Annotated in this window: 26 protein-coding genes and 3 pseudogenes (2 of these 29 cut by a window edge); 17 read left to right on the top strand and 12 right to left on the bottom strand. The window is 71.3% G+C overall.

Going from position 1 to position 57,671, the window contains the following annotated elements:
• Positions 1–574, bottom strand: a pseudogene (locus tag ACFXKZ_RS19230) (alpha/beta hydrolase); its annotated part reaches 41 nt to the left of the window's first position; the annotation flags it as partial.
• 345 nt (positions 575–919) lie between these two features.
• On the opposite strand from ACFXKZ_RS19230, the gene ACFXKZ_RS19225 reads away from it, so the two are divergent.
• The gene (locus ACFXKZ_RS19225) at positions 920–1,393 is read left to right on the top strand and encodes a carboxymuconolactone decarboxylase family protein (protein ID WP_380001907.1); all 474 of its coding nucleotides are present in this window, start codon (positions 920–922) and stop codon (positions 1,391–1,393) included.
• 76 nt (positions 1,394–1,469) lie between these two features.
• On the opposite strand, the gene ACFXKZ_RS19220 is transcribed toward ACFXKZ_RS19225, so the two are convergent.
• Entirely contained in the window at positions 1,470–1,874 is a 405-nt protein-coding gene (locus ACFXKZ_RS19220; RefSeq protein WP_380002082.1) for a cupin domain-containing protein, read from the bottom strand.
• Positions 1,875–2,168: 294 nt separating this feature from the next.
• On the opposite strand from ACFXKZ_RS19220, the gene ACFXKZ_RS19215 reads away from it, so the two are divergent.
• The 4 genes from ACFXKZ_RS19215 to ACFXKZ_RS19200 all read left to right on the top strand — a co-directional run bounded on the left by ACFXKZ_RS19215 (position 2,169) and on the right by ACFXKZ_RS19200 (position 6,053).
• The gene (locus ACFXKZ_RS19215; protein ID WP_380001905.1) at positions 2,169–3,065 is read left to right on the top strand and encodes an RNA polymerase sigma-70 factor; all 897 of its coding nucleotides are present in this window, start codon (positions 2,169–2,171) and stop codon (positions 3,063–3,065) included.
• A gap of 238 nt (positions 3,066–3,303) precedes the next feature.
• The gene (locus ACFXKZ_RS19210) at positions 3,304–5,034 is read left to right on the top strand and encodes an L-aspartate oxidase (protein WP_380001903.1); all 1,731 of its coding nucleotides are present in this window, start codon (positions 3,304–3,306) and stop codon (positions 5,032–5,034) included.
• Between the two features lie 67 nt (positions 5,035–5,101).
• Positions 5,102–5,290: a hypothetical protein gene (locus ACFXKZ_RS19205; RefSeq protein ID WP_380001901.1), complete on the top strand. Its 189-nt coding sequence runs from the start codon at positions 5,102–5,104 to the stop codon at positions 5,288–5,290.
• A 187-nt stretch (positions 5,291–5,477) separates the two neighbouring features.
• On the top strand, positions 5,478–6,053 hold the full coding sequence (locus tag ACFXKZ_RS19200; RefSeq protein WP_380001899.1) for a hypothetical protein: 576 nt from the start codon (positions 5,478–5,480) through the stop codon (positions 6,051–6,053).
• 114 nt (positions 6,054–6,167) lie between these two features.
• Here ACFXKZ_RS19200 and ACFXKZ_RS19195 read toward each other — a convergent pair whose 3' ends face one another.
• The 5 genes from ACFXKZ_RS19195 to ACFXKZ_RS19175 form a co-directional block, all read right to left on the bottom strand.
• Positions 6,168–7,538 carry an NAD(P)/FAD-dependent oxidoreductase gene (locus ACFXKZ_RS19195; protein WP_380001897.1) on the bottom strand — a complete coding sequence of 457 codons (1,371 nt, stop codon included), beginning with the start codon at positions 7,536–7,538 and terminating at the stop codon, positions 6,168–6,170.
• A gap of 79 nt (positions 7,539–7,617) precedes the next feature.
• Positions 7,618–7,797, bottom strand: a complete 180-nt coding sequence (locus ACFXKZ_RS19190; RefSeq protein ID WP_380001895.1) for a hypothetical protein — start codon at positions 7,795–7,797, stop codon at positions 7,618–7,620.
• 147 nt (positions 7,798–7,944) lie between these two features.
• On the bottom strand, positions 7,945–8,637 hold the full coding sequence (locus ACFXKZ_RS19185; protein WP_380001893.1) for a response regulator: 693 nt from the start codon (positions 8,635–8,637) through the stop codon (positions 7,945–7,947).
• The gene (locus ACFXKZ_RS19180) at positions 8,634–9,737 is read right to left on the bottom strand and encodes a sensor histidine kinase (protein ID WP_380002080.1); all 1,104 of its coding nucleotides are present in this window, start codon (positions 9,735–9,737) and stop codon (positions 8,634–8,636) included. Before ACFXKZ_RS19180 ends, ACFXKZ_RS19185 begins: the two co-directional genes overlap by 4 nt.
• A 107-nt stretch (positions 9,738–9,844) precedes the next feature.
• Positions 9,845–10,387, bottom strand: coding sequence for a hypothetical protein (locus tag ACFXKZ_RS19175; protein WP_380001891.1), 543 nt, complete (start codon positions 10,385–10,387; stop codon positions 9,845–9,847).
• 579 nt (positions 10,388–10,966) lie between these two features.
• On the opposite strand from ACFXKZ_RS19175, the gene ACFXKZ_RS19170 reads away from it, so the two are divergent.
• Genes ACFXKZ_RS19170 through ACFXKZ_RS19160 form a run of 3 tightly spaced genes read left to right on the top strand, consistent with a single transcriptional unit; the run spans position 10,967 to position 13,911 of the window.
• A complete protein-coding gene (locus ACFXKZ_RS19170; protein ID WP_380001889.1) occupies positions 10,967–11,737 on the top strand; it encodes a BTAD domain-containing putative transcriptional regulator in 771 nt (256 codons plus the stop codon).
• A 33-nt stretch (positions 11,738–11,770) separates the two neighbouring features.
• Complete coding sequence (locus tag ACFXKZ_RS19165; protein WP_380001887.1) at positions 11,771–13,687, top strand: HAD-IIIC family phosphatase; 1,917 nt, start codon at positions 11,771–11,773, stop codon at positions 13,685–13,687.
• Complete coding sequence (locus ACFXKZ_RS19160) at positions 13,687–13,911, top strand: acyl carrier protein (RefSeq protein ID WP_380001885.1); 225 nt, start codon at positions 13,687–13,689, stop codon at positions 13,909–13,911. Before ACFXKZ_RS19165 ends, ACFXKZ_RS19160 begins: the two co-directional genes overlap by 1 nt.
• A gap of 75 nt (positions 13,912–13,986) precedes the next feature.
• On the opposite strand, the gene ACFXKZ_RS19155 is transcribed toward ACFXKZ_RS19160, so the two are convergent.
• Complete coding sequence (locus ACFXKZ_RS19155) at positions 13,987–27,888, bottom strand: SDR family NAD(P)-dependent oxidoreductase (RefSeq protein WP_380001883.1); 13,902 nt, start codon at positions 27,886–27,888, stop codon at positions 13,987–13,989.
• Here ACFXKZ_RS19155 and ACFXKZ_RS19150 point away from each other — a divergent pair.
• The 7 genes and pseudogenes from ACFXKZ_RS19150 to ACFXKZ_RS19120 form a co-directional block, all read left to right on the top strand.
• Positions 27,875–28,357 (top strand): annotated as a pseudogene (locus ACFXKZ_RS19150) (hypothetical protein); the annotation flags it as partial. The gene ACFXKZ_RS19155 and the pseudogene ACFXKZ_RS19150 overlap by 14 nt on opposite strands.
• A gap of 48 nt (positions 28,358–28,405) precedes the next feature.
• Positions 28,406–31,471: pseudogene (locus ACFXKZ_RS19145) on the top strand (type I polyketide synthase); the annotation flags it as partial.
• A complete protein-coding gene (locus ACFXKZ_RS19140) occupies positions 31,466–35,035 on the top strand; it encodes an SDR family NAD(P)-dependent oxidoreductase (RefSeq protein ID WP_380002075.1) in 3,570 nt (1,189 codons plus the stop codon). The pseudogene ACFXKZ_RS19145 and the gene ACFXKZ_RS19140, both read left to right, overlap by 6 nt.
• 229 nt (positions 35,036–35,264) lie before the next feature.
• Positions 35,265–38,351, top strand: a complete 3,087-nt coding sequence (locus ACFXKZ_RS19135) for an ATP-binding protein (protein WP_380001881.1) — start codon at positions 35,265–35,267, stop codon at positions 38,349–38,351.
• A gap of 84 nt (positions 38,352–38,435) precedes the next feature.
• Positions 38,436–38,987: a hypothetical protein gene (locus ACFXKZ_RS19130; protein WP_380001879.1), complete on the top strand. Its 552-nt coding sequence runs from the start codon at positions 38,436–38,438 to the stop codon at positions 38,985–38,987.
• A 1-nt stretch (position 38,988) separates the two neighbouring features.
• Positions 38,989–40,017, top strand: coding sequence for a 3-oxoacyl-ACP synthase III family protein (locus ACFXKZ_RS19125; RefSeq protein WP_380001877.1), 1,029 nt, complete (start codon positions 38,989–38,991; stop codon positions 40,015–40,017).
• An 82-nt stretch (positions 40,018–40,099) separates the two neighbouring features.
• Positions 40,100–40,972 carry a 2-oxo acid dehydrogenase subunit E2 gene (locus ACFXKZ_RS19120; RefSeq protein WP_380001875.1) on the top strand — a complete coding sequence of 291 codons (873 nt, stop codon included), beginning with the start codon at positions 40,100–40,102 and terminating at the stop codon, positions 40,970–40,972.
• Positions 40,973–41,066: 94 nt separating this feature from the next.
• Here the strand turns inward: ACFXKZ_RS19120 and ACFXKZ_RS19115 are convergent, their stop codons facing one another.
• The 4 genes from ACFXKZ_RS19115 to ACFXKZ_RS19100 form a co-directional block, all read right to left on the bottom strand.
• Positions 41,067–41,786 carry an SDR family NAD(P)-dependent oxidoreductase gene (locus tag ACFXKZ_RS19115; RefSeq protein ID WP_380001873.1) on the bottom strand — a complete coding sequence of 240 codons (720 nt, stop codon included), beginning with the start codon at positions 41,784–41,786 and terminating at the stop codon, positions 41,067–41,069.
• A gap of 170 nt (positions 41,787–41,956) precedes the next feature.
• Positions 41,957–43,123: a cytochrome P450 gene (locus ACFXKZ_RS19110; protein ID WP_380002073.1), complete on the bottom strand. Its 1,167-nt coding sequence runs from the start codon at positions 43,121–43,123 to the stop codon at positions 41,957–41,959.
• Between the two features lie 62 nt (positions 43,124–43,185).
• Positions 43,186–43,434 carry a ferredoxin gene (locus tag ACFXKZ_RS19105; protein ID WP_380001871.1) on the bottom strand — a complete coding sequence of 83 codons (249 nt, stop codon included), beginning with the start codon at positions 43,432–43,434 and terminating at the stop codon, positions 43,186–43,188.
• A gap of 71 nt (positions 43,435–43,505) precedes the next feature.
• A complete protein-coding gene (locus ACFXKZ_RS19100; RefSeq protein ID WP_380001869.1) occupies positions 43,506–44,717 on the bottom strand; it encodes a cytochrome P450 in 1,212 nt (403 codons plus the stop codon).
• A 253-nt stretch (positions 44,718–44,970) separates the two neighbouring features.
• On the opposite strand from ACFXKZ_RS19100, the gene ACFXKZ_RS19095 reads away from it, so the two are divergent.
• Together ACFXKZ_RS19095 and ACFXKZ_RS19090 are read left to right on the top strand one after the other, a co-directional pair.
• Positions 44,971–51,447, top strand: coding sequence for an SDR family NAD(P)-dependent oxidoreductase (locus ACFXKZ_RS19095; RefSeq protein WP_380001867.1), 6,477 nt, complete (start codon positions 44,971–44,973; stop codon positions 51,445–51,447).
• Between the two features lie 44 nt (positions 51,448–51,491).
• Positions 51,492–57,671, top strand: partial view of an SDR family NAD(P)-dependent oxidoreductase gene (locus tag ACFXKZ_RS19090; protein ID WP_380001865.1) — the 5' portion only. The gene runs 5,613 nt beyond the window's last position; the window shows 6,180 of its 11,793 coding nt (coding positions 1–6,180); it begins with the start codon at positions 51,492–51,494; the stop codon falls past the right edge of the window.

Here is a 57,671-nt window from a genome sequence, read left to right as displayed (position 1 = left end):
CCTCGTCGGGACGCGACACACTCACCGCGTGCGACGCACGCACTTTCACCGTGTGCGCACCCGCCCGCTCGGCCATGAAAAGCTGGGCCTCGGGCGGGATGTTGAGATCCTGCTCGGCGACCAGCACCCACGACGGAATCGTCTTCCAAGCCGGCTCGGAGGCGCCCTCCTCCAACGCGGCACTCGTCACCGGACGCTGGGTCACCCCCATGACATCCGCCGTACCCTTCGCGACATCCGCCGCGAACTGGTGACGGAACTTCCCCTGCTCGATGTACAGATCCGTACCCGCCGTCCCGTGGGGCAGCGTGACCGGAACCGGGCGCAGCGCCTCACCGAGCGTGCTGCCCGGGAACTTCCCCGACAACTCGTCAGCGCTCTCCCCCTTCTCCGGAAGGAAGGCCGCGATGTACACCAGCGCCTGCACATTCCGCGCACCGTACGCGGCGTTACTGATGACCGACCCGCCATAGGAATGACCGACCAGCACCACCGGCCCCTCGATCCCTGCCAGAACCTCCTTCAGATACGCGGCGTCGCTGTCGAGCCCACGCAGCGGATTGGCCGCAGCCACCCCACATCGGGCTTCTCGATGGGTGCCGCCTGCAGATTGTCGAGGACCTTCCGCGCACCCTCCGCACCCGACTCGTACAGAAACGGCGGATTGGCCGTCGCCTCCGCGAGTTCCCGAGCAGCGGACTCGAGTATCGGATCATTCACGGCTGTGCTCCCGGTGTGAGTGGAGATGTGTACTGCCTTCACACCTATGACAGCCCACCCATGAAAGGTGTGACACGCACCGCCCGGCTCGATGCGACGCGGCGCAGCCCACTGTCCGCGCGAATCCTCGCTTGTGTCACAGATGCATGGGTCGCCCGGTCAATAGCGCGTATCCGGAAAACGACGAGGAGAGCACACCATGCATGCACGTCTCGACTACTTCGGCAATTCCGTCGGTGGCAAGGCGCTGAAGCATCTCAACTCGGCCAACAAGGTGGTGTCGGACTCGACACTGCCGGGCACGACGCAGGAGTTGGTGAAGATTCGCGCGAGCCAGATCAACGGCTGCGGCTTCTGCACCGACATGCACACCAAGGACGCCGCCCACGCGGGAGAGACCCGGCAGCGCCTCGACCTGGTGGCGGCCTGGCGGGAGGCCACGGTCTTCACCGACGCGGAGCGCGCCGCGCTGGAACTGACGGAACAGGGCACCCGCATCGCGGACGCGGCCGGCGGCGTCACGGACGAAGCCTGGGCGAACGCCACCCATCACTTCGACGAGGACCAGCTCGTCGCGCTGATCTCGCTCATCGCCGTCATCAACGCCTACAACCGCATCAACATCATCAACCGGCAGCCCGCCGGGGACTACCGGCCCGGCCAGTTCGGCTGAGCCGTCCGAAGCAACGGACCGCCTCCGAGGCGGCATGCCGAGAGGGGCGGTGGGCCCCCGCCCCTCTCGGCGCACATCAGGAGCGGACGACGGGTCGGGCGTTGGGCCGCGGGGCGCGCAGGTGGGCCCGCTTCTCCAGCTCCTCCGGGTCGACCAGTTCGAGCATGGGCCTTCCGGGTGCGCACATCATGGTGACCACGAACCGGGTGCGCGCGTCCGACAACGCGTTGCCGTCCTGGTAGTGGATCGCGTCACCGCCCGGCTCCCAGAACGTCCCGCCGGCCTCGACCACCCGCTCGGGCTCGCCTTCGAGCTCGAACCGGACCGCGCCCTCGATGACGTACCCGAACGCCGGCCCCGAGTGACGGTGCGGAGGGGTCCCCGGGTCTCCGGGCTCCCAGTCGACCTGAATGGTCATGGCCGAGGCGCCCTCGGGGACGGTGATCGGCGACGCGTCCTGCAGCATCTTCGCCGCCGTCATCCAGCCCTTCGGCCCCGCGTGCTCCCCGGGCCCGTGTACGTGTGCTGAGTCCTTGATCGACACTGTGTCGACACCTTCCGTATGTCCGCCGCTTCATGGGACGGATACGCCGTCCGCCGGAGGCGTCATCGCGCCCCGACCCATGGCTGTTCGCAGTGATGACCGGGTGCCGCGTGGATCTGTGACAGTGGCGTTCGCCGGGGTTGCCCCCGCCTGCCGGCCGGGTGGCCTCGCCATGTCGGGCTCGACCACACCGGCTTGTAGCATGGCGGCGCCGAAGTCGAAGGGACGAACATGCACGCTGGCGCCGACACCGATTCCCTCGACCAGGCGGCAAGGGACTTCCTCGCAGCGCGCCCGCAGCTCTTCGGTGTCGCGTACCGGGTGCTCGGAAGCGCCGTGGAAGCGGAGGACATCGTCCAGGAGGCGTGGCTGCGGTGGCAGAACGCGGATCGTGCTCACATCCTGGAGCCGACGGCCTTCCTGACCACGGTCACCGCTCGTCTGGCCATCAACCTGGCCCAGTCCGCCAGAGTGCGGCGGGAGTCCTACGTCGGCCCGTGGCTTCCCGAGCCGGTCGACACCAGCACGGATCCGCAGGTGGGTGCCGAACGGGCCGAGGCCCTCGAACTGGCGGTTCTCTTCCTGCTGGAGAAGCTGAATCCGATGGAGCGCACCGCGTACGTCCTGCGGGAAGCCTTCGACTACCCCTACGCGCAGATCGCCGACATCCTGGAGACGAGTGAGGCCAATTCCCGTCAACTGGTGAGCCGCGGGCGCAAACACCTGGCCGCCGAGCGCAGGGAACGCGTCAGTACGACTGATCACCGCCGCCTTCTGGAGGTGTTCCTCGCCGCCGCGCAAAAGGGTGATCTGGCAGCGCTGGAGAACGTGCTCGCCGCGGATGTGGTCAGCTACACCGACGGCGGAGGGCTGCGCGGTGCGTCGAGGATCCCGGTCGTCGGACGCCTGCGCGTCTCCAAGTACCTCGTGGCCTTCGCCCCCCGGTTCTGGCTCCGCACGGAGGTGCGGTGGGTCGAGGCCAACGGTCGTCCCGCTGTCGTCGTCTCCTCCGGCGGGGAGGCCGTGGCCCTTGTCTCCATCGATGTGTCCGCCGAGGGAATCGACCGGATCATGTGGATCATGAATGCGGCCAAGCTGTCGCCCTACGTGGCATCGCTGGGCGGGTGAACACCCTTCGCCACACCGACCGGCCCGGTGTCACGGCCGCGCCGGCCACCGGGTCATGCGGGCGGGCGGGATTCTCGAAGACGACGGCGGCCACCTGCTCCGTGGCGCCGACGGGTGCACGGAGTGTCCCGCCGGCCGGCCATTTCTCCTGACGCTCCACCGCGGTACGCGAATCGGAGTGTCACAAAAAGATGAGGGGCCTGGTCGTAGTCAGTGCCCCCCATTGATCGGAGCAATCGTGGCTGCCACCGAAAAGCGCCTTTCCACAGCGGTCCTGGTGATCGGGACCGGCGGCGCCGGCCTGCGAGCGGCGATCGAACTGGCAGAGGCCGGGCTCGACGTCCTCGCGGTCGGCAAACGTCCCAAGGAGGACGCCCACACCTCTCTCGCCGCCGGCGGGATCAACGCCGCGCTGGCCACCATGGACCCCGAGGACAGCTGGCAGCAGCACGCCGCCGACACCCTCAAGGAGAGCTACCTGCTCGGCGATCCCCGCACGGCCGAGATCGTCACCCGGGGCGCGGCCCTGGGCATCGACGACCTCGAGCGCTACGGCATGACCTTCGCCAGGGAACAGGACGGCCGTATCTCCCAGCGTTTCTTCGGCGCACACAAGTTCCGGCGCACCGCCTTCGCCGGCGACTACACCGGCCTGGAGATCCAGCGCACCCTCATCCGACGTGCGCATCAGCTGGACATCCCCATGCTCGACACCGTGTACATCACCCGGCTCCTGGTACACGACGGTGCCGTGTTCGGTGCCTACGGGTTCGACCTCGGCAGCGGAACCCGCTATCTCGTGCACGCAGACGCGGTGATCCTCGCGGCCGGCGGTCATACCCGTATCTGGCGGCGCACCTCGTCACGCCGCGACGAAAACACCGGCGACTCCTTCCGCCTGGCCGTCGATGCCGGTGCGCGGCTGCGCGACCCGGAACTCGTGCAGTTCCACCCCTCGGGCATCATCGAGCCGGAGAACGCGGCAGGCACGCTGGTCAGCGAGGCCGCCCGCGGCGAGGGCGGCATCCTGCGCAACAGCCTGGGCGAGCGGTTCATGAAGCGCTACGACCCCGTCCGCATGGAACTGTCCACACGCGACCGTGTCGCCCTGGCCGCCTATACCGAGATCAAGGAGGGCCGCGGCACACCCAACGGTGGTGTCTGGCTCGACGTCTCCCACCTTCCGCGCCGGACGATCATGAACCGTCTCCCCCGCGTCTACCAAACATTGCTGGAACTGCAGATGCTGGACATCACGCGCGACCCCATCGAGGTCGCCCCCACGGCCCATTACTCGATGGGTGGCGTGTGGGTCCGCCCCGAGGACCACAGCACCGACGTACGCGGCCTCTATGCCATCGGAGAGGCGTCCAGCGGACTCCACGGCGCCAATCGGCTCGGCGGCAACAGCCTCGTGGAACTGCTTGTCTACGGCCGGATCACCGCACAGGCGGCGGCCGACTACTCCCAGGCCCTGACCGCACAACCACGCTCGGCACCGGCGGTCGCCCGGGCCCGCACCGAGATCGACGATCTGCTCGCCGCGGACGGCCCCGAGAACGTCCGGGCCCTGCAGCGCGCCATTCGCAACACCATGACGGAATGCGCGGGCGTCGTACGCGACGAGCAGGGGCTGCGCACCGGACTCACGGAACTCGCAACGATCGAGAAGCGGATGGAGAACGTCGGCGTCCATCCCGACATCGCCGGCTACCAGGACCTCGCACACGCCTTCGACCTCAAGTCGGCCGCTCTCGCGGCCCGGGCCACCCTCGAAGCGGCGCTCGAACGCCGCGAGACCCGTGGCTGCCACAACCGCAGCGACTACCCGGAGAGCGATCCCGCGCTCCGGGTGAACCTCGTGTGGTCACCCACCGCCGGGATCACGCACGAAAGCATCCCGCCCATTCCCGAAGAGATCGCCGTCCTGATGGAGGAAATCTCCACCGACGGAAAACTTGCCGAATGACCCACCACCCGATGCCCCACCGCAACAAACCCGCCGGCATCCACCCATGGGCCCATCAGGAGGCATGATGACCACGGACTCTCAGGCCCGACTCACCCTCGAGGACACCGTACGGTCGCTGACCACCGCAGCCGTCGAGCTGGAGTCGCAGGTCACCGAACTACGCCGAGCGCTCACGGGAATCGACGAGCGGATGCGCGCCGTGTCCGACGCCCTTCACCGATTCGCCCGCCCCGGGGAACACGTCGGCGGGTGACGTGTTCCGCCTCGGCAGATTGTGCACCGCACGTCGCTTCACGGCATGGCACAACACAACACAACAAAGGGGTGCCGGGACCACGCCGCATATGATGCCCAGGACACACTCGTCCCAGCGTGCGGGCAAGCGATACCCGAGGTGCGGACGGGGCGCAACAAGAACGGTTCGGGGACGAGAGGAACACATGGCTTCCGCAACCCACACGGCACGCAACATCGAAATCACCGCCAGGAATCTCCAGGAGGAGCTGGCCCGTCTGGCGATCCAAAAGCAGGCGCTGGAACGGGAACTGGCCGCGGTGGTTGCCCATCTCGGCTCCGTTCAACGGGCCGTCGACGCCCTTGAGGCCCTGATGACCGGGACCATGGTGTCGGCGGCCGCGGAGGCCGGTACCACGGACGCGGAGTCCCCGGCGGCCGTGGATCCGAAGCCGGACACGCCTTCCTCGGCCGACCCCGCCACCACGACCGGTGTCCCGGTCCGGCCGCCGGCAAGGCGGAAGCACACTCGGCAACCCGCCTCCACCTCCGGAACCGACGGCGACAGGCACAAGAACTACGGCAAACTCACCGAACAGATCCTGGAGCACTTCTCGGCGGTCAGCGACGTCGACCTGCGCGCCCGGGACGTCGCGGCCGCGCTCGGCCGGGACACCGACAGCGGCAGTATCAACGCGGTCAGGAGCACTCTCGACCGTTTGGTCGGCACGTCCCGCATCCAGCGCACCGGCCGGGGTCTGTACCGCGCTCGAAAGTCCTGAACCGCCGCTGCGGGCACGAAGTCCGCCGTTGCGTGGTCGCGCGCCGATCGGCAGGTGCGCCTGTCTCACCGCGAGCGCCGGGTTGCGGGGCAACGGTCTTGGGAACGCGTCCGCTCACTGCGCCGCAGCGTCGGCCGGCTCGCCGTGCCGGACGTGCGCCGGCTCGCCGTGCCGTGGGTTTCCCGCGGATACGAATGCATCCCGGGGACGCTGCACCGCCGCGAGGGAGACGACGTCCCGTCCGTAGAAGGTTGCGGTGATCCAGACGGCGAGCACCCGGACCTTGCGTTCCCAGGTCGGAACGGCGAGCACATGGTATCCGCGGTGCATGAGCCAGGCGGGGAAACCTTTGATGACCAGGCGGCGGTACTGGAAGATGCCCCGGCCGAGCCCCAGAGTGGCCACCACGCCCAGACTGTGGTGGACATAGCTCCGGGTGGGCCGCCCCCGCAGCGTCGCCACAATGTTCTTCGCCAGACGTTTGCCCTGCCGAACGGCGTGCTGGGCGTTGGGAACCGTGTGCGCTCCCGGCTGCCCCACCGCGAGGTCGGGCACCGAGGCGTCGTCGCCGGCCGCCCAGACGTCGGCCACCATCTCCGACTCCGTGCCCACGCGAAGATCCGCCCGCACGACGAGCAGACCGCGCTCGTCGACGGGAAGATCCGTGTGATTTCGAATGATGGGATTGGACGCGTTTCCCGCCGTCCACACGATCAGACCCGAATCGAATTCCTCTCCGTTCGACAGCACGATGTGACCGCCCGCGGCAGAGACCAGCTGCGTGTTCAAGTGCACCCGCGCTCCGCGCTTCTCCAGCGCCCGTACGACCCACGCTCCGGGCCTGTCACCGACTTCGGGAAGAATCCGGTCACGCGCCTCCACCAGGTGGAAGTCCAGCTCCTCCGCGTCGAGTTCCGGGTAGTACTTCAGCAACGCGGTCGCCAGGGACACCAACTCGCCGAACCCCTCCACACCGGAGAATCCCCCACCCACGAACGTCACGGTGAGGAGCCTGCGTCGCTCGGGGCCGCGAGGCAGTGTCGCCGCGACATCGAACGAGGCGAGCAGCCGGTCACGAATGGCCACGGCCTCCTCGACATGCTTCAACCCGAAGGCCTCCTCGGTGACGCCCGGTATGGGAAACGTCCGGGTGACCGCTCCCGCCGTGACCACGAGGATGTCATAGGCCAGCTCGTACTCCGCCCCCGTCTCAGACCGAACGGTCACGGTCCGCGCGCTGTTTCGGATCTCCGTCACCGTTCCCGCGATCAGCCGGGTGCGGCGCAGGTGCCGCCGCAGCGAGACCGCCGCGTGGCGTGCCTCCACCGACCCGGCCAGTACCTCGGGCAGAAATGGCTGATACGTCATGTACGGGCGCGGGTCCACCACAGTGACACGTGCCTCGCCCCGACCCAACTTCTTCTCCAGGCCCCAGGCGGTATGGAAACCCGCGCACCCGCCGCCGACGATCAAGATCTCACGCACTGTGTCTGTCCTCTGTTCCTCTGGGTTGCACCCATGGAGACCGAACAGAACCGCTGATTGTGACACCGTCCAGTGGGGTTCACGGGGTTGCGTTTCGGCGGGTCGCGGCGAGGTATGTCGCAAGGAGCGTCAGCGCGGCGACGCCGGCCGGCGCGGCGATGACGGTGGCCACGCCGGTCAGCGGGGCTGCCAGGGGCAGGAGGAGGAAGGCCGCCGCGCCGCACAGCACCACCGTGGTCGGGATGACGTGCGGGGCCACGATGGGCCTGTGGGTCAGATCGCCACGGCGAGAACGCGACCGGGCCCCCGCGGCGGCGCGGATCACCACGTTGGACGATCTGCGCGAACACCTGCAATGGGCCCTGGGTACGCGTCCTCACGCAGCGCCGACGATCCGGCGTCCGCGTCACAGGCCCGCTGCGATGGCTCGGCGTACCGCTTCGGCGCGGTCGCGGATGCCGGCCTTGGCGAACAGGTTGTTGATGTGGGTTTTGACGGTGGCCTCGCTGATGAAGAGTTTTTCGGCGATGGCCCGGTTGGGCAGGCCCTGGCCGATGAGGGCGAGGACTTCGCGTTCGCGGGGTGTGATGTCGTCGGGGAGGGTTTGGCTCGGCGTCGTGGCTCGGGTGCGGACGGTGGCCAGCAGGCGGTCCTGGACCTCGCGGTCGAGGACGGACTGGCCCGCGGCGGCGGCTCGGATCGCGCGGACGATGTCGCGGCGTCCGGCGTTCTTGGTGAGGTAGCCGCGGGCACCCGCGCTCAGGGCGGCCAGGATCGAGTCGTCGTCGGCGAAGGTGGTCAGGACGACGACGGCCACCTCGGGGTGTTCGTCGGTGAGTCGGCGGGTCGCCTCGATGCCGTCGGTGCGGGGCATGCGCAGGTCCATGAGCACCACGTCCACCGGGCCCGCGGCAGCCGCGGCGAGCACCTGGTCCCCGTCCTCGGCGGCCGCGACGACGTCGATGTCCTCGGAGAGCGCGAGTACGGCCGCGAGCGGTTCGCGCACGGCGGCCTGGTCGTCGGCCACGACCACTCGCAGTCGCCGGGGCACCTCGGCCGACGGCGCGTCGTGCCGCGTGGTGTCGCCTGTGTCGCTCATTCCGGGATCACCGCCTCCACCTGCCAGCCGCCTCGGTCCGGTCCCTCGGTGATCGGTCCGGCGGTCAGGGTTCCGTCCACCATGGCGATGCGTTCGCGCATCCCGATCAGTCCCATGCCGCTGCCGGCCCCGGCCGCCTCCCGGGCGGCGGGGCCGTTGCGGATCCTCAGTGTCGTGGATGCGGCGGCGAAGGTCACCTCCACCCGTACGTCGCCTCCGGGCGCGTGCCGAGCGGCGTTGGTCAGCGCCTCCTGCGCGATCCGCAGCAGGTGCTGGACCACGCGGGCCGGTGGTTCGCGTACGGTGCCGTCGACGGTGAGCGCGTCCCGGTGGCCCGACGACTCGATCATGGCGGTCAGGCTCCCCAGCAGCGGCAGCGTGTCCTCGCGCAGCGCGTGAACGGTCCACTGGGCCTGTTTCAGACTCTCCTTGACCAGGCTGTGCGCCCGGTCGTTGGCCTCGCGGATCCTGGTCAGGTCGCCCGTGTCGAGGAGGGCGTCCACCAGTTCGAGTTGCATATTGATGCCGGCCAGGGAGTGTGCGAGGACGTCGTGCACGTCCCGGGCGATGCGGCTGCGCTCGGCCAGGGCGGCCGTGCGGGCCTCGGCGCGGGCGGCGCGCTCGGCGGATTCCGCGGATTCGATCACGGCGTCGATCGCCCGCTGCCGACTGCGGCTGACGATGCCCACCACCACCGGCAGGGCGGCGCACAATCCGACCCCCCAGGACAACGACTCGTGACCCGGGCCCAGGTGTAGATACAGCACTCCCCCGCAGAGCCCACCGGCCAGTGCCGCGAGCGGGACGGCCCATACGGGCGGGAGCCGATAGCCGATGTGGCCGACGAGAAAGAACGCGAACAGGTAACCGGTCCCGGTACGGGCGGCGCCGATCAGGGAGGCCGCCGCGACGATGCCCAGCGACGCCCATACGACGACCACCCGTGCGGGGACCCGGTCCTGGGGAACGTTGCGGCCCAACAGGAACAGCGAGTTCACCGCGACGAGGACGACGACGGCCAGGCCGCGACCGCTGAAGCCCATCGGGCGGATCGTCGCGATTCCCACGACGATCACGCCCAGGGTGAAGGCCCACTGCACCCGGGGGTCGTGCCGGACCATCGCTCGCGGACCGGGACCGCGCCCCGAAGACGACCCGGCTACGGGAACGCTCTCGGATACGGGCACGGCGCGACCATATCCCACCGTCAGGCCACCCGGTCCAGGGACGACGCCGCACGCGCCGCCGTGCCCGTCGACCGTACGGAGCCCACCATCCGGCTCCGTACGAAGATCGTGGCCACCCGCGTGACGACCTCGGTGAGCGCCATCAGCACGAGCGCCGCCACCCACGCCTGCTCGGTGGTGATGTGGTGGGCGAGGCTGAAGCGGGCGACGTCGTCGGCACCGCCGTGGTCGACCCACACCTGGAAGCCCATCCGCGCGCCCATGCCCAGCACCCACAACACCGCGGACACCGCACCGGCCTTGATCAGCAGATGCCCGCCGGCGGAGCGGATCCGAGTGAAGACGCCGCCCGCCACGCCGAGCACCGCGCCGATCGCCATCAACACACCGATCAACACCGTGTCATTGCCCGCGGTGGGAATCGTGTGCAGGTACTTCCACGCCACGAAGGCCACGATCCCCAACGGGATGAGGAACGTCTTGCGGTCCAGCCGGTCTTCCCGCAACTGCCGAAAGACGATGAGAACGAGAAGGATGTCGGTGATCCAGTCTGTGGTGTTCATGTCCCCAGACTGTCGCCGTCACCCGTTCCGCACCTGGACCCACGGGTGGAAACCCGGGTGGAGACGCGGGTGGACGCCGGTGTGGGTCGGCTGACGGCCGTGCGGACGTACCGGCCTCTTGCGGAGTTCCGGTTCGAGGGGGCGCCTGCCGTCGGTGTGATGCGGGCACTGCCGGTGGCGTCCTCCACGAGGATTTGCACCTGCACGGTCCTGGGGCAGGTGTTTTCGAGACGGAATGATTCGGCGCACGGGGCGGATCCGACCGTGTCCGGGTTTCGGGGGATGTATCGGGAAGCGGAGCGTTCGATTCCCCGCGTCGTAATGTCGTTCGTGGTGTCGGGGATTGTTTCGCGGCGGTTAATCTTCGGGGTTTCGTGGGTGCGCCGAAGCGGGCATCTTTCCGGGGTCTACGCGGGGCAACCGCTGGTCGTGAGCATGATCGAGATCGCGCCGAGGGCTTTCGGGACGGTGGTTTTCGGTCGACGGGGGACTCTAAGTAGTTTCACCGATGCGCCCGGTGCGCGACTCCCCAAGACTCGAAGGGCATTCGCAATGTGGTCTCTTACGGGGAGAATGCCCATGCGTTATGAACTGCTCGGCCCCTTGCGCGTCTCGGGTGAGCGCGGCCAATCGATCCTCAGTGCGCCCAAGACCGAGGTGTTGCTGGCCGCCCTGCTCATCGGAGCCGGGCGCGTGGTGACCAAGGACCAACTCATCAACGAATTGTGGCGGGAGAATCCACCGCGGCGGGCGACTCCCGCCCTGCACGTCTATGTGTGCCAGCTCCGCAAGTTGCTCACCGCCGTGGGTGGGCGCGCGGATGCCATCGCCACTCGGATCCCGGGGTATCTGCTGCGGGTCGAGGACGGCGAGTCGGACCTGCACGACTTCCAACGCGCCGCCGACAGCGGACGCGCCCATCACCGGGCGGGACGCTTCGCCGATGCCGTGGTCGATCTGGAGAAGGCGTTGGCGCTGTACCGGGGACCGGTCCTGGACGGTGTGGGCGAGGGTCCCATCGTCAGTGGATTCGCCACCTGGGCCGAGCAGGAGCGGCTGGACTGCGAGGAGATGTGCATCGACGCGTACATCGCGCTGGGCCGCCATCGCGAGATCCTCAGTCGGCTCTCCAGGCTGACCGCGCACCATCCCCTGCGTGAGGCGTTCTACCGGCAGTTGATGCTGGTGCTGTACCGCTCCGAGCGGCAGGCCGAAGCCCTGCAGGTCTACCAGTTGGCGCGTGGGGTGCTGCATTCGCAGTTGGGGTTGGAGCCGTGCCGGTCGCTGCGCAATCTGCACCAGGCGATCCTCGTCTCCGACGATGTCCTCGACGAGCCGGTGGCCAGCTGATCGCGGTCGCACGATCGAAGGGTTGTCTCTCACATGAACCGCACCGCGGCCGCGCCTGTGGGCGATCCGCTCGAATACACCTTCCGAGACCTGCATCGACAGCACCGATTGGCCGCCGAGTATCCCCGGATACCCGGCCTGCTGCGTGACTTACCGCCGCCCGAACTCGTCGACGCGGGCCGGGTGTTGTCCCGGCTTTCGGTGGACGAGGTGGTGGAACTGCATCCACGGACTCCGGTGGTTTCGGTCGCGGTCACCGGCCACGGCACCGTCACCGGGGTCACCCCGTCGCTCACCGCCGAACTGGCCCGACACGGGCTGCTGTTGCGTCCGCACATCACCGATTTCGACGCCTACGTCTTCGAACTGTCCGATCCGAACAGCGCGCTGTACGCGGCCCGCCCCGACCTGGTGGCCTGTCTGCTCGACCACACGGTCGTGTTCGACGAGGTGCCGGTGCCCTGGGGACCGGAGCACGTGGAATCGGCGCTGGCGGCCACCGAGCGCCGGTTGACCGCGCTGGCCGACACGTTCGAGGCGGTGGGGCACGGCACGCTCGTGTACAACACGCTGCCGCTTCCCCGAGAGTACGTCGCGCAGTTGGTGGACCACCGCTCACGGGCCCGGCTGGGCGCGCTGTGGCGCGAGGCCAACGCGCGGGTGTTGCGCCTGATGGAGGACCATCCGCGGCTGATCGTGCTCGATCTGGAACCGTTGATCGGCTCGGGGCTGCCCGGCCGGGACGTACGGCTGAGCACGTACACCGGGACGCACCTCTCCCCCGAGTTGACCGCCGGCTACACCCGGGAACTCGCCCACCTGGCCCGGGGCCTGTCCGGACGGGCCCGCAAGTGTCTGGTTCTCGACTTGGACAACACCGTGTGGGGAGGTGTGCTCGGTGATGACGGACCCGAGGGGATCGAGGTCGCCGGGAGCTATCGGGGCGAGGCGTTTCGCGCCGTGCAGCGCACCGCGCTGCAATTGTCCGCCCAGGGCGTGCTGCTCGCCGCCGTCAGCAAGAACGATCTCGAACCGGTCCGGGAGGTGCTGCGCGAGCACCCCGAGATGACCCTCGGCGAGGAGGACTTCGTTCGGATCGTGGCCGACTGGGCACCCAAGCACGACAATCTGCGCTCCCTGGCCGCCGATCTCAACATCGGCCTGGACAGCCTCGTCTTCGCCGATGACAGCCCCTACGAATGCGGGTTGGTCGCCCGGGAGTTGCCCGAGGTGGCGGTCGTCCGGCTCGACGGCGATCCGGCGACGCACGTACAACGCCTGCTCGCGGACGGCTGGTTCGACGTCCGCGAGGTCACCGTCGAGGACGTCGCCCGCCCGGCCAGATATCGCGAGGAGTCGCAGCGCAAGGACTTCCTCGACAGCTTCGCCTCGATCGACGACTACCTGGCGGGCCTGGGCATCGAAGTGGAATTCGCCGAGGTGACGCCGACGCAGGTGGCGCGCGTCGCGCAACTGACGTTGCGCACCAACCAGTTCAACCTCACGACCGAACGTCTGGGACAGTCCGACGTGGAAGAGCGTGCGGCGGCGGCGCGGACACTGGTGCTCGGCATCCGATCCGGCGACCGGTTCGGTGACAACGGGCTGGTCGGCGCGGTGTTCGTGGACCGGTTCGTGGATCGGGACGAAAGTGTCTGGCGCATCGAGAACTTCCTGCTCAGTTGCCGGGTGTTCTCGCGGGGCATCGAGTCGGCGTGCCTGGGCGCCCTGCTCGAACACGCCCGCGCCGAGGGCGCGCGACAGGTGCTGGCGACCTACCGGCCGTCCGCGAAGAACGACAAGGTGCGGGACTTCTACCCGCGCAACGGCTTCGAGACGGAGAGTGTCGACGACGACGGCACGATCCGATTCCGGCACGACCTGATCCATGTCCCCGAGCGGCCGCGACACCTGCGGCTGAGCGGAAGCATCGGGAGGACGCAACTGTGATGACCCTCGACGACTTCGTCCTGGTGCTCCGCGACTCGCTCGGCCTGCCGGTCACCGCCGAGGTGGTACGGGAGGACTTCGACCGAGTGCCGGGCTGGGACTCGGTACACCTGCTGGCCCTGGTCACCGTGTTGGAGCGGGAAACCGGCCGCCAGGTATCCCTGCCGGACGCCCTGGAGGCGCGAACGCTGAAGGACATCTACGACCTCGCCACCGTCGGCTGATCCGACGCCGGCGAGCATGACTCGCCGGGCCGCACCCACGTTCACGGGTGCGGCCCGGCTTCGTGTACCCCCTCCTCAGTCCCCCGTCGACACGCCCAGCTCGTCGTCCAGCGCCCGGAACAACTCGTCGTCGCCGACGTCGGCCAACGCGCTCTCGTCGTCCGTGTCCGCCTCGCCGACCGGTGTCGTGCGATCCCACACGCGCAGCAGACTCCGCAGCCGGGACCCGATCCGGGCATGCTCCTGCCGGTCCACGCCGGTCCGCGCCAACAGCGCCTCCAGGCGGCGCAGTTCCTCCGCCAACACCTCCGCCTCGCCGGGCGCGGCCTCGGGGGTCAGCAGCAGGCCCACCCTGGCCGCCAGCGCCGCCACGTTCGGATGGTCGAAGACGATCGTGGTCGGCAGCCGCAGTCCCACCCGCGCGGAGAGCCGATTGCGCAACTCCACCGCAGTCAGCGAGTCGAGTCCGAGGTCCTGGAGTCCGCGTCGCGTGTCCACGGTGCCGGGATCCGGATGGCCGAGCACGTCCGCGACCTCCTGTCGGACCATGTCGATCAGCACCGACTCGCGCTGCTCGCCGTCCAGACCCGCGAGCACCGGCCCCGCCGGCCCGGCCGCCTCGCCGGCGTCCGCCGCGCGGCTTCGCACCGGCGTGCGCACGGCCCGGCGCAGGATCGTGGGCAACCCCGGGAACCCGGACTCGTCCGCGCCACCGGAGGTGTCCAGCCGCGCCGCGACCAGCGTGGGCTCACCCGCGCCCAGGGCGGCGTCGAACAGCGCCAGCCCGGCGGCCGCGGACATCGGCGCGATGCCGGAGCGGGCCAACCGGGCCCGGTCGACGTCCCCGAGCGCACCCGCCATCCCGCCCTCGTCCCACAGGCCCCAACCGATCGACAACGCGGGCAGCCCCTCGGCGGCGCGTTGTCCGGCCAACGCGTCCAAAAACGCGTTGGCGGCGGCGTAGTTCGCCTGCCCCGGCGTGCCCACGGTGGCCGCGATCGAGGAGAAGAGCACGAAGGCCGACAGGTCCCGTCCCTCGGTCAACCGGTGCAGGTTCCAGGCCGCGCCCGCCTTCGGCCGCAGCACCGCGTCGAGCCGGGTCCCGGTCACACCGGTGAGTACGCCGTCGTCCAGGACACCGGCCAGATGTACGACGGCCGTCAGCGGATGCGCGGCCGGCAGCGTGTCGAGCAGCCCTGCCAGCGCCTCGGCGTCGCTCACGTCGCACGCCGCCATCGTGACCTCGGCCCCCGCCTCGACGAGTTCGGCGAGCAGCTCCCGCGCGCCCGGGGCCTGCGGCCCTCGACGGCCGACGAGCAGCAGATGACGCACGCCGTGCGCGTGCACCAGGTGTCGGGTGAGCAGTCCGCCCAGGAGCCCGGTGGCGCCGGTGACCAGGACGGTGCCCTCGCTCGGGAACGACACCGCCTCGCCCCGGGCCGGTTCGGGACGCCGCGCCACCAGGCGGGGCGCGTACGGCACGCCGCCGCGCACCGCGATCTGTGGCTCCGGGGACACTGCGGCCGCTTCGATGCCGTCCGCGGTCTCGGCTCCCGCTTCGAGGTCGAGCAGGGTGATCCGGCCGGGGTGTTCGGCCTGCGCGCTGCGCACCAGTCCCCACACGGCGGCGACGACCGGATCCGCCACCTCACCGGGATGCACCGCCACTCCCCCGGACGTCAGCACGACCAGGGGAACATCGGATGCGGCGTCGTCACCGAGCCACTGCGTCAACCGCTCGACCGCGACCAACGCCGCGGCGCGGGTCCGCTCGGGCGGTGCGCCCCGACCGGCCGCCGACTCCGATCGCAGGTCCACGACGGCGGCGGGCCGGTCTCCGCGCCCGGCGAATCCCGCTACCGCACTCCACTCGACCCGGTACAGCCCGGCGCCGTCCGCGCGGGCCGGGCCGAGTGCGTCGGCGGGCAGCGCGCGCAGCACCAGCGCTTCGGCTCGGGCGATCAACGCGCCCTGCCCGTCGGCCAGTTCGACGCCGACGGAGTCCTCCGCGACGCCGGGCGCGATCCGCACGCGGGCCTCGACGGCACCACTCGCGTACAGTTCCACCCCGCTCCACGCGAAGGGCAGGCGTACCCGGTCGGCCTGTGCCGGCCCGGATTGCGGATCGCCGAGCGCGAGCGGTCGCAGCGCGGCGTCCAAAAGTGCGGGGTGGATCCCGAACGTCCGGGCCTCCGGCGCGGTCTCGGCGGGCAGCCGAACCTCGGCGTAGGTACTTCCGTCCGGGTGCCGCCACACGCCCCGCACCCCCTGAAAGGCGGGCCCGTAGTCCACACCCGCGTCGACCAACCGCTCGTCCAGGTCCCGGAGGTCGAGCGGTGTCGCTCCCGGCGGGGGCCACGCGGCGGTGAGCGTCGTGTGCGGCTGCGCCGCCGTGCCTGTGACGGCGCGCGGCGCGAGTACGCCGTCGGCGTGCCGCGTCCAGGTCGGCGCGTCGGGCCCGACCGACGCGCCCTCGGGGCGGCTGTGCACGGTGATCGAGTGCCGACCCGCCTCCAGGGCCCGAACCACCACCTGCAGCCGCACGGTGCCCTCCTCCGGGAGGATCAGCGGTGTGTGCAGGGTGAGTTCCTCGATCAGGGCGCAGCCCACCCGCTCTGCGGCACGCGTCGCCAGATCGACCAGTGCGGAGGCGGGCAGCAGCGCGAGGCCGTGCAACCGATGGTCGTCCAGCCAGGGGCGGTCCGCGAGCGAGAGCCGCCCGGTCAACAGGAGTTCGCCGCCGTCGGCGACCTCGATCGCCGCGCCGAGCAGCGGGTGGTCGGCGGTGTCCTGCCCGGCCGAGGCCGCGTCGGCGGCGGCGGGCTGGTCGAGCCAGTACCGCGTGCGCCGGAACGCGTAGGTCGGCAGCGGGATCGGCCGGGCCCCGCGTCGGGCGAGCGGCACGGCCCAGTCGACGGCGCCTCCGCGCAGGTGTACCGCGGCCAGCGCCCGGGTCAGGGTGTCCCCTTCCGGCCGACCGGCGCCCAGCACCGCGACGGATGTGGGCCCCTGCTCGTCGAACGTGTCCCGGACCATCGCCGTGAGCACCGGGTCCGGACCCAACTCCAGGCAGGAGTCGACGCCGTGTTCGCGCAGGGCATGCAGCCCGTCGTGGAAGCGGACCGTTTCCCGAACGTGCCGCACCCAGTGTTCGGGGGAGGCGAGTTCCTGCGGGGTCGCGATCCGGCCGGTGAGGTTGGAGACCACGGGGATGGCCGGGGTGCGGTAGTCCACGCCCTCGGCGACCCGGCGAAACGCCGCCAGGATCGGGTCCATGTGCGGCGAGTGGAACGCGCGGCCGACCCGCAGTCGCTTGGTCCGTATCCCCTGCGCCCGGAACGTCCTGGCCAGGGCGTCGGCGGCCTCGGCGTCGCCGGAGACCACCACCGCCTCGGGGCCGTTGACCGCGGCCAGGCTCAGCGACTCGGCGTACGCGTCCAGGTGGGGGCGCACGAGGTGTTCGGCGGCGCCGATGGCGAGCATCGCACCGCCCCCGGTCGCGCGGTGCATCAGCCGTCCGCGCGCCTCGACCAGGACGCACGCGTCCCGCAGCGACAGCACCCCCGCGACGTGCGCGGCGGTCAGTTCGCCGAGCGAGTGGCCGATCACCGCGTCGGGGGTGAAGCCGAAGTGCTCCACCAGCCGGTACAGCGCGGTCTCCAGGGCGAACAGCGCGGGCTGGGCGTAGCGGGTCGATTCGAGCAGGGCCGCCTGTGGGCTGCCGGGTTCGGCGAACACCACCTCGCGCAGGGGGTGGTCCAGGAGCGGGTCGAGTTCGGCGCGGACCGCATCGAACGCTGCGGCGAACACCGGCTCGCTCTCGTACAGTTCCCGCCCCATGCCCGGACGCTGGCTGCCCTGGCCGGTGAACAGCACGGCGGTGCGACCGGGCGGCCCGGCCACGGCCCGCAGTACGTCGGGCGAGCGTTCGCCACCGGCCAGCGCGCTCAGGCCCCGGAGCAGTTGCGCGTGGTCGGTGCCGACGACGGCCGCGCGGTGTTCCAGGAGTGAGCGGGTGGTGGCCAGCGACAGCGCGATGTCGGCCGGGTGCGGCTCGGGTTCCTCGGCCAGCCACTCCAGCAGTCGTTCGGCCTGGGCCGGCAGCGCCTCGGCGGTGCGGGCGGACAGGATCCAGGCCGATGTCGCAGGGGCGGGGTCCGCGCGCGGCGGGGCCGGTCGCGGGTCCTGCGCGGCGTGCTCGACGATCACGTGGGCGTTGGTGCCGCTGATCCCGAAGGAGGACACCGCCGCACGGCGCGGGCGGTCCGCGGCGGGCCACGGCTGTTCCTCGGTGAGCAGGCGGACCGTCCCGTCGGACCAGTCGACGTGCGGCGACGGCCGGTCCGCGTGCAGCGTGCGGGGCAGCAGGCCGTGCTGCATCGCCGACACCATCTTGATCACCCCGCCGACGCCGGCGGCGGCCTGCGCGTGACCGATGTTGGACTTGAGCGAGCCCAGCCACAGCGGCCGGGCATCGGTGTGCTCGCGGCCGTAGGTGGCCAGGATCGCCTGGGCCTCGATCGGGTCGCCGAGTGTGGTGCCGGTGCCGTGTGCCTCGACCGCGTCGACGTCGGCGCCGCTGAGCCCCGCCGCTGCCAGCGCCTGCCCGATCACCCGCTGCTGCGAGGGGCCGTTGGGCGCCGTCAACCCGTTGCTGGCGCCGTCCTGGTTGACCGCCGTGCCGCGTACCACGGCGAGCACCGGGTGTCCGTTGCGCCGGGCGTCCGAGAGGCGTTCGACCAGCAGCATGCCGACGCCCTCCGACCAGCCGGCGCCGTCGGCGTCCGCCGAGAACGACTTGCACCGGCCGTCGGGCGCCATCCCGCGCTGGCGGCTGAATTCGATGAACACGCTGGGCGTCGCCATCACCGTCACCCCGCCGGCGAGCGCGAGCGAGCACTCCCCCTGACGCAGTGCCTGTACCGCCAGGTGCAGCGCGACCAGCGAGGACGAGCACGCGGTGTCGACGCTGACCGCCGGCCCTTCGAGGCCGAAGGTGTACGCGACACGGCCGGAGGCGACGCTGTGCGCGCTGCCGTTGCCCAGGTATCCCTCGAAGCCGGCCGGCGCCTGCCTGATCCGCGAGCCGTAGTCGTTGTACATCACGCCGACGAACACTCCGGTACGGCTGCCGCGCAACGACGCGTGCGGGATGCCGGCGCGTTCGAACGCCTCCCAGCCGGTTTCCAGGAGCAGGCGCTGCTGGGGGTCGGTGGCCAGTGCCTCGCGCGGGCTGATCCCGAACAGGTCGGCGTCGAATCGGTCCGCGTCGTGCAGGAAGCCGCCTCGGGTGGAGTAGCTCTTGCCCGCCCGGTCGGGGTCCGGGTCGAACAGTTCGGTCGTGTCCCAGCCGCGTCCGCGCGGCCATTCGCCGATGGCGTCCACGCCGCCGGCCACGAGCCGCCACAGGTCCTCGGGGGAGGTGACGCCGCCCGGGTAGCGGCACGACATCGCGACGATCGCGATGGGTTCGTCGGCCCACTCGGCCGGCCGGGTCGGCGGTGTCGCCCCGGCCGGGGCCGGCTGCGCGTCGACGACCGACTCCGCGAGGTGGCGGGCCACCGCGTCCGGGGTGGGATGGTCGAAGACCAGCGTCGCGGACAGCCGCAGTCCGGTCGCGGCGGCGAGGCGGTTGCGCAGTTCCACCGACGTCAGCGAGTCGAAACCGGCCTCCTTGAACGCCCGTGCGCCGTCGACGCGACCGGCGTCGGTGTGCCCGAGCACGGTGGCCACGTTCGCGCGGACCAACTCGCCGATCTCGGCGAGCCGATCGGCCGGCGCCAACGCGGCGACGCGGCCGGCCCAGGTACCCTCGGCGCCCGCCCGGGCGGCCCGCCGCGCGGGGATGCGCACCATCTCGCGCAGCACGGCCGGAAGCAGCCCGGCGACGGCCTGGGCGCGCAGCGCCGACCGATCCAGCACGGCCGCCACCGGTGCGGGCCGGTCGCCGCGCAGCGCCGCGTCGAACAGTGCCAGGCCCCGGTCGGCGGGCAGCGGGGCGATGCCGTTCCTGGCCATCCTGGCCGTGTCCACCCGATCCAGGTGGGCGGTCATGCCGCCGGCCTGCGCCCACAGGCCCCACGCGAGCGACAGCACCGGGCCGCCTGCCCCGTCGTGGTGGGCGAGCGCGTCCAGGAACGCGTTCGCGGCGGTGTAGTTGCCCTGCCCGGCGCTGCCGAGCGTCGCGGTGACGGAGGAGAACAACACGAGCGGCACACCGTCGAGACGGCGGGTCGCCTCGTACAGCCACCACCCGGCGTCGACCTTGGGCCGCAGCACCGTGTCGACCCGCTCCGGGGTGAGCGCGTCGATCGTGGCGTCGTCCAGGACGCCCGCGACGTGTACGACGGCGCTCAGCGGCTGCTCGGTCGGGATCCCCGCGAGCAGCGCGGCGAGTTGCGTCCGGTCGGCCACGTCGCAGGCCACGACGTCGACCTCGGCGCCCGCTTCGGCGAGTTCCGACACCAACTCGCCCACGCCGGGCGCCTGCCCACCGCGCCGGGCGGCCAACACCAGTCGGCGTACGCCGTGCTCGGCGACCAGATGCCGTGCGGTCAGTGCGGCGAGGGTGCCGGAGCCGCCGGTGATCAGTACCGTGCCGGCCGGGTCGAAGCGCACCGGTGGGTGCTCCGGCTCCGGCCCGGACGCGGTGGCCCGGACCAGCCGGGGCACCCGGATCGTCCCCGCGCGCAGGGCCAGTTGCGGCTCGTCGACGTCCGTGAGCGCGCCGGTCGGGCCGGCGGTGGACGCCTCGTGGTCGTCCAGATCCAGCAGCACGAACCTGCCCGGCTGCTCTGCCTGCGCGGAGCGGAGCAGGCCCCACACCGCCGCGCCGGCGAGGTCGCGCACGCGGTCGTCGGCGCCGGTGGCCACCGCGCCCCGCGTCACGACGACCAACCGGGCCTCGGCGAAGGCGGGTTCGCGCAGCCATGCCTGCGTCTGCGCCAACACCTGCCGCACGACCGCGCCCACGCGCGCCGGGACATCGAGGCCCGGGTCACCCTCGGGCACCGCGAGCAGCACCGCCGCCGGGAGCGCGGCTCCCGCACCGACGGACTCGGCCAGCGCGGCGACGTCCGGGTACCGCCCGGGCGGGTCCGCTTCCGTAGCCGCCGCGAGCGCGGCCGTTCGCGGCTCGTCGTCCCCGAGCACCGCCCAGGACTCGGGTGGTCGGCCTCCGCCGCCGGACCGGGCCGGCCAGTCCAGGGCATACAGGTCGTCACCGACCGATGCCGCCGCCAACTGCCTCGCCGGCAACGGCCGCAGCGCGAGCGAGGCCACCGTGGCGACGGGTGTGCCGTCGGTGTCGAAGACGTCCACCCGCAGTGCGTCGGTACCCGTCGGGCTCAGCCGCACCCGCAAGGCCGTGGCCGTCGAACCGTGCAGGCGCACGCCGCTCCACACGAAGGGCAGCCGGGGTGATCCCGGTCGGGTCGAGGTGTCGTCCGCCGGCACGAGCCCGGCGTGCAGGGCCGCGTCGAACAGCGCCGGGTGGAGCACGAAGGCCGGTTCGGCGTCGGCGTCCTCCTCGGTCCGCTCGATCTCGGCGAACACGCGGTCCCCGAGCCGCCAGGCGGCCCGGACCCCCTGGAAGACGGGCCCATAGCCGTAGCCCGTCGCGATGAGGTCACGGTAGAGCGCGTCGACGTCGAGCGCCCGCGCGTCCGCCGGGGGCCAGGCATCGATCGGCGCCGCGGCAGGGCCGGGATCGTCGGCGGATTCCGGCTCCACGATCGCCGTGGCATGCCGGGTCCAGGGCACGTCGGCCGCGGCATCGCGCTCGCTCGGCTCGGACCGGGAGTACACGCTCACGGCCCGCCGCTCGTCGTCCTCGCGCGGCGGCTCGACCACGAGTTGCAGGTGCACCGCCCCGGTGCCGGGCAGCGGCAACGGCGCCTCCAGGGTCAGCTCCGCCACCCGATCACATCCGACCCCGGCACCGGCGAAGACGGCCATCTCGACGAAGGCCGTGCCCGGCAGCAGGACGGTCTCGTGGACCGCGTGGTCGGCGAGCCAGGGATGGTCGGCCGTGGACAATTGCCCGGTGAGCACGAGCGCGCCGGTGTCGGCAATGTGCACGGCGGCGTCGAGGAAGGGATGACTCGTCGTACTCCGGCCCGACCCACCCGTGTCCCGCCGCCGGGGCGCGGTGAGCCAGAAGGTGTCCCGCCGAAACGGGTAGGTGGGTAGATCGCCGTCCGGCACGGCGGAGGTCGGCGCGATCGCGTCGGCGCCGAGTACGTGGGCGTGTGCGAGGGCGGTGTGCCATTGGCGCAGATCACCCTGCCCACGGCGCAGGGTGGCGACGGTGGCGGCCCGGACGCTCGGAGTGCGCGCCTCGATGGTCTCGTCGATGGCAGCCGTCAGTCCCGGGTGCGGGCTGGTCTCGATGAAGAGCGTGTGTCCGTCGGTGAGGAGGGTTTCGATGGTTTCTTGGAAGCGGACGGTGGTGCGGAGGTTGGTGTACCAGTGTTCGGGGGTGAGGTGGGTGCCGTCGATGGGTGTGGTGGTGACGGTGGAGTAGAGGGGGATGGTGGTGGGTTGGGGGGTGATGGGGGCGAGGTCGGTGAGGATTTGTGGGTGGAGTGGTTCGACGTGGGGGCTGTGTGAGGCGTAGGTGACGGGGATGCGGCGGTGTCGGATGTCGTGGGTTTCGCAGTGTGCCTGGAGTTGGTCGAGTTCTTGGTGGTTTCCGGATATGACGGTGGAGTGGGGGCCGTTGAGGGCGGCGATGGTGAGGTGGGGGTGGTGGGTGAGGAGTTGTCGGATGGTGTGTGGGGGTTGGGCGATGGAGAGCATGCCGCCGTGGGTGGTGAGGGTGGTGATGGCTTGGGAGCGTAGGGCGATGATGCGGGCGGAGTCGTGGAGGGTGAGTGCTCCGGCGATGTGGGCGGCGGCGATTTCGCCTTGGGAGTGGCCGATGACGGCGTCGGGGTGGATGCCGTGGTGTTCCCACAGGCGGGCGAGGCTGATCATCATGGCCCACAGGGCGGGTTGTACGACGTCGACGCGGTCGAGGCTGGGGGCTTGGTCGGCTCCGGTGACGACGTCGACGAGGTTCCAGTCGATGTAAGGGGCGAGGGCATCGGCGCACTCGCCCAGCGCCTGGGCGAACACCGGTGAGCTGTCGAGGAGTTCGCGGGCCATGCCGGGCCATTGGGAACCCTGGCCGGGAAAGACGAACACGGTCTTGCCGGGGTGGGTGGTGGCGTGGGCGAGAGCGGGGTGGGGGGTGTGGGTGGCGAAGGCGGCGAGCGCGGCGGCGAGTTCGTCGCGGTCGTGGGTGACGACGGCGGCGCGGTGTGGGAACGCGGCGCGGGTGGCGAGGCCGGCGGCGACGCGGGCGGGGGTCAGGCCCGGGTGTGTGTCCAGGTGGGCGCGCAGGCGTTCGGCGTGTACGCGCAGGGCGTGCTCGTCCTTGGCGGACAGCGTGACCACGGGCGGGCCGGGCGAGTCTTCGTGGTCGGTGTGTTGCGGGGTGGGGTCGCCTTGTTCGAGGACGAGGTGGGCGTTGGTGCCGCTGATCCCGAACGAGGACACCGCAGCGCGCCGCGGGCGGTCGGGGGTGCGCGGCCACGGCCGGGCCTCGGTCAACAACGAGACGGCGCCGGTGTCCCAGTCGACGTGCGGAGTCGGCTCGTCCACGTGCAACGTCGCCGGCAACGTCTCGTGTCGCAGAGCCTGGACCATCTTGATCACACCGGCGATCCCGGCGGCGGCCTGGGTGTGCCCGATGTTCGACTTCACCGACCCCAACCACAACGGCCGCCCCGGCTCACGGCCCTGCCCGTACGTGGCCAACAACGCCTGCGCCTCGATCGGATCCCCCAACGCCGTCCCGGTCCCGTGCGCCTCCACCACGTCGACCTGACCCGCCGTCAACCCCGCACCCGCCAACGCCGCCCGGATCACCCGCTGCTGCGACGGCCCGTTCGGCGCCGTCAAACCATTGCTGGCACCGTCCTGATTCACCGCCGAACCCCTGATCACCGCAAGCACGGTATGACCGTTCCGTTGGGCGTCCGAGAGTCGTTCGAGCGCGAGCATGCCGACGCCCTCGGCCCAGCCGGTGCCGTCGGCGGCGCCGGCGAATGCCTTGCAGCGGCCGTCCGTCGACAGGCCCTGCTGGCGGCTGAACTCGATGAACATGCCGGGTGTCGCCATCACGGTCGCGCCGCCCGCGAGCGCGAGGTCGCATTCGCCGTTGCGCAGTGCCTGGCTCGCGAGGTGGATCGCCACCAGCGACGACGAGCAGGCGGTGTCGACCGTGATCGCCGGACCCTCCAGACCCAACGTGTACGCGACCCGCCCCGACGCCACACTCGTGGTCGTGCCGGTGAGCAGGTGGCCCTCGTGCCCCCGGGCGGGTTCGTGCAGCCTCGGGCCGTAGTCCTGGGCGGTCGCGCCGACGAAGACCCCGGTACGGCTGCCGCGCAGCGAGTCGGGAGTGATGCCGGCCCGTTCGACCGATTCCCACGCGGTCTCCAGGAGCAGCCGCTGCTGCGGGTCCATCGCCGCCGCCTCGCGCGGCGAGATCCCGAAGAAGCCCGCGTCGAAGTCGCCCGCGTCGTGCAGGAAACCGCCCTGCCGGGTGTAGGTCTTGCCGGTCCGGCCCGGTTCCGGATCGTAGAGATCGCGCAGATCCCAGCCCCGGTTGTCGGGTAGGTCCCCGATCGCGTCGACGCCGGCGGCCACCAGTTCCCACAGGCGCGCGGGCGAGTCGGCGCCGCCGGGGAATCGGCAGGCCATCGCGATGATCGCGATCGGCTCGTCGGCACCGCTCGTCCCGCCGCCGGCCACGTGTTCGGGGCCGGCCTGCGACGACGGGTCGCCGAGCAATGCGTCGACCAGGTAGCGGGCCATGGCCGCGGGGGTCGGGTGGTCGTAGACGAGTGAGGCGGGCAGCGAAAGACCGGTCTCGGTGCCGAGTCGATCGCGCAGTTCGACGGAGGTCAGCGAGTTGTGACCGTGCTCCTTGAAGGACAGGTCCGGCTCGACGGACTCGCCCGCGTCGTACTCCAGCACCTCGGCCGAGTGCGCGCATACCAGCTCGACGACGAGCGCCCGGCGCCGTTTGTCGTCGAGGGGGCGTAGCCGACGCACCCACTCGCCCCGGGCACCGGTCTCCTCCGCCTCGTCACCATGATCCTGTTCGGGATCGACCGGATCGACCGCGTCGACGGGGTCGAAGGCTCTGCCCGGCACAACCGCGGCCCCGTCCGCACCCGGCCCCGGCGTCACAACCGCAGCCGCAGCAGCCGCAGGCACCGGCCCGCCCACCCAGTGGCGCCTGCGTTGGAAGGCGTACGTGGGCAGTTCCACCCGCCGGACCGGCTCGCCACCCAGCAGTGGGCTCCAGTCCACGGGGACGCCCGCGCCGTGTACACGGGCGACGGCGCGCCCGAAGGCGAGCAATTCCCGCTGCCGTGCGGCGAGGGTGCCGATCAGCAACTCACCGGCGCCGTCCGAGGCGAACGTGTCCTTCGCCAGGCCCGTCAGCACCGGGTCCGGGCCGAGTTCGACGAAGATGTCGACGCCCAGTTCGCGCAGCGTGCGCAGACCGTCGTGGAAACGCACCGGCTCGCGAACGTGCCGTGTCCAGTAGTCGGGCGAGCGCAGCAGTTCGGCGTCCGCGAGTCGGCCGGTGACGTTCGAGACCACCGGGATGGTCGGCTCGTGATAGGCGATGCTCGCGGCGACCTCGCGGAACTCGGCGGACAGATCGTCCATGTGGTGCGAGTGGAACGCGTGCCGGACCGCCAGCCGTTTGGTCCTGACGCCCGCTTCGCGGAATCGACCGGCGAGTTCCTCTGCGGCGTCCGCGTCGCCCGAGACGACGACCGCCTCGGGGCCGTTGACCGCCGCCAGGCCGAGGGTGTGCGGGTGATCCCGGAGCGCCGCCAGCACCGTCTGCTCGTTCGCGTTGATCGCGAGCATCGCACCGCCCTCGCGGGCGCGCTGCATGAGCCGGCCCCGGGTCGCGACGAGAAGGCACGCGTCGTCCAGGGTCAGCACGCCGGCCGCGTGCGCGGCGGCCAACTCCCCCACCGAGTGCCCGATCAGGTACCCGGGGCGCAGCCCGAAGGACATCGCGAGCCGGAACAGCGCGATCTCCAAGGCGAACAGCGCGGGCTGGGTGTAGGCGGTCCGGTCGAGCAGTTCGGAGTTTCCTTCCCCGAACATGACCTCGCGCAGCGGCACATCCACGTGCGGGTCGAGCCGTGCGCAGATCTCGTCGAGCGCGTCGGCGAACACCGGGAAGGCGGCGTCCAGTTCGCGTCCGGCGCCGACCCGTTGGCTGCCCTGGCCGGTGAACAGGAAGGCCGTCGAACCGGTTCCGACACCGGTGCCGCGTACCGCTCCGGCGCCGGTGCGGCCGGCCGCGAGGGTGGTCAGGCCGCGGAGGAGTTCGTCGCGGGTGGTACCGACGGCGACCGCCCGCTGCTCGAACGCGGTGCGGGTTTCCAGCAGGGAGTGCGCCACGTCCGCAGGGTCGACGTCCGGGTTCGCCTCGACGAATTCGGCGAGCCGGGCCGCCTGTCCGCGCAGTGCGGCGGCGGTGCGGGCGGACAGCGGCCACGCGAGCAGCCGCGGCCGCGCCGGCCGGGTGCGGGGGGCGCGGGCGACGGGTTCGGGAGCACCGGCCAGCACGAGGTGGCAGTTGGTACCGCCCATGCCGAACGACGACACGCCGGCCAGGCGGGGCCCGGATGTTTGGGGCCAGTCGGTGATTTCGGTCTGGACCCTCAGGCCCAGCCGATCGAGGGGGATGTCCGGGTTGGGGGTGCGGAAGTTCAGACTCGCGGGGATGCGTCCGTGGTGCAGGGCGAGTGTGGTCTTGATCAGGCCGACGATTCCCGCGGCGCCTTCGAGGTGCCCGACGTTGGTCTTGGCCGAACCGACGAGCAGGGGGCGGGCGGGGTCGCGGGTCGCGGCGAAGACCGCGCCGAGGGCCGCCGCCTCGACGGGGTCGCCGACGGCCGTACCGGTGCCGTGCAGTTCGACGTAGTCGACGTCGGCGGGGGTGGTGCCGGCTCGGGTGTGGGCGAGTCGGATCACCTCTTCCTGGCCGGCGCTGCCGGGCACGGTCAGGCCGGGGCCCGCGCCGTCGTTGCCGACGGCTCCGCCGAGGATGACGCACAGCACGTCGTCGCCGTCGGCGGTGGCGTCGGCGAGGCGCTTGAGGACGACGACGCCGCCGCCTTCGCCGCGGACGTAGCCGTTGGCCCGGGCGTCGAAGGTGTAGGAGCGGTCGTCCGGGGAAAGGCCGCCAAAGCGGTCCACCGCGAGGGTGCTCTCCGGCGCGAGGATGAGGTTGACCCCGCCCGCGAGCGCCATCGACGACTCGCCCTTGCGCAGGCTTTCGCACGCCTGGTGCACCGCGACCAGTGCGGACGACTGCCCCGAGTCGACCACCAGGCTGGGGCCGTGCAGGTCGAGCGTGTAGGAGACGCGGTTGGCGATGATGCTGCGGTGCAACCCGGTGGAGGTGTGTGCGCCGATCGCGGCAGCTCCGAGGCGGTGCACCACGGTGGCGTAGTCGTCGAGGATCGCGCCGATGAACACCCCGGTGCGGCTGCCTCGGATCCGGTCCGGGATCCGGCCCGCGTGTTCCAGCGCTTCCCAGGCCAGTTCCAGGATCAGCCGCTGCTGCGGATCCATCGCCGCCGCCTCGCGGGGCGAGATGCCGAAGAAGCGGGCGTCGAAGGTCTCCACGTCTTCGAGGTATCCGGCCTGCCGCGCCCGGATCGCGCCCGTCGCGGCGCCGCCCCGATCGGGTGACCCGGCCGGGTGCGGGCGGGCCTCGGGGGCGTCGCCGATGGCGCTCACGCCGTCGCGCAGCAGTTCCCAGAACGATCGCGGGTTCGGGGCACCCGGGAATCGACACGCCAGTCCGACCACCGCGATCGGGCCCTCGCCGGCCACCGCCGGGCGGGTGTGGGCGTCGGTGCCGGCGGAATGCATGTCGTTCGCCATGGGGCGTCCTCACACTGTGCTCGGTGGAACCGGTCACTGGGCACCGGTCCGACGGTGGGCGCGCCCGGCGCCCGAGTCGTCGCGGGGCGGTGTCGCCCGCGCCCGCGGCGGGCTCCGACCGGCGGGGCGGGTCCTGTCGGGCGACCCGCGCCGACTCCGGTCGCCGGGGGGCGTCCGGACCGCGACACACCCGTGCCGGGGAGTCGGGCCAGGGTGTTCGGCGGGGCTTAGGACGACCTTTGTCCGGGCTAAATCCGCTGGTGGTCCCGGATTTTCGCGCGCGGACGGCGCGCCGAAGGGCACGGCGGGAGGCACAGCGGGGGTTAAGCGTGGTTTAAGCCGGTACCCGAACCGTGGGGGCTCGGCCCGTTCGGACCGCGCTTTCGCCCCCGGCCGTTCGAAAGGTTTTCCTTCCGTGGTGAACAACGAGGACAGGTTCCGTGACTACCTCAAGCGGGCGACGGCGGACCTGCGTCGGACCCGCCGCCGGTTGGAGGAGGTCGAGGAGCGGCAGCACGAGCCGATCGCGATCATCGGCATGGCCTGTCGCTATCCGGGCGGCGTCGACTCGCCCGAACAATTGTGGCGGCTGCTGGCCGAAGGCGGCGAGAGCATCGGCGAGTTCCCCGCGGACCGGGGCTGGGACGTGGCGGACCTGCACGATCCGGATCCGGCGGCGGTGGGCAAGTCGTCCACCCGCAACGGCGGTTTCCTCTACGACGCGGCCGATTTCGACGCGGAGTTCTTCGGCATGGGTCCCCGTGAGGCGATGACGGTGGATCCCCAGCAGCGGCTGCTCCTGGAAACCGCGTGGCGGGTGTTCGAGGACGCGGGGATCGTGCCGGAGTCGTTGCGCGGGAGCGACACCGGGGTGTTCGCCGGAATCATGTACAACGACTACGGCGCCCGGCTTCGGCCCGCTCCGCGGGAGTACGAGGGATACCTCGCGAACGGCAGCCTGGGCAGCGTGGCGACCGGCCGGATCGCCTACACGTTCGGCCTGGAGGGCCCGGCGGTGACGGTGGACACCGCGTGCTCGTCGTCGCTGGTGGCGCTGCACCTGGGGGTTCAGGCGCTGCGCCGGGGCGAGTGCGCGCTCGCGCTCGTGGGCGGGGCCACGGTGATGTCGACGCCGCACACCTTCGTGGAGTTCAGCCGCCAGGGCGGCCTGTCCCCCGACGGACGTTGCCGGGCCTTCTCGGCGGACGCGAACGGCACGGGCTGGAGCGAGGGGGTCGGCCTGCTGCTCGTGGAGCGGTTGTCGCAGGCGCGACGCAACGGGCATCGGGTGCTGGCGGTGGTTCGCGGTACTTCGGTCAACCAGGACGGCGCCAGCGCGCAGTTGACCGCGCCCAACGGTCCCTCGCAGGAGCGGGTGATCCGACGGGCGCTGGCGGACGCGGGCCTGGGCACCGAGGACGTGGACGCGGTGGAGGCGCACGGTACCGGGACCAGGCTCGGCGATCCGATCGAGGCCCGGGCGCTGATCGACGTGTACGGCGCGCGGCGCCCGGCGGATCGTCCGTTGTGGCTGGGCTCGCTGAAGTCGAACATCGGGCACACCCAGGCGGCGGCCGGGGTCGGCGCGGTGATCAAGATGGTGTTGGCGCTGCGGCACGGCCTGCTGCCGCGCACGCTGCACGCCGAGGAACCCACTCCGCATGTGGACTGGGACGAGGGCACGGTGCGGCTGTTGAGCCGCGAGCAGCCCTGGGAGTACACGCCGACGCGGCCCCGGCGCGCGGGTGTGTCCGCGTTCGGCATCAGCGGAACCAACGCGCACGCGATCATCGAGGAGCCGCCGGTCGGCGATGCGGCCGACGCGCCGGCCGACCCGGAGGTCGCGCCCACCGACGAGGAAGCGCCCGTCGGTGGCGGTGGCGTGGTGCCGTGGCCGCTGTCCGCTCGGACGCCGGCGGCGTTGCGGCAATCCACCGAGGAGCTGCGGCGGTTCCTGGCCGAGCATCCCGAGTCGGATCCGGTGCGGCTGGGCCGCGTGCTGCACACCTCCCGGACCGTGTTCGAACACCGCGCGGTGCTGCTTGGCACGTGCCCTGCGGAGTTCTCGGGCGCGTTGTCGGCGCTGGCTCGGGACGAGCCGTCGCCGCGGGTGGTGCGCGGCGTCGCGGCGCCGGCTCCGCGCATCGCGTTCCTGTTCACCGGTCAAGGCAGCCAACGGCTCGGCGCGGGGCGCGAACTGTACGCCGAGTTCCCGGTGTTCGCTCGGGCGCTGGACGAGGTGTGCGCGTTCCTGGACCCGTTGCTGCCGTTGCCGCTCAAGCAGGTGTTGTTCGCTCCCGAGGGCAGCTCCGAGGCGGGGTTGTTGGATCGTACGGTGTTCACCCAGGCGAGCCTGTTCGCCGTGCAGGTCGCGCTGTTCCGGCTGACGGCGCGCTTCGGGGTCGGGCCGGACGCGGTTTTGGGCCATTCGATCGGGGAGTTGGCCGCGGCGCATGTGGCGGGCGTGCTGGATCTGCGGGACGCGTGTGTGCTGGTGGCGGCCCGAGGAGCTTTGATGCAGTCGGCACCGGCGGGTGGCGCGATGGTCGCCGTCGAGGCGTCGGAGGAGGAGGTGCGCCCGCTCCTGGCCGGACACGAGGACAGGATCGCGATCGCCGCGCTGAACGGCCCGGCGTCCACCGTGGTCTCCGGTGACGTGGACGCGGTGGAGCGTGTCGCGGGCCACTTCGTCGCGGCGGGCCGGCGGACGTCGCGGTTGAAGGTCGATCATGCCTTCCACTCCCCGCACATGGCGCCGATCCTGGCCGACTTCGCCAAGGTTGCGGAGGAGTTGACCTATCACGAGCCGTCGCTGCCGGTGATCTCCGATGTCACCGGACGGGTCGCCGAGCCCGGCGAGTTGAGCGATCCGCGCTACTGGGTGCGGCACATCGTCAGTCCGGTGCGCTTCGTGGACGGGGTCCGGGCGCTGGCCGACTTCGGGATCACGGGCTACCTGGAACTGGGGCCGGAGCCGGTGTTGACCGCGCTCGCCCGGCAGTGCCTGGAACAGGCCCCGGGGGAGCCGGTGTTCGCGTCCACGTTGCGCGCGCGGCACGGCGAGTCGCATACCCTGCTCGGTGCGCTGGGCACGCTGCACGCGCACGGACGGGCCGTGGACTGGCAGGTGTTGCTGCCGGCGGGTGGGCCCACGTCGCCGCCCGGGTTGCCCGACGTGCGGGAGTCGCCGGACCTGTCGGGGTTGCCGGGCTATCCGTTCCAGCGCGAGCGCTACTGGCTCGAACCGGTGCGTGGCGCGGGCGATGTCGCCTCGCTCGGGCTCGCCGCGGCCGGGAGTCCGCTGCTGGACACCGTGATCGATCTGGCCGACGGCGCGCTGCTGTGGACCGGGCGGCTGTCGGTGGCCGCGACGCCGTGGCTGGGCGACCACCAGGTGGTCGGCGCCACGCTGTTGCCGGCGACCGGTTTCCTGGACCTGATCCTGCACGCGGGCGCGCACGTCGGCTGCTCGGGCGTGGACGAACTCACCGTCGAGGCACCGCTGATCCTGCCCGAGGAGGGCTCCGTCGCGCTGCGGCTCACGGCGAGTGCCCCCGACGACACCGGGCGGCGCGCGGTGGAAGTGCACACGCGCGCGGACGCGGCCGGGGCCGACGCGGTGTGGACCCGGCACGCCACCGCGAACCTGATCGCACCGGATCCGGTGGCGCCGCCCGCGGTGGCCGGCCCCTGGCCGCCGCCCGGTGCGAGCGAGGTGGACCTGAGCGGTGTCTACGACGGTCTGGCCGAGCGCGGCTACCACTACGGCCCGGCCTTTCGCGGACTGGGCGCGCTGTGGCGGGCGGGCAACGACCTGTACGCCGAGGTCCGTCTGCCGCACGGCGTCCCGGCGGGCGGGCACACGCTGCATCCGGCGCTGTTCGACGCCGCGCTGCACCCGCTGGCGATGGTCCGGGCCGAAAGCGGCGGCGACGGCTCGGCCCAGGTCGCGCTGCCCTTCCACTGGGCGGGGATCCGGCTGTACGCGAGCGGCGCGAGCGAGGTCCGGGTCACGCTGACCCGGACCACCGAGGACACCACCACCATCGTGCTGACCGACCCGACCGGCGCCCCCGTGGCCGCGGTGGACACGCTCACCACCCGGCAGGTGCCGGTGTCCCGGCTGGCGGCCGCGCGGCCCGCGTCCGCCGGTGCCCTGCACGTGGTGCGTTGGACACCGGCGGGCTCGGACACCGACGGCCGCGCGAGCGCGTGCGCGGTCGTCGGGCCGGACCCGCTGGCGCTGGCCGCCGCCGTGCGCACGCCCGGGGGGCCGGCGGTGCCGGTGTATCCGGATCTGGCCGCGCTCGGCGCGAGTATCGAGGCGGGCCTGCCCGTACCCGATCGGGTTCTGGTCACCGTGGGCCGTCCCGACGCCCGGGTGGACGACGACGCGAGCACACCGGACGCGGTGCGCGCCGCGGTGCACCGCGCCGCCGAACTCGCCCGCGACTGGGCCGGCGACGACCGATTCGCCCACGCGTGCCTGGTCGCCGTCACGCGCGGCGCGGTGGGCACCGCCCCGGGGCCGGAGATCCGCGATCTGGCCGGCGCTGCGGCATGGGGCCTGCTGCGTTCGGCCCGTACCGAGAATCCGGGCCGATTCGCCCTGCTCGACGTGGACCGCCTGCCCGCCGCGGCGCCCGCAGACCCGACGGCCGCGCCGTCTCGGGACCGGGAGCCGGACCCGGCGCTGCGGGCGATCGTGGCCGGCGACGAGCCGGAGGCCGCGCTGCGCCAGGGCACCACGTACGTTCCCCGGCTGGTGCGCGCGGACACCGTGCCCGACGTGCTGACTCCCCCGTCGAATTCACCGGCCTGGCACCTGGCCACCACCGACAACGGCACCCTGGCCAACCTGGCCCTGGTGGACGCACCGCAACTCGCCGAGCCCCTGGGGCCCGGTCGGGTGCGGGTGACCATGCGGGCCGGTGGGCTGAATTTCCGGGACGTGCTGATCGGGCTCGGCATGTATCCGGGCGACGAGGCGCGGATCGGCGGCGAGGGCGCGGGTGTGGTGGCCGAGGTCGGCCCCGGGGTGACCACGGTGGCTCCCGGGGATCGGGTGATGGGTCTGTTCCCCGAGGGCGGCCTGGGTCCGGTCGCGGTCACCGACCACCGGCTGCTCTCCCGGATGCCCGAGGGGTGGTCGTTCGGGCGGGCCGCGGTGGTGCCGGTGGTCTTCCTGACCGCCTATCACGGCCTGGTCGACCTGGCCGGGGTCCGGCCGGGCGAATCGGTGTTGGTGCACTCGGCCGCGGGCGGCGTCGGCATGGCCGCGCTGCAACTGGCCCGGCATCTGGGCCTGGAGGTCTACGGCACCGCCGGTCCCGGCAAGTGGGACGCGCTGCGCGCCCAGGGCCTGCCCGACGAGCGCATCGCGGGCTCTCGGACACCGGCCTTCGAACACACCTTCGCGCACGCGACCGGCGGGCGCGGCGTGGACGTCGTGCTCAATTCGCTGTCCGGGGAATTCGTCGACGCCTCGTTGCGGCTGCTGTCGCCGGGCGGGCGCTTTTTGGAGATGGGCAAGACGGACATCCGCGACCCGCTGCTGGTCGCCTCGGCGCACCCCGGGGTGACCTACACCGCCTACGACCTGAACCGGGTCGCACCGGAACGTATCCAGGAGATGTTGACCATCCTGGTCGAGTTGTTCGAAAGCGGACGACTGGCACCGCTGCCGATCACCGCCTGGGACATCGCCCACGCGCCCGAGGCGCTGCGCTTCCTGTCCCAGGCCCGCCACATCGGCAAGACGCTGCTGACCCTGCCGTCCGGGCTCGACCCGGAGGGGACCGTACTGATCACCGGCGCCACCGGCACCCTGGCCCGGCTGCTGGCCCGCCACCTGGTCACCCGGCACGGCGTACGCCGCCTGGTGTTGGCGAGCCGCCGCGGCGGGCAGGCCGCAGGGGCGGGCGAACTGCTCGCCGAATTGGCCTCGCTCGGCGCGGAGGTGCGCCTGTCCGCGTGCGATGTCGCCGACTTCGACGCGGTGGCCCGACTCCTGGACGGGATACCGCCCGAGCATCCGTTGACCGCGGTGGTGCACACCGCCGGCGTCCTGGACGACGCGACGGTGGACGCGCTCACGCCCGCGCGGATCGACGCGGTGCTGCGGCCCAAGGTCGACGGCGCGTGGCACCTGCACAGGCTGACCCGACGCCTCGACCTGGCCGCGTTCGTGCTGTACTCCTCGGCGGCGGGCGTGCTCGGCAACCCGGGACAGGGCAACTACGCCGCCGCGAACACCTTCCTGGACACTCTCGCGCACCACCGCCAAGCACTCGGCCTGCCCGGCATCTCCCTCGCGTGGGGACTGTGGGGCGCGCAGAGCGCGATGACCGGCCGGCTCGACGACACCGCGCTGGCCCGCCTGTCCCGGGGCGGCATCGTGCCGTTGTCCGTCGAGCAGGGTCTGGCCCTGTTCGACGCGGCGCTCGAACAGCGGCACGCCGCGCCCGTCGCGGTCGGGCTGAACCTGCCCGCGCTGCGGGCCCGCGCCCGAGCCGGGGAATCCACTCCCCTCTTCGCCGCGTTGACCGCCGTCGAGCCCTCGCGGGCCGCGGACGCGGCGGCCCCGACCGCCGGGGCGCCGACACTCGCCGAACGGCTCGCGCCGCTGCGCCCGAGCGCTCGGCGGCAGTTGTTGAAGGACGTGGTGAGCGGCCATGTCGCCACCGTCCTGGGACACTCGTCGGCGGGGGCAATCAACGGGAAACGCTCGTTCAAGGAGTTGGGCTTCGACTCGCTGTCCGCGGTCGAGTTGCGCAATCGGCTCAACGTCGACACCGGGCTTCGATTGCCCGTCTCCCTCGTCTTCGATCACGCCACGCCCTCCGCGCTGGCCCGGCATCTGGAGGAGGCCCTGGCCGTGCGGGCCGAATCGGCCGCGCCGGCGGTCGCGTTGACGTCGCTGTTCGCCGAACTGCATCGGGTCGAACTCGCCGTGGCGGACGCCGCGGTGACCCAGCCGGACACGGATCGGCTGGCGGAGCGGCTGCGCGAACTGCTGGCGGCGCTGTCGACGCCGGCACGGCGACCCGCGGGCGGCACCGGCGAACCCGCCGCGTCCGCACATCTCGCCCGAGCGAGCGACGACGAGATCTTCGATCTCATCGACAACGAACTCGGCCTCGGCTGAGCGCTCCCCGCGCCGGATCGGTGCCACGTTCCCTCGTCGGCGCCGGGCCGGTGCGGTGCCGAGGACGTATCGGGCCCGACGCACATGGCTCATCCGCGCGCCGCTGATCTATACTTGCGTCGTCCACATTCCCCCAGTAGGGGAACGCTGGTCGACGAGGGGGAACAACGCGCAGGACGGTCCCGGGTGACGGGTACGGGTTCGCAGACGGACACCCGAAGACGGAACCGTGGGGCACGCTTGGCGTCGGGCCGTGCATCGTCCGCCGGTTCCGCCGCCATCCCGCGCCGGTCGCACCGACGACATCATCCCGAGTCGGCTTTCACGCACCAAGTACCGCATCGCGGTACTCGATTGCAGGACATACGGGGTGAGTTCCACGAAATCTCCATTGCGTCCGAATGCCGGGACCGTTCGTCGACACGAGATACAACGACTCGTCACCTCGCTCGATCGATTACCACGACAACGGGGCATGGTGATCGAAGTCGCCGGCGGAATCGGCAGCGGCAAGAGCAGACTTCTGGCGGAGTTCGCCGCCGAGGCACACGAGCGGGACATTCCCGTGTTGCATGCCCGAGGCACCGCCTACGGGCAGAACAACGCCTTTCACGTCGTGGTGGCGGCCCTGCACAGCGAGCTGGTCTCGCAACGTCTGGACCACCTTCCCACGCACACCGCGGCCTCGCTGCGCCGCGTGCTGCACGCGCCCACCCACCTCGATGCCGCCGACCCCGATGCGGGGCCCGCCCAGGTCGGTTCCCATCGGCTGCGCCTGCTGCTGCGACACGTCACCCACGACGGCCTGGTGATCATTCTCGACGACATGCACTGGGCGGACCCGCAATCGCTCGCGTTGATCGACCAGTTGATCTCCTCGCCCCTCGACGTTCCGCTGCTCGTGGTGATGGCCGATCGCCCCCGCCAGGCCCCGCCGCAACTGCGCGAGTCGCTCGCCCACGGCCTCGTGCAGGGCACGGTGGAACGCATCGCCCTGCCCGCCCTCACCCGGGAGCAGTGCGCCGAACTCCTCGGCATGGGCGTGGAGGATCCGCGATTGCGCGACCTGTGCCGGGAATCGGAGGGCAACCCGCTGTATCTGCTCGCCGCGGCACACTGCGGCGACCGCGGCACGCACGGCCCGACGGCACACCCTCCGTCGCCCGTCCCGGCCGGCCACGTCGACGATCTGCAAAACCAGTACGCAGCCCACCTGTTGGCCGAGATCTCCGGGTTGTCCGGCGTCGAGGCGCAGGTGCTGCACGCGGCGGCCGTCTTCGCCGAACGCTTCGACCTGGTGGCGGTGGCGGCGGTGGCCGAACTCGACATGCGCCAGGTCTGCGCCGCCACCGACCGTCTGGTCCGTCGCGATCTGCTGCGCGTGGTCGACGCCGGCGTGCAGTACTCCTTCCGCCATCCGATACTGCGCCGGCTCGCCTACACCGAAAGCGATGCCTGTCGGCGGCTGCGCCTGCACCGCAACGCGCTGGCCGTACTGGTCGAGCGCGATGCGCCGGCCGCCGCGCGGGCCCCGCACATCGAGCACTCCTTCACCGGCGAGAACGCGCGCGACGCGGTCGCGACACTCGTACGGGCCGCGGACGAGGTGATGCGCTCCGCGCCGCGCCAGGCCGGCCAGTGGTTGCGCCTCGCCGGTTCGCTGATCGACCGCGACCCGGGGGTTCGGGACCAACGCACCACGGTGTTGGCGAAGACGGCGCACGCCCTGTTCCTGGAGGGCAGGCCCGCGGAGAGTCGCGCGCTCTTGGAGGCGGCGCTCGCGATCCGATCGGGCGAGGGTGTCGAGGACCGCGTACGGCTGATCAAGCAGCGCACGATGATCGACCTGTTCCTCGGCAACCACACCCAGGCGTGGGCGTCGTTGACCTCCGAGATCGCGGCGCTGCCGCAACCACGCTCGGCGACCGGCATCCTGTTCGTCCTGCGCACCGTCATGGGCGTGGTGGGCAGCGGCATGTGGCCCTCCTCGGAGGAGTTGCGCACCACCCTGCGGTCCGCCGGCAGCGGCCCCGACGGGGATCTCGAGGGCAGTGCCCTGGCGCTGTACGGGCTCTACGAGGTGATCGCCGGGGACCGGGCCGCCGGAGCCCGGATGATCGACCGGTGCGCGACCCGGCTGGATCAGATCCCGAACGACGCGCTGGTCGACGGTCTGGAGGTGTTGCCGCTGCTGGCCTGGGCCGAGATCTTCCTCGGCCGGTTCACCGACGCCCAGCGGCACATGCTGCGCGGACTGGGCATCGCGTACGCCACCGGCCAGGTGTACCTCCTGCCGATCATGATCGACGGCCTGTGCCACATCTGCCTGTTCGTGGGGCCGACGGCGGGAGCCGAGCCGATCATCGACGAGGCGTACGCGATCGCCGAGCGCATCGACTCCGACGAGGTCCGCGGCCTCACGCTGGCCCTCAAGGCCCTGCAGACGTCCTGGAACGGCGCGCACGACACCGGCCGACAGCTCGCGGAGCAGGCGGTCGCCGCACTCCAACCGGGCAGCCTGTGGCGGGTCAGTGCGGCCCTGGCCCTGGCCCGCGCCACGGTGGTGGCCGATCCCCGGCGCAGCCGGATGCTGATCCTCGACGTCGGACGCGGGCCCGACCTGCTCAACCTGCCCGCGATGCTTCGACCGATGTGTCATCGGATGCTCACCGTCGCCACGATCGCGGCGGGCGATCCCGACGCGGCATTGTGGGCGAAGCGGGCCCGGGACGCGGTGCGCGAGTCGGAACTGTCGTTCCAGCACGCGGAGGCGTTGCTCGCCGAGGCCGAGGTGGCCCGGTTCGCCGACGACCCGGACACCGCCTCGGACCTGTACCAGCACGCCGCCGACCGACTGGCGGCGGCCGACCTGACGCTGCCGCGGACCACGGCGCTGCTGGACGCCGCCGAGTGCGAGGCCGTGGCCGGCCGGGTGGACGACGCGACGAAACTGCTGGTCCTCGCCCGCGAACTGGCCCGCCGATCCGGCGCGGACACGCTGTATCGCCGGGCCGAGGAGCGTCTGGCCGCGCTGGCGTGGGCCAAGGGGTCGACCGAGCCGGGCGCCGCGACGGCGCTGTCCGTACTGACCAATCGCGAGCGCGAGATCGCCGATCTCGCGGGAACGGGCATGCGTACCCGTGAGATCGCCCAGGTGTTGCGGCTGAGCCCGCGCACCGTGGACGCCCACCTGGCCCACATCTACCGCAAGCTCGACCTGAGTTCGCGCGCCGAACTGGCCCATCTGGTCACCGGACTGCAGAGCGGACCGGCTCCGCCAAGCTCGGCTTTAGGTCTGTCTAAGTGCGGCCCCTGAACATCGCAGCGACGGCCGGGACCGCGCCCGCGCACCGTGCGGTGCCCCCTCGACGTCCCGGCCGGACGAGCGAAGGGGAAGATCATGGCGCACCCGACGAAATGGTCCCGCGCCCGCAGTGCGGCGCTGGTCGCGCTGTGCGTGACCACCACCGCGACGGTGATGGCGTCCGACGCGTTCGCGGCGGACGGCGACAAGCGGGGCAATCGATGTGTGGAAGTCGGCGGAGTCACCGAGCAGACGGTCAAGTACAGCACGGTCGGCTCGGCGAACCCGCCCATGCAGCAGATCGGTGACACCGCCACCTACTACGACGTGATCTACGACAAGCAGGACAACATCATCGGCGACGCGGTCGGGTTCGTCACGATCACCGGCCGCCGGCCCTCGGACGGCCACCTGATCAGCGAGTACCACGAGGCCGTGCATCTGCCGCAGGGCACCTTCCGGGACTCGGCCACCGGCATCGACCGGGACGGGATGATCGCGGGCGAGTGGCTGCACCTCAAGGCGATCGGCACCGGCGGCTCCTTCGCGGGCAAGCGCGGATACCGCCGCTGGCACCTGATTCCGCCGCTGTCCAATCCCCCGGTGCCCAGCGAGCGGGCGGCCGTGGTCATCCGGCTGTGCGGCTGACGTGGACGGCGACGTCCACATCCGGTCGATCGGCACCGCGCTGCCGGGTCCGGCGATCGACAACGCCACCCTGGGGCGGCGGTTGCGCATGGGCGGGCAGTGGGAGCAGTGGGTCGAGACGTTCATCGGCACCAGGAGCCGGCACCTGTCGATCGACCTGGACACGGCCAAGCCCGCGCACTCGTTGGCGGACCTGTGCGAGACGGCCGGCCGACGTGCCCTGGAGGGCGCGGGGCGGGCCGCCGAGGACGTGGACCTGCTGGTCCTGGCCACCGCCTCACCGGACCTGTTGATGCCCACGACGGCGAACGTGGTCGCCGACAGGTTGCGGATCAACGGCGTGCCCACGTACCAGATCCAGTCGGGCTGCTGCGGCGCGTTCCAGGCGCTGAGCCTGGCGCAGCAGTTGCTGGCGGGCGGCGAGTATCGCAACGCCCTGGTCCTGGGTGGCGACGTGTCGGCCAAGTTCTACGACTTCGACCTGGATTTCGCGACGCTGCCGCCCGACCAACTGGTGCACTACGTACTGTTCGGCGACGGTGCCGGCGCGGCGGTCCTGGAGCGCACGTCGGCTCCCGGCGCGGCGGTGATCCGCCAGTTGTTCACCAGGCTCACCGGCCTGGACCGCGAACCCGGGCAGACGCTGGACTGGTACGGCCCGGGGGATCGGGGCTCGGATCGGCCGCCCGCGATCGAGGACTACAAGGCGATCGAGGAGCGGGTGCCGCTGATGTCCGCCGAGATCCTGGACGAGCTCCTGGACGACACCGGGTGGCAACGCGACGAGATCGACTACCTGTTGCCGCCGCAGTTGTCCGGGCGGATGACCACGAAGATCGTGGATCTGCTGGCGCTGCCCGGTGCGTACGAGATCAGCCGGGTGCGCGAGATCGGCAACAACGGCAACGCCACCCCGTTCTTCCAATTGGAGAGCGCCTTCGAACGGGCGATCCCCGGTCAGCGCCTGCTCGGCATCTCGGTGGAGTCCAGCAAGTGGATCAAGGGCGGTTTCGCCGTCGAGACCGTCTGAGCACCGCCATCGACCCGGCCCGTGATTCCGTCATGGGGTCCGCGGCCGGGACCCGACCTCGCGACAGCGTAAGGAGCCCCTCGTGCGAAGCACTCCGGTGCCCCGGGAGCGCCGCCACACCCTGTACTTCCTGGAGCAGACCCGGGGCTTCGCCCCGGTGTTCCTGGACACCGACGTCGACATGTCCCGTGTGCGCGAACACCGCGCCGGTCGCCGCGAGGCGGGGCACTCGTACTCGCTGGTGTCCTATGTGGCCCTGGCCGCCGGCCGCGCCCTGGCCGCGCATCCCGACGCCAACGCCGCCATCCGCGGTCGGCTGCGGCCGAGGGTGGCGCACTACCCCACGGTCGACGCCAAGATCACCCTGGACCGGGTGCTGAACGGACGAAGGGTGGTGCTCGCGACGGTCGTTCCGCGCGTGGACACCGCCGGTATCGACGAAATCCAGGACCGGCTGCGGCCGTTCCGGGACGGGGATCCGGCGCAGATGCCGGAGTTCGCCAAGGTGCGCCTGCTGCATCGGCTGCCGATGCCTTTGGGGCGCTTGGCGTTTCGGCTCGCGACCCGCCCGCTGGCGCGCCGGGCGGAGTCGTTCGGCACCGTCGCGATCACCTCGCTCGGTCACCGCCCCGTGCACGGCTTCCACTCGGTGGGCGGCACCACGATCACCCTGGGCGTGGGACAGGTGCGCGACGTGGCGGTGGTGCGCGACGAGCGGGTGGTGGTCCGCCCGGTGATGCGCCTGAGCCTCGCGTTCGACCACCGGGTGATCGACGGGGCGGAGGCGGCCGACGTCCTGACCGACATCAAGGACAACCTCGAAACGCTCGCATCCGTCGGGGAGGGCGAGACACGGTCCGAATCCGCCGAGGACCGACTCCTCGACGCGGTCGCGCGAGAGGCCCCCTCCCCCGTCGACACCGACCCGTCCGTCCTGGCGCGGGGCACGGGCTGACCCGAACCGACCCGGTTCGAGGGATTCGACGCGACGACGTCGCCGCCGGCGGGAGATCCCACCGGCGGCGACGTCGTCGTATGCGGTATGCGCCCTACCCCTCGAATCCGCCGACGACCTCCTCGACCCGGTCCCGTTTGGCGTACATGTCCCAGAACCGATCCGCCAGATCCTCGGGCCACACGCGCACGACGCCCTGCGCGGACGTGAACGCGGTCTTGGCGTCGAACTTCTCCTGGGCCTCGCTCTTTTCGATCAGCGCGCCGATGGTCAACGCGCCGGCGTACACACCCTTGTCCGCGAGGGAACTGTTGAGCGTGTAGATGTAGTTGCGCAGTCCGGCGAAGGCGATGCCGACGTTGCTCATGAAGGACACCGGCTGACTGCCGACCGAGCCGAGACCGAACAGCAGCCCGCCCTCGCCACGTTCGATCATGGCGGGTAGTACGTGCCGCACGAGCACGATCGGCGCGAGCAGGCGCACGTCCAGCTGTGGTTGGAGGTTGTCCAGGTCCAGGTCCAGCGTGGCGACCGGCTGTTCGGTGATGCCCGCCGGGCTGTACTCGATCACGTCGATGCCGCCGAGCGCGGAGCCGATCTCGTCAACGGTCGCGCCGAGCCGGGTGTGGTCGGCGAGGTCGGCCGTGAAGGTGTGCGCCTCCACGCCCTCGTTCGCCAACGCGGCACGCAACTCCTCCAGCCGTTCCTTGCGTCGGGCGACGAGTGCGACTCGATATCCCTCGGCTCCGAAGCGCCGGGCCACGGCGAGTCCCAGGCCGCTCCCCGCCCCGAAAATGGCGATGGTCTTGGACATTGGTGTGGGAACCTCTCTGCCGAGCCGAGCGCGCCGATGCCGACGGCTCGGGAACGGGAAACATGGGGGTACGGGGGTAGGGCGTACACGGGAATCACCGGCGCCGAACGCGCACCGGGGCACCGGGGCACCGGGGCACCGGGTCGCCACCTGGCTACCGGGTCACCAGGTCACCAGGTCACCGGGACTTCGTGGATCCCGTACATGATCGTGTCGTTCTTGAACGGCAGTTCCGCCAACGGCACGGCCAGTCGCAGATCCGGGATGCGTTCGAGGAGGGTGCCGAGCACGATCTCCAACTCCAGTCGGGCCAGGTTCTGTCCCAGGCACTGGTGGATGCCGTATCCGAAGGCCAGGTGCGGTCGGGCGTCGCGGTGCGCATCGAACTCGTCCGGGTCGTCGAAGACCTTCGCGTCCCGGTTGGCCGCGCCGTTGGACAGCAGTACACCCTCTCCGGCCCGAATGGTCACGCCGTCGATTTCGATGTCGGCGAGCGCCACTCGGTTCGTGGAATGGTCGGAGATGCTGAAGTAGCGCAGGAACTCCTCCACCGCGTCGGGGATCAGCGTCGGATCGTCCCGCAGTTCGGCGAGGCGGTCCGGGTGCTCCAACAAGTAGGTGACCGCGAGCGAGATCATGTTCGCCGTGGTCTCGTGGCCGGCGACCAGGATCAACAGCGCCATCCCGGCCAGGTGTTCGTTGTCCTCGACCCCGGCCTCGCGATACTTCACCGCGAGCCGGCTGAGCACGTCGTCGGTCGGTTCGTTCTGCTTGGTTACCACCAAGTCGCTCAGGAACGTCCGCAGTTCGGTCATCGAGCCGAGCCGCTCGGGGCCGCCGGCATTACGATCGACCATGATCCGGGCCCGGGTCTGGAAGAACTCCCGGTCTGCGTACGGCACTCCCAGCAGGTCACAGATCACCAGCGAGGGAACGGGCAGGGACAGCGCCTGGACCAGGTCGACCGGGCGGGGGCCCGCGAGCAGCCCGTCCACGTGCGTGGTGACGATCTCCTCGATCCGCGGTCGCAGGCGCTGTACCCGCCGGACGGTGAACTCGCTGATCACCATGCGTCGATACGTGGTGTGCTCCGGCGGGTCCATCCACGGCAGAAAGCCCGCGGGGTTGATCCCGCCCTGCCCCGCCAGCAGCGCGGGGAAGCCGGGATGCACGCGGTTGGCGCTGAGGTTGGGGTCGGTGAACAGTCGGCGTACCGCGTCGTGCGCGGTGACCAGCCAGGCCCACCGACCGGTGGGCAGCCGAACCCGGGTGATGGGTTCGCGCTCGCGCAGCTCCGCGTACTCCTTCGGCGCACCGAAGGGGCAGGCGCGCGGCATCGGGTAGGCGAGCAGGTCCGCCACCCGGGGGTCGCCGGTTTCGATGGTGACGTCGTTGTCGCTCACGTGGCGGCTCCGTTCGGGGGTGCGTCGGGGATGGACGGCTCCGGTGCGGGCGCGGTGGTGAGCGTGATCGCTCGGGCCGGACAGCGCAACACCGCGTCCCGGACGGCCCGCAGGTTCTCGGGCTCCGACGCGCCGGGAAGCACGAACGACAGGCCGTCCTCGTCCCCCTGATCGAAAACATCCGGTGCCGCGAGCACACACTGTCCGGCACCCACGCAGGCGTCGCGGTCCACTTCCACACTCATCGCGCTCCACTTCCGCTCGGTCGCGCTCGGGCGCTCGGGGCCGTCCCGGTGCCCCGCGGCCGGGGACCGGGTCACCAGGTCACCGGTACTTCGTGCACGCCGAACATGATCGCGTCGTTCTTGAACGGCAGTTCCGTCACGGGCACGGCCGTCCGTAGTCCCGGGATCCGGCCGAAGAGCGTGCGAAAGACGATCTCCAGTTCCAACCGGGCCAGGTTCTGCCCGAGGCACTGGTGGATGCCGTATCCGAACGCCACATGTGTGCGGGTGTCCTGGTGGATGTCCAGCACCTCGGGATGCGCGAACACGCTCGGATCCCGATTGGCCGCCGCGTTCGACAGCAGCACGCCCTCGCCCGCGCGGATGGTCACCCCGCCGATCTCGATGTCGGCGATCGCGATCCGGCTGGTGACGTTGTCCGCGACGCTGAAGTAGCGCAGCAGTTCCTCCACCGCACGCGGTGCCAGTGTGGGGTCGGCGAGCAACGCGGCCACCTGGTCGGGGTGTTCCAGGAGCGCCACGGTACCCAGCGAGATCGTGCTCGCCGTGCTCTCGTAGCCGCCGACCAGGATCAGCAGTGCGAGCCCGGTCAGGTGCCCGTGGTCGTCGCGGCCCTCGTCCCGGTGCTTGACCACCAGCCGACTGAGCATGTCGTCCTGCGGCTGCTTGCCCTTGATCAGCAACAACTCACCGAGATAGGTGCGCAGTTCCCGCAGCGCGGCGGCGCGTTCCTGGGCGGTGTGGATACGACTGACCATGATCATCGCATGCCGCTGGATGTGGTCCAGGTCCTCGTACGGGACGCCGAGCAGGTCACATATGGTCAGTGACGGCACGGGCAGCGACAGTGCCTGGACCAGGTCCACCGGCCGCGGTCCGGCGAGCATCGCACTGACGCAGTCGTCCACGATCTCCTGGATGCGCGGGCGCATGCGGGCGATCCGACGCACCGTGAACTCGTTGATCACCATCCGCCGGTACGTGGTGTGCTCCGGCTGGTCCATCCACGGCAGGAAACCTTTCGACTGCTCGTCGAAGGACTGCTTGCGCGGAGCCAGTGCCGGGAATTCGGGATGCGCGCCGTTGGCACTGAGATTGGGGTCCAGGAAGAGTCTGCGCACGTCCTGATGCCGGGTGATCAGCCAGGCGGCTTTTCCGCTCGCCAATTGCACCTGCGTGATGGGCCGTTCGCTCCTCAGCTCGGCGTACTGCGGCGAGAGGTCGAACGGACACGATCTCGGCATGGGAAACGTCGGCAGGTGTGCCGAGGCGGTCTCTGTCACGATGCAACTCCCTTACCGGCAAGTCATGAGCAGCCAGTGTCGGAGTCCGCGCTTAAACGCCCCTTAGCACCTTCTTAAAGGCGACGGCCTTGGCCCACGGCCCCCATCCGCCGCGAAACCGCAGGCCGGAGGATGTTAAGGACGTTTTAAGCGCCCTCTAAGCACCTCTGCGAACGCTGAGCGGCACGGTGCCCGACTGCTGCTCCGGTCGGCGAAACGTACGTTCTCTCCCACCTGTTGAGGCTGATACCGGATGGCGAACGAAGACAAGCTGCGCGACTATCTGCGGCGGGTGACGGGCGAGCTCCAGGAGACGCGCGACCGGCTGCGCGAGCTCGAAGCCGGCCGGTCGGAACCGATCGCGATCGTGGGGATGGGATGTCGCCTTCCGGGCGGCGTGCGCGATGCCTCGGACCTGTGGCGACTGGTTCGCGACGGCGTCGACGCCATCTCGGCGTTTCCCGACGACCGGGGCTGGGACCTGGATTCGGTCCACGACCCGGATCCGGACGCCATCGGGCACACCTACGTGAGAGAGAGCGGTTTCCTGCACGACGCGGGCGACTTCGACGCGGGCTTCTTCGGGATCTCGCCGCGCGAGGCGACGGCCATGGACCCGCAGCAGCGCCTGTTGTTGGAGACCGCGTGGGAAACCCTCGAAAACGCCGGGATCGCCCCGACCGCACTGTTCGGGGGCAACACCGGGGTCTTCACCGGGGTGATCGCCCAGGAGTACGTCCCCGCCGGCCGGGACGCGGTCACCCGGGCCGGGGAGGGCTACTTCCTGACCGGGAACACGGTGAGCGTGGCGTCCGGGCGAATCGCGTACGCACTGGGCCTGGAGGGCCCGGCCGTCACCGTCGACACCGCCTGCTCGTCGTCCCTGGTCGCCCTGCACCTGGCCTGCCAGGCGCTGCGCAACGGCGAATGCGATCTCGCGCTCGCGGGTGGCGCGACGGTCCTGCCCAGCCTGAACCCGTTCCTGGAGTTCAGCCGTCAGCGCGGACTGGCCCCGGACGGCCGCTGCAAGCCCTTCGCCGCCGGCGCCGACGGCTTCGCACTCGCCGAGGGCGTCGGCCTGGTCCTGCTCGAACCGCTGAGCCGGGCGCGCGACAACGGTCACACCGTGCTTGCGGTGATCAGGGGTTCGGCGGTGAATCAGGATGGTGCCAGCAATGGTTTGACGGCGCCGAGCGGGCCGTCGCAGCAGCGGGTGATCCGGGCGGCGTTGGCGGGTGCGGGGTTGACGGCGGGTCAGGTCGACGTGGTGGAGGCGCACGGGACCGGGACGGCGTTGGGGGATCCGATCGAGGCGCAGGCGTTGTTGGCCACGTACGGGCAGGGCCGTGAGCCGGGGCGGCCGTTGTGGTTGGGGTCGGTGAAGTCGAACATCGGGCACACCCAGGCCGCCGCCGGGATCGCCGGTGTGATCAAGATGGTCCAGGCGTTGCGGCACGAGACCCTGCCCGCGACGCTGCACGTGGACGAGCCGACCCCCCACGTCGACTGGGACACCGGCGCGGTCTCCCTGCTCACCGAGGCCCGGCCGTGGCCGCGCACCCCCGACCGCCCGCGACGCGCTGCGGTGTCCTCGTTCGGGATCAGCGGCACCAACGCCCACCTCGTCCTCGAACAGGGCGACCCCACCCCGAACGAGGCCGGCGGCGAGGATGCCGACGGCATCTCGGTGCCCTGGCTGCTGTCGGGTCGGACCGAAGCGGCGCTGCGGGCCCAGGCCGCCCGGTTGCGGGACTTCGCGGTGGCGCATCCCGACGCGGATCCGCGTGGAGTCGGCGCGGCGCTCGCCCGTACCCGCGCCGCCCTTGAGCATCGGGCCGCGGTGCCCGCCGACGACCGCGCCGACCTCCTGGCCGGGTTGGCCGCACTGGCACGCGGCGACCTCGAGGCGGGCGCGGTTCGCGCGATCGCGCACGAGGACTGCCGGGTCGTGTTCGTCTTTCCCGGCCAGGGTTCCCAATGGCCCGGCATGGCCCGCGAACTCCTCGACAGCTCACCGGTGTTCGCCCAGGCGCTGGGCGAGTGCGCCGATGCCCTCGCCCCTTACATCGACTGGAACCTCGTCGACGTCGTCACCGGAGCCGACCAAGCCCCCTCCCTCGACCGCGTCGACGTCGTACAACCCGCCCTGTGGGCCATGATGATCAGCCTCGCCCGCCTGTGGGAACACCACGGCATCCACCCCGACGCCGTCATCGGCCACTCCCAAGGCGAAATCGCCGCCGCCCACATCGCCGGAGCACTCACCCTCCACGACTCCGCCCGCATCATCGCCCTACGCTCCCAAGCCATCACCACCCTCACCACCCACGGCGGCATGCTCTCCATCGCCCAACCCCCACACACCATCCGACAACTCCTCACCCACCACCCCCACCTCACCATCGCCGCCCTCAACGGCCCCCACTCCACCGTCATATCCGGAAACCACCAAGAACTCGACCAACTCCAGGCACACTGCGAAACCCACGACATCCGACACCGCCGCATCCCCGTCACCTACGCCTCACACAGCCCCCACGTCGAACCACTCCACCCACAAATCCTCACCGACCTCGCCGACATCAAAGCCCTGACCGCAGACATCCCGATGTACTCCACCGTCACAGCGGCACCGCTCGACGGCACCGCCTGCACCCCCGAGTACTGGTACACCAACCTCCGCACCACCGTCCGCTTCCAAGAGACCGTCGAAGCCCTCCTCACCGACGGACACACGCTCTTCATCGAGACCAGCCCGCACCCGGGGCTCACCGTCGGTCTCGACGAAACCATCGACGCCCACCCCGTCCGCGCCGCGGCGATCGGCACACTGCGTCGCGAACACGGGGATCTCCGCACGTTCCACGCCGCCGTCACACACGCGCACATCCACGGCGCGGCCCCGGACTGGGACACATTCCTCCCACCCTCGATCGCGACCGATCTGCCCACGTACGCGTTCCAACGAGAGCGCTACTGGCTCACCTCGACGACGCCGACGCACACGGCGGGCTTCGATCAGCGCGAGTCGACCCATCCGCTGCTCGACGCCGACACGGAACTCGCGGACGGACTCCTGCTCACCGGGCGGCTGTCGCTCGCGACCCACCCCTGGCTCGCCGACCACGCGGTACACGACACCGTCCTGCTCCCCGGCACCGCCTTTCTCGACCTCGCCCTGCACGCCGCGACCCGGTTCGAGGACACTCCCGATCTGGAAGAGCTGACGCTGGAGAATCCGCTGCCGCTCTTCGAGCGACAGGCGGTTCGGCTACACGTCACCGTGGGCCCTGCCGACGACACCGGGCACCGGCCCCTGACGATCGACTCCCGGGCCGAGTCCACGGATCCCGGCGCCGCGCCGCGCGCCTGGACCCGGCACGCCACCGGCACCCTCGCGCCGGCCGCCGAGGCCATCGAACCCGCGAGAGTCGACGCCGTCGGGCCCCCGGCCGGCGCGCGCCCGATCGACCTCGCCGACGCGTACGCGGAACTGGCCGCGCAGGGTCACCACTACGGGCCGCTCTTCCGAGGGCTGACCGCCCTGTGGCGCGACGGCGACGACCTCTACGCCGAGATCCGCCTGCCGGACGACGCCGACCCGACCGGCCACACCATCCACCCCGCCCTCCTCGACGCCGCGCTGCATGCCGTGCTGCTCACCCGGGACGACACCGAGACCACCCGACTTCCGTTCGCGTTCACCAGTATCCGGCACACAGCCACCGGTGCCACCCGTGCGCGGGTGCGTCTGGGTTCCGGCGGCGAACACGGCTTCTCGGTGGCTCTCGACACCCCGCAAGGCGACCACCTCGTCACGATCGACACCGTGACCACTCGGCCGATCGATGCCGCCCGGCTCGCCGCGCTCACGCCACGGGACGAGCAGGGTCTGCACGAGCAACGCTGGCAGCCGCTCCCGACGACAGCGGGCCCGGCGGCGGCCGGAGCCGGTGTCTGGGCGATGCTCGGTCGCCCCTCCGCCAACCTCACCGAGGCCATGGACGCCTCCGGCACCACCTTCGACACCCACCAGGACCTCACGGCGCTTCGCGAGGCGGTCCGCAACGGGGCTCCGGTCCCGGACGTCGTGATCGCGCCCGCCGGCCGGATCCCGGCCGAAGTCGATGCCTCGGACATACCCGGGCAGGCCCGGGCGGCGATATCGGGTGCCCTTGCTCTGCTGCAGGAGTGGCTCGGGTACGAGGAGTTCGTCGCGTCCCGCCTGGTGTTCGTGACCAAGCAGGCAATCGCCACCCACCACGGCGATCGCCTCGACAACCTGCCGCACGCACCACTGTGGGGCCTGGTCCGCGCGGCCCAGAGCGAGCACCCCGACCGATTCGGGCTGGTCGACGTGGCCGCGGGCACCAAGACCGCGAACGTCATCGCGGCCGTGGCCGCCGATCGGCCGCAGGTCGCCGTCAGGCAGCAGCAGTTGCTGATCCCGGAGTTGGTCCCGTACCTGCCGCCGCTCACCGTGCCCGCCGACGCGTCGACCTGGCGGCTCGGTACGACCGGCCGGGGCACCCTGGAGAACGTGGCGCTGCTGCCCGTGACCGAGCCGGACGGCCCGCTGCCCGCCGGCCGGGTGCGGGTCGCGCTGCGCGCGATCGGTCTCAACTTCCGCGACGCGCTGATCGCGTTGGGAAGTTACTTCGGCACGGCACCGATCGGCAGCGAGGGTGCGGGGATCGTGCTGGAGACCGGCCCGGGTGTGTCGGACCTCGCGCCCGGCGACGCGGTGATGGGGCTGTTCGCGGACGGCGTGGGCCCGACGGCCGTCGCCGACCGACGCGCCCTCGCGCCCGTGCCCAAGGGCTGGACGTTCGCGCAGGCGGCCGGCGCCCCGGTCGCGTTCCTCACCGCCTACCACGGGCTGGTCGATCTGGGTGGGCTGCGCTCGGGCGAATCGGTGCTCGTGCACGCGGCGACGGGCGGGGTCGGCATGGCCGCGGTCCGAATAGCCCGACACCTGGGCGCCGAGCCGTACCCGACCGCGAGCCCCGGCAAGTGGCATCTCCTGCGCGCCCAGGGCTTCGACGAGGCGCACATCGCCTCCTCGCGCAGCCTCGACTTCGAGGAGCACCTGCTGCGTTCCACCGACGGCAAGGGGGTGGATGTCGTCCTGAACTCGCTCGCCGGGGATTACGTGGACGCCTCGCTGCGGGTGTTGCCACGCGGTGGACGATTCGTGGAAATGGGCAAGGCCGACATCCGCGATCCGGAGACGATCGCGAGCGCACATCCCGGCGTGGTCTACCGCGCGTTCGACCTGAACACGATCGGTCCGGACGAGGTTCGGCGCATCTTCGCGGTCCTTTCCCCACTGTTCGCGGACGGCACCCTCGAACCGCTGCCGACGACCGGTTGGCACGTCACACACGCTCCCCAGGCCCTGCGACACCTCTCACAGGGACATCACACCGGAAAACTCACGCTCACCCTCCCCCGAGGCATCGACCCCGACGGAACGATCCTGATCACCGGCGGCACCGGCACCCTCGGCGCACTCACCGCACGCCACCTCGTCACAGCACACGGCGCCCGCCACCTCATCCTCACCAACCGCTCCGGCAACACCCCACAAACCCAGGCACTACACAACGAACTCACCGAACTCGGCGCCCACGTCACCATCACCCCAACCGACGCCACCAACCCCCAACAAACCGACACCCTCCTGGCCTCCATCGACCCCGCCCACCCACTCACCGCGATCTTCCACACCGCAGGCACCCTCGCCGACGCCACCCTCGCCAACCAGACAACCCAACACCTCGACACCGTCCTACCACCCAAGATCGACGCCGCGTGGCACCTGCACACCCGAACCGAACATCTCGAACCGGCTCCGACCCTCGTCCTGTACTCCTCCGCCGCCGGAATCCTGGGCAGCCCGGGGCAGGCCAACTACGCCGCCGCCAACACCTTCCTCGACGCCCTGGCTCAACAACGCCACACCCGGGGACACCCCACCGTCAGCCTCGCCTGGGGTCCGTGGCGGCAGACCAGCAACCTCACCGCCGGCCTCGACACTGCCGACCACGAGCGTCATCGCGCCCTGGGCATCACACCCCTCGGGTCGGCACACGCGCTCGGCCTGCTCGACACCGCGCTCAGCACTCCCCATCCCGGCCTCGTTCCGATCAACCTCGCTCGCCGGCCGGCCCGTTCCGCCCGGCCGTCGCCCTCGTCCGGGTCGGCCGAAGGCGTGGTCGCCAGGCTCGCCGCGCTCTCGGAAGCCGAGCAGCACCGCATGCTGCTCGACCTGGTCCGCACCCACGCGGCCACCGTCCTCGGGCACCCCACCGCGCAGACGATCAACGTCGAACAGGGCTTCATGGACCAGGGGTTCGACTCACTCACCGCGATGGAACTGCGCAACCGGCTCAGCTCCGCGCTCGACCATCGGTTGGGCAGCACGGTCCTGTTCGACCACCCGACTCCGGTCGCCTTCGTCCGCTACCTGCGCGCCCGACTGGTCCCGGAGGCGGATCCCCCGCGCTCGGCGGCGGCCGAACTGACGCGCCTGGAAACGATCCTGGCCGACCCGCCGCCGGACGAGGCGACCCGTACCGAACTGGCCGAACGACTCTCGGCCCTCCTGGCGCGACTGAACGCACGGCAGTCTCACGCCTCGGCCGAAGGCGCCCCCGGCACCGACATCGCGTCGGCCACGGACGACGAGATCTTCGAGTACATCAACGAGGAATTCGGCATTTCCTGACCCGCCAGCAGTCACCTGCTCCCACCTGTTGAGGCTGATTCCGGATGGCGAACGAAGACAAGCTCCGCGACTATCTCAAGCTCGTGACGCTCGACCTCAAGCAGACGCGCGACCGGCTGCACCGGGTCGAGACACAGCGCCACGAGCCGATCGCGATCGTCGGTATGGGCTGTCGCTTCCCGGGCGGCGTACGCGATCCGGCCGACCTCTGGCAACTGGTCACCGCAGGCACCGACGCCATCACGACCGATCCGGGCACCCGGGGTTGGCGCCTGGAGGACCTGTACGATCCCGACCCGGAAGCCGACGGTCGCACCTACGCCCGCGAGGGTGGATTCCTGCACGACGCGGGCGACTTCGACGCGGGCTTCTTCGGGATCTCGCCGCGCGAGGCGGCGGCGATGGATCCGCAGCAGCGGCTGCTCCTGGAGACCGCGTGGGAGACGCTGGAAAGTGCCCACATCGACCCGACCACGCTGCGCAGCAGCGGGACCGGCGTCTTCACCGGCGTGATCGCGCAGGATTACGGGTCGAACGTCGCTCCCCGGGACGCCCGCGCCCTCGGGGGCTACCTGGCCACCGGCACGACCACGAGTGTGGCGTCGGGGCGGGTCGCGTACACGTTGGGTCTGGAGGGTCCGGCGATCACCGTCGATACCGCCTGCTCGTCGTCGCTGGTGGCGATCCATCTCGCGAGCCAGGCGCTGCGCAACGGCGAATGCGACCTCGCGTTGGCCGGCGGCGTCACCGTCATGTCGACGCCGACCCCCTTCCTGGAATTCAGCCGCCAGCGCGGACTGGCCCCGGACGGCCGCTGCAAAGCCTTCGCCGCCGACGCCGACGGCTTCGCACTCGCCGAAGGCGTCGGCCTGGTCCTCCTCGAACCACTGAGCCGAGCCCGCGACAACGGTCACACCGTGCTTGCCGTGATCAGGGGTTCGGCCGTCAACCAGGACGGCGCCAGCAGTCGACTCACCGCGCCGAATGGGCCCTCGCAAGAGCGGGTGATCCGCCAGGCGCTCGACAGCGCGCAACTGGTACTCGGCGACATCGACGTGGTGGAGGCGCACGGGACCGGGACGGCGTTGGGGGATCCGATCGAGGCGCAGGCGTTGTTGGCCACGTACGGGCAACACCGCGATCCCGAGCGGCCGTTGTGGTTGGGGTCGGTGAAATCGAACATCGGACACACCCAGGCCGCCGCCGGGATCGCCGGTGTGATCAAGATGGTCCAGGCTCTGCGACACGAGACCCTGCCCGCGACGCTGCACGTGGACGAGCCGACCCCCCACGTCGACTGGGACACCGGCGCCGTCTCGTTGTTGACCGAGGCCCGGCCGTGGCCGCGCATCCCCGACCGCCCACGGCGCGCGGCGGTGTCCTCGTTCGGGATCAGCGGCACCAACGCCCACCTCGTCCTCGAACAGGGCGACCCCACTCCGCAGGACAGCGACCGCGAAGACCCGTCCGGCCCGGCCGTGGTCACGTTGTCCGCGAAGGACGAGCACGCCCTGCGCGCGCACGCCGAACGCCTGCGCGCCCACCTGGACACACACCCCCACCTCACCCCCGCCCGCGTCGCCGCCGGCCTCGCCACCCGCGCTGCGTTCACCCACCGCGCCGCCGTCGTCACCCACGACCGCGACGAACTCGCGACCGCACTCGACGCCCTGGCCGACGACGACACGTCCCACCCCGCCCTCGAACGCGACAGCGCCCGTCCGGGCAAGACCGTCTTCGTCTTTCCCGGTCAGGGCTCCCAATGGCCCGGCATGGCCCGCGAACTCCTCGACACCTCACCGGTGTTCGCCGAACATCTCAACGCCTGCGCACAGGCGTTGGCCCCCTACGTCGACTGGAACCTCGTCGACGTCGTCACCGGAGCCGACCAAGCCCCCTCCCTCGACCGCGTCGACGTCGTACAACCCGCCCTGTGGGCCATGATGATCAGCCTCGCCCGCCTGTGGGAACACCACGGCATCCACCCCGACGCCGTCATCGGCCACTCCCAAGGCGAAATCGCCGCCGCCCACATCGCCGGAGCACTCACCCTCCACGACTCCGCCCGCATCATCGCCCTACGCTCCCAAGCCATCACCACCCTCACCACCCACGGCGGCATGCTCTCCATCGCCCAACCCCCACACACCATCCGACAACTCCTCACCCACCACCCCCACCTCACCATCGCCGCCCTCAACGGCCCCCACTCCACCGTCATATCCGGAAACCACCAAGAACTCGACCAACTCCAAACACACTGCGAAACCCACGACATCCACGCCCGTCGCATTCCGGTCACCTACGCCTCACACAGCCCGGACGTCGAACCACTCCGTCAACAAATCCTCGCCGACCTCGCCCCCATCACTCCCCGACCCACCACCGTCCCCCTCTACTCCGCCGTCACCGCCACACCCATCGACGGCACCCACCTCACCCCCGAACACTGGTACACCAACCTCCGCACCACCGTCCGCTTCCAAGAAACCATCGAAACCCTCCTCACCGACGAACACACCCTCTTCATCGAGACCAGCCCACACCCGGTGTTGACCACGCCGATCGAGGACACCATCCACGAGCGGAGCGTCCGCGCACGCACCGTCGCCACCCTCCGCCGCGACCACGGCGACCTGCACCGGTGGCACACGGCTCTCGCACACGCCTTTGTGGCCGGACGCACCCCCACCCGGCTCGACGCGCCCCAGCCCCGAGACCAGCTGCCCACATACCCGTTCCGGCACGAGACCTTCTGGCTCGCCTCGGCACGGCACGAGCACACGGCCGGCTCCGGGCAGCGCGCCGCGACCCATCCCCTCCTCGACGCGAGCATGGAACTGGCCGACGGGGCAGCACTGTTGCTCACCGGTCGGCTGTCGCTCGCCACCCACCCCTGGCTCGCCGACCACGCCGTACACGACACCGTCCTGCTCCCCGGCACCGCCTTCCTCGACCTCGCCCTGCACGCCGCCGGCCTCTCCGGATGCTCGACGATCGAGGAACTCACCCTGGAAGCCCCGTTACCGCTGCCCGAGCACCACGCGCTCCACCTCCAGATCAGCGTCGGCGCTCCGGACGAACACCAGCGCCGGGCCCTGTCCGTGTACTCGCGTCCCGAAACGCACGACCCCGAAGGCTCCATCGGTTCCGACCGATCCGACAGCCCATCGGTGGCCTGGACCCGACACGTCACCGCCACGCTGGGCATCGAATCCTGGATCGAGCCGGCGCCCACGACCGAGCGTCGTCCGACGGGCGCCGTCGCCGTGGACATCGACAACGCCTACGCGGACTTCGCCGAGCAGGGCTACCACTACGGGCCGACCTTCCAGGGGCTGACCGCACTGTGGCGCGACGGCGACGATCTCTACGCCGAGATCCGCCTGCCGGACGACGCCGACCCGACCGGCCACGCCATCCACCCCGCCCTCCTCGACGCGGCGCTGCACCCGTTGCTGCTCGCCGAGGCCGGCGCCGAGGAGATCCGGCTGCCGTTCACCTTCGGCGGGATCCGGCTGTCCCCCGACTTCGTGCGCGGTACGCACGCGCACGCGCACATCACTGCCACGGGCGACCACGAGCACGCCATCACCCTGACCGACGAGGCCGGGCGCCGCGTCGCGACCGTCGCCACGGTCACGACCAGGCCGATCAGCCGTGCGCAGCTCGCGATCTCGACGGCCCGATCGAACGAGTCGCTGCACCGACTCGACTGGCACCCCTACCCCACGAGGGCCGACACTCCCCCGGACACCGCGGGGTGGGCGGTCCTCGGCACCCCCGAAGACATCGGGGCGATTCCCGCCCTCGCCGCGCTCGATCTGCCCGCACACCCCGATGTGCCCTCGGCACTCCGGGCGGGCGCCGGCACGCTCCTCGTCGCCGCGCCGCGGGTCATGCCGCAGGAACCGGCGCTGCCCGCCGCCGCGTTCCGGGCCACGGCGCTGATACTGCGCGGGCTTCAGGACCGGCTCGCGGTCGACGATTCGCGCGCCTCCTCCGCTCGGCTGGTCGTCGTCACCAGCCGGGCCGTACCCACCCACCACGGCGATCCGCTGACCAACCTGGCGCAGGCCCCGCTGTGGGGGCTGCTCCGGAGCGCGCAGGCCGAGCACCCCGACCTGTTCGCCATCGTGGACACCGACCCGCACGCCGACCCCGGCCTGCTGGCCGCCACGATCGCCGCCGGCGCGACCGACGGGCAACCGCAGCTCGCGATCCGGCACCGGCAGATACTCGCACCCCGGCTCGTCCGACACACATCACCGTTGGCGGTTCCGTCGGGCCCGACCCCGTGGCGGCTGGAAGTGCCCCGTCCGGGCGGCTTCGACGGGCTCGCGCTCGTACCCGCGCCCGGGTTGACCCGTCCGCTGGGCCCCGGTGAGGTGCGCTTGGCCCCGGCGGCGGTCGGCCTCAACTTCCGGGACACCCTGATCACGCTCGGGCTGTACCCCGGGGAGCGTCCGCACGTGGGCGGCGAGGGCGCCGGCACGGTGCTCGAAGTCGGGCCGGGTGTGCCGAACGTGCGCCCCGGTGATCGGGTCATGGGCCTCCTGGAACACGGCACCGCGTCGGTGACGATCACCGATCATCGACTGCTCATGCCGGTACCGGACGACTGGTCGGACGCGCAGGCGGCGGCCGTCCCCGTCGCGTTCGCCACGGCGTACCACGCGCTGCACGACCTGGCGGCCCTGCGTCGCGGCGAGCGGTTGCTCATCCACACCGCCACCGGCGGCGTGGGCCAGGCCGCCGGCCAACTCGCCCGGTACATCGGCGCCGAGGTCTACGCGACGGCGAGCCGGAGCAAGCACGAGACACTGGCCGAGCTGGGCTACCCGGCCGACCGCGTGGCGGACTCCCGTACCCACGACTACGCCGACCGGTTCCTCACCGCCACCGACGGGGGCGGTCTGGACGTGGTCCTGCACTCGCTCGCCGACGAACACACGGACACCACACTGCGGTTGCTGCCTCGCGGCGGGCGGTTCATCGACATGGGCAAGGCAGACATCCGAGACGGCGCGGAGGTCGCGGCGCGGCATCCCGGGGTCGAGTATCGGGCGTTCGATCTGACCGACGCGGGATTCGACCGGATCGGCCGGATCTTCGCCGTACTGGCCCGGTTGTTCGCCAACGGGTCCCTACGGCCGCTGCCGACGACCGGTTGGCACGTCACACACGCTCCCCAGGCCCTGCGACACCTCTCACAGGGACATCACACCGGGAAACTCACGCTCACCCTCCCCCGAGGCATCGACCCCGACGGAACGATCCTGATCACCGGCGGCACCGGCACCCTCGGCGCACTCACCGCACGCCACCTCGTCACAGCACACGGCGCCCGCCACCTCATCCTCACCAACCGCTCCGGCAACACCCCACAAACCCAGGCACTACACAACGAACTCACCGAACTCGGCGCCCACGTCACCATCACCCCAACCGACGCCACCAACCCCCAACAAACCGACACCCTCCTGGCCTCCATCGACCCCGCCCACCCACTCACCGCGATCTTCCACACCGCAGGCACCCTCGCCGACGCCACCCTCGCCAACCAGACAACCCAACACCTCGACACCGTCCTACCACCCAAGATCGACGCCGCGTGGCACCTGCACGAGGGGACCAGGCACCTTCGACCGGCACCCACCCTCGTGCTCTACTCCTCCGCCGCCGCAACGCTCGGCAGCGCGGGACAGGCCAACTACGCGGCGGCGAACGCCTTCCTGGACGCCCTCGCCCACCATCGCCACTCCCAGGGGCATCCCACCGTCAGCCTCGCGTGGGGCCCCTGGCAGGAGACGAGCAACCTCACCGCCGGGCTCGGTGCGGCGGACCATCAGCGCCACCGAGCCCACGGCATCACCCCGCTGACCACACCGCACGCGCTCGGCCTCCTCGACACCGCACTGCGCACGCCGCATCCCACCCTCGCCCCGATCAACCTCGGGCAGCACCGGAGCGAGCGCGGTACACGAACGCCGGCTCGTACCGCGACCCCGACCACGAAGCTCGTCGGGCTCTCCGAGGCGGAGCAGACGCGAACGCTGCTGGAACTCGTTCGCACCCAGGTGGCACAGATCCTCGGACACGCGACGCCGGAGGCGGTCGACGCGGATCGGCCGTTCAAGGACCTCGGGTTCGACTCGCTGACGGCCGTCGAACTGCGCAACCTGGTCAACAACGCGACCGGACTGCGCCTCCCCAGCAGCCTC

The sequence above is a fragment of the Embleya sp. NPDC059237 genome (assembly GCF_042754105.1).
Classification (GTDB): Bacteria; Actinomycetota; Actinomycetes; order Streptomycetales; family Streptomycetaceae; genus Embleya.
This window is presented reverse-complemented; position numbering and strand designations above follow the sequence as displayed.

What these genes read in the sequence shown, in the direction of transcription:
- ACFXKZ_RS19225 (WP_380001907.1), top strand. Translation starts at nt 920, where the DNA reads ATGCATGCACGTCTCGACTACTTCGGCAATTCCGTCGGTGGCAAGGCG.
- ACFXKZ_RS19220 (WP_380002082.1), bottom strand. Translation starts at nt 1,874, where the DNA reads ATGACGGCGGCGAAGATGCTGCAGGACGCGTCGCCGATCACCGTCCCC.
- ACFXKZ_RS19215 (WP_380001905.1), top strand. Translation starts at nt 2,169, where the DNA reads ATGCACGCTGGCGCCGACACCGATTCCCTCGACCAGGCGGCAAGGGAC.
- ACFXKZ_RS19205 (WP_380001901.1), top strand. Translation starts at nt 5,102, where the DNA reads ATGACCACGGACTCTCAGGCCCGACTCACCCTCGAGGACACCGTACGG.
- ACFXKZ_RS19200 (WP_380001899.1), top strand. Translation starts at nt 5,478, where the DNA reads ATGGCTTCCGCAACCCACACGGCACGCAACATCGAAATCACCGCCAGG.
- ACFXKZ_RS19185 (WP_380001893.1), bottom strand. Translation starts at nt 8,637, where the DNA reads ATGAGCGACACAGGCGACACCACGCGGCACGACGCGCCGTCGGCCGAG.
- ACFXKZ_RS19175 (WP_380001891.1), bottom strand. Translation starts at nt 10,387, where the DNA reads ATGAACACCACAGACTGGATCACCGACATCCTTCTCGTTCTCATCGTC.
- ACFXKZ_RS19170 (WP_380001889.1), top strand. Translation starts at nt 10,967, where the DNA reads ATGCGTTATGAACTGCTCGGCCCCTTGCGCGTCTCGGGTGAGCGCGGC.
- ACFXKZ_RS19165 (WP_380001887.1), top strand. Translation starts at nt 11,771, where the DNA reads ATGAACCGCACCGCGGCCGCGCCTGTGGGCGATCCGCTCGAATACACC.
- ACFXKZ_RS19160 (WP_380001885.1), top strand. Translation starts at nt 13,687, where the DNA reads ATGACCCTCGACGACTTCGTCCTGGTGCTCCGCGACTCGCTCGGCCTG.
- ACFXKZ_RS19155 (WP_380001883.1), bottom strand. Translation starts at nt 27,888, where the DNA reads ATGGCGAACGACATGCATTCCGCCGGCACCGACGCCCACACCCGCCCG.
- ACFXKZ_RS19130 (WP_380001879.1), top strand. Translation starts at nt 38,436, where the DNA reads ATGGCGCACCCGACGAAATGGTCCCGCGCCCGCAGTGCGGCGCTGGTC.
- ACFXKZ_RS19115 (WP_380001873.1), bottom strand. Translation starts at nt 41,786, where the DNA reads ATGTCCAAGACCATCGCCATTTTCGGGGCGGGGAGCGGCCTGGGACTC.
- ACFXKZ_RS19110 (WP_380002073.1), bottom strand. Translation starts at nt 43,123, where the DNA reads ATGCCGCGCGCCTGCCCCTTCGGTGCGCCGAAGGAGTACGCGGAGCTG.
- ACFXKZ_RS19105 (WP_380001871.1), bottom strand. Translation starts at nt 43,434, where the DNA reads ATGAGTGTGGAAGTGGACCGCGACGCCTGCGTGGGTGCCGGACAGTGT.
- ACFXKZ_RS19095 (WP_380001867.1), top strand. Translation starts at nt 44,971, where the DNA reads ATGGCGAACGAAGACAAGCTGCGCGACTATCTGCGGCGGGTGACGGGC.